The 55,224-nt window shown below is 65.2% G+C and carries 54 protein-coding genes and 1 pseudogene (2 of these 55 cut by a window edge); 38 read left to right on the top strand and 17 right to left on the bottom strand.

Annotated elements, in window-relative coordinates; genetic code table 11:
• The 7 genes from ACVW1C_RS09175 to hemC form a co-directional block, all read left to right on the top strand.
• Positions 1-1,233, top strand: partial view of an FAD-dependent oxidoreductase gene (locus tag ACVW1C_RS09175; RefSeq protein WP_456758143.1) — the 3' portion only. 360 nt of this gene lie to the left of the window's left edge; 1,233 of the gene's 1,593 nt are visible here — the last part of the coding sequence; its start codon lies off the left edge, out of view; it ends in the stop codon at positions 1,231-1,233.
• A gap of 77 nt (positions 1,234-1,310) precedes the next feature.
• Complete coding sequence (locus ACVW1C_RS09170; protein WP_224942922.1) at positions 1,311-1,640, top strand: c-type cytochrome; 330 nt, start codon at positions 1,311-1,313, stop codon at positions 1,638-1,640.
• A gap of 19 nt (positions 1,641-1,659) precedes the next feature.
• Positions 1,660-2,148 carry a Rid family hydrolase gene (locus tag ACVW1C_RS09165; protein WP_456758142.1) on the top strand — a complete coding sequence of 163 codons (489 nt, stop codon included), beginning with the start codon at positions 1,660-1,662 and terminating at the stop codon, positions 2,146-2,148.
• A gap of 143 nt (positions 2,149-2,291) precedes the next feature.
• Positions 2,292-3,710, top strand: a complete 1,419-nt coding sequence (locus tag ACVW1C_RS09160; protein WP_456758141.1) for a M20/M25/M40 family metallo-hydrolase — start codon at positions 2,292-2,294, stop codon at positions 3,708-3,710.
• Positions 3,710-4,528 (top strand): aspartate dehydrogenase, encoded by an 819-nt coding sequence (locus ACVW1C_RS09155; protein ID WP_456758140.1) that lies wholly within the window; start codon positions 3,710-3,712, stop codon positions 4,526-4,528. Before ACVW1C_RS09160 ends, ACVW1C_RS09155 begins: the two co-directional genes overlap by 1 nt.
• Positions 4,528-5,148: a bifunctional nicotinamidase/pyrazinamidase gene (gene pncA / locus ACVW1C_RS09150; RefSeq protein WP_456763029.1), complete on the top strand. Its 621-nt coding sequence runs from the start codon at positions 4,528-4,530 to the stop codon at positions 5,146-5,148. Before ACVW1C_RS09155 ends, pncA begins: the two co-directional genes overlap by 1 nt.
• A gap of 103 nt (positions 5,149-5,251) precedes the next feature.
• Positions 5,252-6,223, top strand: coding sequence for a hydroxymethylbilane synthase (gene hemC / locus ACVW1C_RS09145; protein WP_456763028.1), 972 nt, complete (start codon positions 5,252-5,254; stop codon positions 6,221-6,223).
• 8 nt (positions 6,224-6,231) lie between these two features.
• Here hemC and ACVW1C_RS09140 read toward each other — a convergent pair whose 3' ends face one another.
• The 3 genes from ACVW1C_RS09140 to ACVW1C_RS09130 are packed head-to-tail and all read right to left on the bottom strand — an operon-like array spanning position 6,232 to position 8,776.
• A complete protein-coding gene (locus ACVW1C_RS09140) occupies positions 6,232-6,921 on the bottom strand; it encodes a DUF1045 domain-containing protein (RefSeq protein ID WP_456758139.1) in 690 nt (229 codons plus the stop codon).
• Between the two features lie 20 nt (positions 6,922-6,941).
• Positions 6,942-8,114, bottom strand: coding sequence for an alpha-D-ribose 1-methylphosphonate 5-triphosphate diphosphatase (locus ACVW1C_RS09135; protein WP_456758138.1), 1,173 nt, complete (start codon positions 8,112-8,114; stop codon positions 6,942-6,944).
• Positions 8,115-8,128: 14 nt separating this feature from the next.
• Positions 8,129-8,776: a transferase hexapeptide repeat family protein gene (locus ACVW1C_RS09130; protein WP_456758137.1), complete on the bottom strand. Its 648-nt coding sequence runs from the start codon at positions 8,774-8,776 to the stop codon at positions 8,129-8,131.
• Positions 8,777-8,986: 210 nt separating this feature from the next.
• Here ACVW1C_RS09130 and phnC point away from each other — a divergent pair, with 210 nt between their 5' ends.
• The 4 genes from phnC to phnE (ACVW1C_RS09110) all read left to right on the top strand — a co-directional run bounded on the left by phnC (position 8,987) and on the right by phnE (ACVW1C_RS09110) (position 12,619).
• Positions 8,987-9,802 carry a phosphonate ABC transporter ATP-binding protein gene (phnC, locus tag ACVW1C_RS09125; RefSeq protein WP_456758136.1) on the top strand — a complete coding sequence of 272 codons (816 nt, stop codon included), beginning with the start codon at positions 8,987-8,989 and terminating at the stop codon, positions 9,800-9,802.
• Between the two features lie 75 nt (positions 9,803-9,877).
• Entirely contained in the window at positions 9,878-10,807 is a 930-nt protein-coding gene (phnD, locus tag ACVW1C_RS09120; protein ID WP_456758135.1) for a phosphonate ABC transporter substrate-binding protein, read from the top strand.
• Positions 10,808-10,889: 82 nt separating this feature from the next.
• Complete coding sequence (gene phnE, locus ACVW1C_RS09115; protein ID WP_456758134.1) at positions 10,890-11,774, top strand: phosphonate ABC transporter, permease protein PhnE; 885 nt, start codon at positions 10,890-10,892, stop codon at positions 11,772-11,774.
• Positions 11,771-12,619: a phosphonate ABC transporter, permease protein PhnE gene (phnE, locus tag ACVW1C_RS09110; protein WP_456721297.1), complete on the top strand. Its 849-nt coding sequence runs from the start codon at positions 11,771-11,773 to the stop codon at positions 12,617-12,619. The genes phnE (ACVW1C_RS09115) and phnE (ACVW1C_RS09110) overlap by 4 nt, the downstream gene beginning before the upstream one ends.
• Positions 12,620-12,787: 168 nt before the next feature.
• Here phnE (ACVW1C_RS09110) and phnF read toward each other — a convergent pair whose 3' ends face one another.
• Positions 12,788-13,513 carry a phosphonate metabolism transcriptional regulator PhnF gene (gene phnF, locus ACVW1C_RS09105; protein ID WP_092124688.1) on the bottom strand — a complete coding sequence of 242 codons (726 nt, stop codon included), beginning with the start codon at positions 13,511-13,513 and terminating at the stop codon, positions 12,788-12,790.
• Positions 13,514-13,629: 116 nt separating this feature from the next.
• Here phnF and phnG point away from each other — a divergent pair, with 116 nt between their 5' ends.
• From phnG to ACVW1C_RS09060, 9 genes are all read left to right on the top strand, one after another.
• Positions 13,630-14,091 carry a phosphonate C-P lyase system protein PhnG gene (gene phnG / locus ACVW1C_RS09100; protein WP_456763027.1) on the top strand — a complete coding sequence of 154 codons (462 nt, stop codon included), beginning with the start codon at positions 13,630-13,632 and terminating at the stop codon, positions 14,089-14,091.
• A gap of 4 nt (positions 14,092-14,095) precedes the next feature.
• Positions 14,096-14,704, top strand: a complete 609-nt coding sequence (gene phnH / locus ACVW1C_RS09095; protein WP_456758133.1) for a phosphonate C-P lyase system protein PhnH — start codon at positions 14,096-14,098, stop codon at positions 14,702-14,704.
• Positions 14,705-14,707: 3 nt separating this feature from the next.
• Positions 14,708-15,811 (top strand): carbon-phosphorus lyase complex subunit PhnI, encoded by a 1,104-nt coding sequence (locus tag ACVW1C_RS09090; protein WP_456758132.1) that lies wholly within the window; start codon positions 14,708-14,710, stop codon positions 15,809-15,811.
• Complete coding sequence (locus tag ACVW1C_RS09085) at positions 15,808-16,692, top strand: alpha-D-ribose 1-methylphosphonate 5-phosphate C-P-lyase PhnJ (protein WP_456758131.1); 885 nt, start codon at positions 15,808-15,810, stop codon at positions 16,690-16,692. Before ACVW1C_RS09090 ends, ACVW1C_RS09085 begins: the two co-directional genes overlap by 4 nt.
• The gene (gene phnK, locus ACVW1C_RS09080; RefSeq protein WP_050423104.1) at positions 16,685-17,482 is read left to right on the top strand and encodes a phosphonate C-P lyase system protein PhnK; all 798 of its coding nucleotides are present in this window, start codon (positions 16,685-16,687) and stop codon (positions 17,480-17,482) included. Before ACVW1C_RS09085 ends, phnK begins: the two co-directional genes overlap by 8 nt.
• An 8-nt stretch (positions 17,483-17,490) precedes the next feature.
• Positions 17,491-18,189, top strand: coding sequence for a phosphonate C-P lyase system protein PhnL (gene phnL, locus ACVW1C_RS09075; RefSeq protein ID WP_456758130.1), 699 nt, complete (start codon positions 17,491-17,493; stop codon positions 18,187-18,189).
• A gap of 13 nt (positions 18,190-18,202) precedes the next feature.
• The gene (locus ACVW1C_RS09070) at positions 18,203-19,357 is read left to right on the top strand and encodes an alpha-D-ribose 1-methylphosphonate 5-triphosphate diphosphatase (RefSeq protein WP_456758129.1); all 1,155 of its coding nucleotides are present in this window, start codon (positions 18,203-18,205) and stop codon (positions 19,355-19,357) included.
• Positions 19,354-19,953 carry a phosphonate metabolism protein/1,5-bisphosphokinase (PRPP-forming) PhnN gene (gene phnN, locus ACVW1C_RS09065; protein ID WP_456758128.1) on the top strand — a complete coding sequence of 200 codons (600 nt, stop codon included), beginning with the start codon at positions 19,354-19,356 and terminating at the stop codon, positions 19,951-19,953. Before ACVW1C_RS09070 ends, phnN begins: the two co-directional genes overlap by 4 nt.
• Positions 19,954-20,028: 75 nt before the next feature.
• Positions 20,029-20,640, top strand: coding sequence for a pyridoxamine 5'-phosphate oxidase family protein (locus ACVW1C_RS09060; protein WP_456758127.1), 612 nt, complete (start codon positions 20,029-20,031; stop codon positions 20,638-20,640).
• A gap of 16 nt (positions 20,641-20,656) precedes the next feature.
• On the opposite strand, the gene ACVW1C_RS09055 is transcribed toward ACVW1C_RS09060, so the two are convergent.
• A complete protein-coding gene (locus ACVW1C_RS09055; RefSeq protein ID WP_456758126.1) occupies positions 20,657-21,256 on the bottom strand; it encodes a TetR/AcrR family transcriptional regulator in 600 nt (199 codons plus the stop codon).
• Between the two features lie 203 nt (positions 21,257-21,459).
• Here ACVW1C_RS09055 and ACVW1C_RS09050 point away from each other — a divergent pair, with 203 nt between their 5' ends.
• Complete coding sequence (locus tag ACVW1C_RS09050) at positions 21,460-22,701, top strand: efflux RND transporter periplasmic adaptor subunit (protein WP_456758125.1); 1,242 nt, start codon at positions 21,460-21,462, stop codon at positions 22,699-22,701.
• 23 nt (positions 22,702-22,724) lie between these two features.
• A pseudogene (locus ACVW1C_RS09045) lies at positions 22,725-25,908 on the top strand (efflux RND transporter permease subunit).
• A 38-nt stretch (positions 25,909-25,946) separates the two neighbouring features.
• Here the strand turns inward: ACVW1C_RS09045 and ACVW1C_RS09040 are convergent.
• The 4 genes from ACVW1C_RS09040 to ACVW1C_RS09025 form a co-directional block, all read right to left on the bottom strand.
• Positions 25,947-26,165: a hypothetical protein gene (locus ACVW1C_RS09040; protein WP_456758124.1), complete on the bottom strand. Its 219-nt coding sequence runs from the start codon at positions 26,163-26,165 to the stop codon at positions 25,947-25,949.
• A 216-nt stretch (positions 26,166-26,381) separates the two neighbouring features.
• Positions 26,382-27,182, bottom strand: coding sequence for an SDR family NAD(P)-dependent oxidoreductase (locus tag ACVW1C_RS09035; protein ID WP_456758123.1), 801 nt, complete (start codon positions 27,180-27,182; stop codon positions 26,382-26,384).
• Position 27,183: 1 nt separating this feature from the next.
• Positions 27,184-27,738, bottom strand: coding sequence for a carboxymuconolactone decarboxylase family protein (locus ACVW1C_RS09030; protein ID WP_456758122.1), 555 nt, complete (start codon positions 27,736-27,738; stop codon positions 27,184-27,186).
• A gap of 47 nt (positions 27,739-27,785) precedes the next feature.
• On the bottom strand, positions 27,786-28,736 hold the full coding sequence (locus tag ACVW1C_RS09025; protein WP_456758121.1) for a hypothetical protein: 951 nt from the start codon (positions 28,734-28,736) through the stop codon (positions 27,786-27,788).
• A 239-nt stretch (positions 28,737-28,975) separates the two neighbouring features.
• On the opposite strand from ACVW1C_RS09025, the gene ACVW1C_RS09020 reads away from it, so the two are divergent.
• The 4 genes from ACVW1C_RS09020 (at position 28,976) to ACVW1C_RS09005 (ending at position 35,921) form a co-directional block, all read left to right on the top strand.
• The gene (locus ACVW1C_RS09020) at positions 28,976-32,449 is read left to right on the top strand and encodes an indolepyruvate ferredoxin oxidoreductase family protein (protein ID WP_456758120.1); all 3,474 of its coding nucleotides are present in this window, start codon (positions 28,976-28,978) and stop codon (positions 32,447-32,449) included.
• A gap of 138 nt (positions 32,450-32,587) precedes the next feature.
• Positions 32,588-33,019 carry a hypothetical protein gene (locus ACVW1C_RS09015; protein WP_456758119.1) on the top strand — a complete coding sequence of 144 codons (432 nt, stop codon included), beginning with the start codon at positions 32,588-32,590 and terminating at the stop codon, positions 33,017-33,019.
• Positions 33,020-33,355: 336 nt separating this feature from the next.
• Entirely contained in the window at positions 33,356-34,936 is a 1,581-nt protein-coding gene (locus ACVW1C_RS09010) for an alkaline phosphatase D family protein (RefSeq protein ID WP_456758118.1), read from the top strand.
• A gap of 166 nt (positions 34,937-35,102) precedes the next feature.
• Positions 35,103-35,921, top strand: coding sequence for an aldo/keto reductase (locus tag ACVW1C_RS09005; protein ID WP_456758117.1), 819 nt, complete (start codon positions 35,103-35,105; stop codon positions 35,919-35,921).
• Between the two features lie 90 nt (positions 35,922-36,011).
• On the opposite strand, the gene ACVW1C_RS09000 is transcribed toward ACVW1C_RS09005, so the two are convergent.
• A complete protein-coding gene (locus ACVW1C_RS09000; protein WP_456763026.1) occupies positions 36,012-36,227 on the bottom strand; it encodes a hypothetical protein in 216 nt (71 codons plus the stop codon).
• Positions 36,228-36,387: 160 nt separating this feature from the next.
• Between ACVW1C_RS09000 and ACVW1C_RS08995 the strand changes: the two genes are divergently transcribed.
• The 3 genes from ACVW1C_RS08995 (at position 36,388) to hpaD (ending at position 38,909) form a co-directional block, all read left to right on the top strand.
• Positions 36,388-37,668, top strand: a complete 1,281-nt coding sequence (locus tag ACVW1C_RS08995) for an amidohydrolase family protein (RefSeq protein WP_456758116.1) — start codon at positions 36,388-36,390, stop codon at positions 37,666-37,668.
• A gap of 90 nt (positions 37,669-37,758) precedes the next feature.
• On the top strand, positions 37,759-38,031 hold the full coding sequence (locus ACVW1C_RS08990; protein WP_456758115.1) for a helix-turn-helix domain-containing protein: 273 nt from the start codon (positions 37,759-37,761) through the stop codon (positions 38,029-38,031).
• A 23-nt stretch (positions 38,032-38,054) separates the two neighbouring features.
• The gene (gene hpaD, locus ACVW1C_RS08985; protein ID WP_456758114.1) at positions 38,055-38,909 is read left to right on the top strand and encodes a 3,4-dihydroxyphenylacetate 2,3-dioxygenase; all 855 of its coding nucleotides are present in this window, start codon (positions 38,055-38,057) and stop codon (positions 38,907-38,909) included.
• Positions 38,910-38,927: 18 nt separating this feature from the next.
• Here the strand turns inward: hpaD and ACVW1C_RS08980 are convergent, their stop codons facing one another.
• On the bottom strand, positions 38,928-40,166 hold the full coding sequence (locus ACVW1C_RS08980; protein WP_456758113.1) for an aminotransferase-like domain-containing protein: 1,239 nt from the start codon (positions 40,164-40,166) through the stop codon (positions 38,928-38,930).
• Positions 40,167-40,227: 61 nt separating this feature from the next.
• Positions 40,228-40,770: a DUF3124 domain-containing protein gene (locus ACVW1C_RS08975; protein WP_456758112.1), complete on the bottom strand. Its 543-nt coding sequence runs from the start codon at positions 40,768-40,770 to the stop codon at positions 40,228-40,230.
• 59 nt (positions 40,771-40,829) lie between these two features.
• Between ACVW1C_RS08975 and ACVW1C_RS08970 the strand changes: the two genes are divergently transcribed.
• The 4 genes from ACVW1C_RS08970 to ACVW1C_RS08955 all read left to right on the top strand — a co-directional run bounded on the left by ACVW1C_RS08970 (position 40,830) and on the right by ACVW1C_RS08955 (position 46,338).
• Positions 40,830-42,587 carry a cation:proton antiporter domain-containing protein gene (locus ACVW1C_RS08970; protein WP_456758111.1) on the top strand — a complete coding sequence of 586 codons (1,758 nt, stop codon included), beginning with the start codon at positions 40,830-40,832 and terminating at the stop codon, positions 42,585-42,587.
• A 251-nt stretch (positions 42,588-42,838) separates the two neighbouring features.
• Complete coding sequence (gene ribB, locus ACVW1C_RS08965; RefSeq protein ID WP_456758110.1) at positions 42,839-43,915, top strand: 3,4-dihydroxy-2-butanone-4-phosphate synthase; 1,077 nt, start codon at positions 42,839-42,841, stop codon at positions 43,913-43,915.
• A gap of 130 nt (positions 43,916-44,045) precedes the next feature.
• The gene (locus tag ACVW1C_RS08960; protein ID WP_028334515.1) at positions 44,046-45,260 is read left to right on the top strand and encodes an acyl-CoA dehydrogenase; all 1,215 of its coding nucleotides are present in this window, start codon (positions 44,046-44,048) and stop codon (positions 45,258-45,260) included.
• Positions 45,261-45,420: 160 nt separating this feature from the next.
• Entirely contained in the window at positions 45,421-46,338 is a 918-nt protein-coding gene (locus tag ACVW1C_RS08955; RefSeq protein ID WP_456758109.1) for an MBL fold metallo-hydrolase, read from the top strand.
• 149 nt (positions 46,339-46,487) lie between these two features.
• On the opposite strand, the gene ACVW1C_RS08950 is transcribed toward ACVW1C_RS08955, so the two are convergent.
• Together ACVW1C_RS08950 and ACVW1C_RS08945 are read right to left on the bottom strand one after the other, a co-directional pair.
• Positions 46,488-47,345 (bottom strand): DUF1499 domain-containing protein, encoded by an 858-nt coding sequence (locus ACVW1C_RS08950; RefSeq protein ID WP_456758108.1) that lies wholly within the window; start codon positions 47,343-47,345, stop codon positions 46,488-46,490.
• 272 nt (positions 47,346-47,617) lie between these two features.
• Positions 47,618-49,246, bottom strand: coding sequence for a fatty-acid--CoA ligase (locus tag ACVW1C_RS08945; protein WP_456758107.1), 1,629 nt, complete (start codon positions 49,244-49,246; stop codon positions 47,618-47,620).
• A 76-nt stretch (positions 49,247-49,322) separates the two neighbouring features.
• Between ACVW1C_RS08945 and ACVW1C_RS08940 the strand changes: the two genes are divergently transcribed.
• Positions 49,323-50,498, top strand: a complete 1,176-nt coding sequence (locus ACVW1C_RS08940) for an extensin family protein (protein ID WP_456758106.1) — start codon at positions 49,323-49,325, stop codon at positions 50,496-50,498.
• Positions 50,499-50,521: 23 nt separating this feature from the next.
• On the opposite strand, the gene ACVW1C_RS08935 is transcribed toward ACVW1C_RS08940, so the two are convergent.
• On the bottom strand, positions 50,522-51,199 hold the full coding sequence (locus ACVW1C_RS08935; RefSeq protein ID WP_173641394.1) for a L,D-transpeptidase: 678 nt from the start codon (positions 51,197-51,199) through the stop codon (positions 50,522-50,524).
• 349 nt (positions 51,200-51,548) lie between these two features.
• Between ACVW1C_RS08935 and ACVW1C_RS08930 the strand changes: the two genes are divergently transcribed.
• Entirely contained in the window at positions 51,549-52,526 is a 978-nt protein-coding gene (locus tag ACVW1C_RS08930) for a magnesium transporter CorA family protein (protein ID WP_456758105.1), read from the top strand.
• Between the two features lie 131 nt (positions 52,527-52,657).
• Positions 52,658-52,879, top strand: coding sequence for a hypothetical protein (locus ACVW1C_RS08925; protein WP_456758104.1), 222 nt, complete (start codon positions 52,658-52,660; stop codon positions 52,877-52,879).
• Positions 52,880-53,018: 139 nt separating this feature from the next.
• On the opposite strand, the gene ACVW1C_RS08920 is transcribed toward ACVW1C_RS08925, so the two are convergent.
• The gene (locus tag ACVW1C_RS08920; RefSeq protein ID WP_456758103.1) at positions 53,019-53,771 is read right to left on the bottom strand and encodes an SDR family NAD(P)-dependent oxidoreductase; all 753 of its coding nucleotides are present in this window, start codon (positions 53,769-53,771) and stop codon (positions 53,019-53,021) included.
• A gap of 37 nt (positions 53,772-53,808) precedes the next feature.
• Positions 53,809-54,450, bottom strand: coding sequence for a pyridoxamine 5'-phosphate oxidase (pdxH, locus tag ACVW1C_RS08915; protein WP_456758102.1), 642 nt, complete (start codon positions 54,448-54,450; stop codon positions 53,809-53,811).
• Between the two features lie 108 nt (positions 54,451-54,558).
• On the opposite strand from pdxH, the gene ACVW1C_RS08910 reads away from it, so the two are divergent.
• Positions 54,559-54,966, top strand: a complete 408-nt coding sequence (locus ACVW1C_RS08910; RefSeq protein ID WP_456758101.1) for an RT0821/Lpp0805 family surface protein — start codon at positions 54,559-54,561, stop codon at positions 54,964-54,966.
• A 132-nt stretch (positions 54,967-55,098) separates the two neighbouring features.
• On the top strand, positions 55,099-55,224 hold the beginning of the coding sequence (locus ACVW1C_RS08905; RefSeq protein WP_456758100.1) for a DnaJ C-terminal domain-containing protein. Its footprint extends 837 nt past the window's final position; 126 of the gene's 963 nt are visible here — the first part of the coding sequence; the start codon lies at positions 55,099-55,101; the stop codon falls past the right edge of the window.

The following is a 55,224-nucleotide window of genomic DNA, read 5'->3' as shown; positions in this document are numbered from 1 at the left end:
GGCCCGTGGCGGATTCCCTATCATCACCGCGCGCTGCTCGATTACTGCCGCCGGCTCAACGTGACGCTGGAACCCTTCATCCAGCTCAACCACAATGCCTATCTGCACGCGACGCGTGCGTTCGACGGCAAGCCGCAACGCTTTCGCAGCATCAAGGCGGACTTCCAGGGCGGAGTGTCGGAGCTGCTCGCGAAAGTCAGCCAGCAGGGCCGGCTCGACGAATTCGTCAGCAAGGAAGACCAGGAGATCCTGCTGCAGGCGCTGCGCGAGTGGGGCGCACTGGATCGCGACTACAAGTACAATGCCAATCTCCGCTCGGCCGACGTGCGCGGTTATGCACGCGATCCCGGCGGCGGCCTGATGGGCGATCCGCTGCCCAGCGATCCGATCTCGCTGCAGGAACTGCTGCGGTCGCGGATGTGGCGCTATGTGCAGAGCTTCGCGCACTATGATTTCCAGACCACCATGTTCCAGCCGGTCGGCGGCATGGACATGATCGGCAAGGCGTTCGCGCGCGAGGTCGGCGATCTCATCCGCTATAATGCCAAGGTGACGCAGATCCAGCAGAACGGCTCCGGCGTCACCGTGAGCTATGTCGACACCGCCAGTCCGTCCGCGGTGCAGCAGGCGACCGCCGACTGGTGCATCTGCACCATCCCGCTGCCGATCCTGAGCCAGCTGCCCATCGACGTCAGCGGGCCGACGAAGAATGCGATCGATTCCCTGCCCTACGCCGCCTCGGTGAAGGTCGGGCTGCAGTTCAAGCGGCGGTTCTGGGAGGAGGATGAGGCGATCTATGGCGGCATCAGCTACACCGACCTGCCGATCCGGAATATCGGTTATCCGAACTATGGTTTCAACCGCGGCGGCCGTGGCGTCCTGCTCGGCGCCTATCTGTATGAGGGCGCCAATTCCTTCGAGTTTACGGCGATGACGCCGGCCGAGCGGGTCGCCAGCGCGGTCGAGTTCGGCGCCAAGATCCACCCGCAGTACAAAAGCGAGTTCGAGAACGGCGTCGCGGTGGCGTGGCATCGGGTGCCGTTCACGCTCGGCTGCGCCGGTGAATGGACCGAAGCCGGGCGGGCGCAGCATTACCGCAATCTCTGCCAGATCGACGGCCGCATCGCGCTGGCGGGCGAGCACGCTTCGCAGCTGCCGGCCTGGCAGGAGGGCGCAATCCTGTCCGCGCTCGATGCGATTACCCGATTGCACGAACGCGTGGTGAAGACATGATGGTGCGGACAGGAACATCGGTTATCGCTGCGCTGGCACTAATGTCGGCGACCGCAGCCTTTGGGCAGGACAGCGGGGTGACCAAGCGCACCTTCTCTTCAGGCTACCGTTTCGTGGAGATGACCGGCGAGGAGCTGTTCGGCAATGTCTGCCAGGGCTGTCACATGCCGGATGCGACGGGCGCGAGCGGCGCCGGCACCTATCCCTCGCTCGCCGGCAACAAGAATCTCGAGACCGGCAGCTATCCGATCTACCTCGTCGTCAACGGCCGCCGCGGCATGCCGGCGTTCGGCGACATGATGACCGATGGTCAAGTCGCCGCTGTTGTGAACTATCTGCGAACGCACTTCGGCAACACCTATCAGGACGCGGTGACGACCAAGGACGTCCAGGACGCCCGCCGCTAACCACTTTGGAGAGAGTTCGATGAAATTCATCGGTATCGTGTTGGGCGCCGCGCTGTCGGCGATGGCGACCGCTGCCTCGGCTGATGTGGTCAGGCATCCGATTCCCAACTCGACCTTCCCGATCGCGCAGGCCGTGACCGTCACCGGCAACACCACGACGGTCTATGTCAGCGGCCAGGTGCCACCGGTCGCCAACAAGGATGCCGATCCGTCTAGCCCGCAGGCCTATGGCGACACCAAGACCCAGACCGTCGGCGTGCTCAACCGCATCAAGGCCATTCTGGAAGGCCAGGGGCTTGGCATGGGCGATGTCGTCAAGATGCAGGTGTTCCTGGTGCACAACGCGGCTGCGCCGATGGACTTCAAGGCCTTCATGGAGGGCTACACCCAGTTCTTCGGCGGCAGCCAGCCGAACCTGCCGGCGCGCTCGGTGGTCGGCGTCGCCGCGCTCGCCAATCCCGGCTTCCTGGTCGAGATCGAGGTGATTGCGGCCAAGGAGGCTAAATAAGGACACCAAATAAGGACTCCAAATGGCGTGCGCGAAAGCGCGGAGCATGCGCGCGGAAATTGAAGGGCTCGCCGTCTTGCCAAAGCGCGTGCCGCCTGTCTGAATTCATCTCCAATCAGGTGGTGGAATTCTGGGAGAGCACGATGTCGCACAAGCCCCGAAACATGGTTCGAGCGCTGCAGATCGCGGCAGCGTTCGCTCCGCTCCTGCTCGCGTCCGGCGCCAGCGCGCAGGGACTGACCGAGCAGCAGCAATTTGCCCGCGGCATCTACCAGGAGCTGGTCGAGATCAACACGACCACCGCGACCGGCGATACCGAGAAGGCGGCGGAGGCGATGGGCGCGCGGCTGCGCGCGGCGGGCTTTCCCGAGGGCGACGTCCACGTGTTCTCGCCCGCCCCGCACAAGGGCAATCTGGTGGCACGGCTGCACGGCTCCGGCGCGCGCAAGCCGATCTTGCTGGTCGCCCATATCGACGTCGTGCCGGCCAACCGCGAGGACTGGTCGGTCGATCCGTTCAAGCTCACCGAGCAGGACGGCTATTTCTACGGCCGCGGCTCGAGCGACGACAAATACATGGCATCCGCCTTCATCACCAATCTGATCCGCTACAAGAAGGAGGGCTACAAGCCCGACCGCGACATCATCGTCGCGCTCGAGACCGACGAGGAGATCCTCGATGCCAACGGTCTCGGCGTGCAGTGGCTGATCAAGAACCACCGCGACCTGATCGACGCCGAGTTCGCGCTCAATGAAGGCGGCGGCGTCGGCCTGAAGAACGGCAAGGCGATCCGCAACAGCGTGCAGACCAGTGAGAAGGTCTCGATCGGCTACCAGCTCACCGTGAAGGATCGCGGTGGCCACTCGTCGCTGCCGCGCAAGGACAATGCGATCTATCGGCTCGCCGAAGGCCTGGTGCGGCTCTCCAACTACGACTTCCCGATGAATCTCAACGAGACGACGCGGATCTATTTCACGAAGACCGCCGAGGTCGACAAGTCGCATGCCGACGATATCAAGGCGATCCTGGCACCGCAGCCTGACCCGGCGGCGCTGGCGCGTTTGTCGGAGAATCCCGGCTACAACGCGCAGCTCCGCACCACCTGCGTCGCGACCATGCTGGAAGGCGGCCACGCCATCAATGCGCTGCCGCAGCTGGCAACCGCAAAGGTGAATTGCCGGATTCTACCCGGCGAGCCGGTCGAAGGCGTTCAGGCGACGATCGAGCGCGTGCTCGCCGACAAGCAGATCGAGGTGACCCCGACCGGCAAAGCCGTGTTGAGCCCGCCGTCGCCCTTGAACGAAGAGATCATGGGATCGGTCGAGAAGCTGTCGAAGGAGTTCTGGCCGAATGCCGAAATCGTCCCTGTCATGAGCACCGGCGCCACCGACGGCAGCTATCTGCGCAATGCCGGAATTCCGACCTATGGTCACTCAGGGCTCGGCGCCGATGTCGACGACAACCGGAACCATGGCAAGGATGAGCGCGTGCTCGTAAAATCATTCTACGAGGGCGAGGAGTATCTCTATCGCCTGGTCAAGATGCTCGCCGGCGGCAAATGATGGCTGACAGCAAGGCAAAGGCACGGGTTGCGGTCGCAGGCCTCGGCGCGATCGGCACCGATGTCGTCAAGGCGCTCGATCGGGGCATCGAGGGCCTGACGCTGGTTGCGGTGTCGGCGAACAGTCCGGACAAGCACCGCGGCTGGATCGCCGAGCTCAAGTCTGCGCCGAAGCTGGTGCCGATCGATGAGCTTGCCGAGCTCGCCGACATCGTGGTCGAGTGTGCGCCGAGCAAGCTGGTGCGCGCGATCGTGGCGCCGGTGGTCGAGCGCGGCAAGACCGCGGTCGTGCTCAGCGTCGGCGCGCTGTTGCAGAACGAGGACCTGGTCGACCTCGCGAAAGCGCATGGCGGCCAGATCATCGTGCCGACCGGCGCGCTGATCGGGCTCGATGCCGTGACCGCGGCCGCGGTCGGGACCATCCATTCGGCAAGGCTCGTGACGCGGAAGCCGGTCGCGGGCCTCATCGGCGCGCCGCATTTGGTCGAGAACAACATCCGGATCGATGACATCACCGAGCCGCTGCGCATCTTCGAGGGCAGCGCGCGCGATGCGGCAAAGGGCTTTCCGGCCAATCTCAACGTCGCGGTGGCGCTGTCACTCGCCGGCATCGGCCCTGATCGCACAAGGGTCGAGATCTGGGCGGATCCGACGGTGACACGCAACACCCACCGGATCGAGGTCGATTCCGATTCCGCGCGGTTCTCGATGATGATCGAGAACATTCCCTCGGAGAACCCCAAGACCGGCCGCATCACGGCGCTGTCGGTGGTTGCCTGCCTGCGCAAGCTGCGCGCGTCCTTGCGGATCGGAACGTGATGAAGATCCAGCCCGACGATCTCTTGCTGATCATCGACGTGCAGAACGATTTCTGCCCGGGCGGCGCGCTGGCGGTGGCCGACGGCGATGCCGTCGTGCCCGTCGTCAACCAGCTCGCCGGGCGCTTCGATCATGTCGTGCTGGCCCAGGACTGGCACCCGGCAGGCCACAGCTCGTTTGCGAGCTCGCATCCGGGCGCGGCGCCGTTCTCCTCGGTCACCATGCCCTATGGGCCGCAGACGCTGTGGCCGGATCATTGCATCCAGGGCACAGTCGGCGCCGCGTTTCATCCCGACCTCGTAACCGACCGGGCCGAGCTCGTGATCCGCAAGGGGTTCCGGGCCGCGATCGATTCCTATTCGGCGTTCTTCGAGAACGACCGCAAGACACCGACCGGGCTCGCCGGCTATCTGCGCGAGCGCGCTCTCAAGCGCGTCGTGATGGCCGGGCTCGCGACGGATTTTTGCGTTCAATATTCAGCGCTCGATGCGCGGCGGCTCGGCTTCGAGACCACGGTCGTGCTGCCGGGCTGCCGCGCCATCGATCTCGGAGGCTCGCTTGCTGCCGCCACGGCGGCGATGCGCGAGGCCGGCGTGGCGCTCGTCGAGGAGATTCCCTGAGCACGGTCGGGCCGGGGCAAAAACCATTGTTTTGACTAGCCTTTTGTTCTAATCCCCAGCCGTTGATGATCACGCCAGCGGAGCTTTCGTGTCGGGACAGGTTTTGCGGATAGGGACGCGCAAGAGCGCGATGGCGCTCGCGCAGACGGACGAGGTCGCGCGGCTGCTGCGCGCCTCGGCGGGCGACCTTGCCGTCGAGATCGTCAAGTTCGAGACCCGCGGCGACCAGGACCAGACCAGCAAGCTGTTGCGCCACGGCGGCAAGGGCGGCGCCTTCGTCGCCGAGATCCGCGAAGCGATGCGATCAGGCGCGCTGCAGGCGGCGATGCATTCGCTGAAGGACGTGCCGGGCAATGAGGAGACGCCGGGTCTCGTCCTCGCCGCGATGCTGGCGCGCGATGCCGCCAATGACAGCCTCGTGTTGCGGCCGGGCCTGACGCTGGATGCGTTTCGCGCCTCGCGCGGCAAGGGCTTCATGATCGGCACCAATGCCGTGCGCCGCGCCGCTTATCTGCGGCGGCTGTTTCCGGAGGCGACGGTCATTCATTTCCGCGGTGCCGCCGACACGCGAATTGCAAAACTCGATCGCGGTGCCAAGCAGCGGCTACCCGATGGCGGCGAGGTGGGGCCGGCGGATGCGCTGGTGATGGCGCGTTCCGGCCTCGAGCGCATCGGCATGACCGCGCGGATCGCGCATGATTTCTCCGTCGACGAGATGCTGCCGGCGGTCGGCCAGGGCATCGTCGCGGTCGAATGCGTCGAGACCGACTGGGCGACGCGGGCGCGGCTCGCCGGGATCGACAATGCGCAGTCGCGGCTTGCCGCCGAGGCCGAGCGCGAGGTGCTGTGGGTGCTCAACGGCCATTGCAATTCGCCGATCGCCGGCCACGCCACGCTCGCCGGAAACGAGATGACGCTGCGCGCCTCGGTACTCGACGAGGCCGGTGCCGGCTTCATCGAGGTGGCGCGGCGCGGACCGGCGAACCGGCCGCGCGAACTCGGCCGCGCCGTCGGGATGGAGCTGCTCGCGAAGGGCGCCGCCGAGATCATCGCCCGCACCCGGGTGGACGAGTAGCGCCGTCGCTACGCCCGCAACGGCCAGTTGCCGATGATGCGGAAGCGGGATGCGCTGTCGGCTTGCTTGAACAGCGCGATGCGGTCGATCGCAAGCGTCGCAAGGTCGATCGCCGCGAACCGCTCGCGCAGCCGCGCCACGATCGGGCCGCGCCGCTCCTCGCTCAGGCGTCCCGTCAGGGTCATGTGGAAGCGGAATTCCTCCATGACATAAGGATAGCCCCAGCGATTGAGATAGTCGCGCTGCCGCTGCGTGAGCCGCTCGGGCTTGCGCCGCGCGCGATCTTCCGGCGTCAGCGGTGCACGGAAGGTGTCGAATTCGGTGACGCAATCGGCGGCGAGCTGTTGCAGATCATCGGAGCGGCTCGCCGGGATCACGGCGATGAAGCCGCTGATGGCATCGACCACAGGCGCGATCACGGGAATGCGCCGCCCGCGCCCGGCGAAGGCAGCGCAGGCGTCGACAAGCTCGGATTCGTTCGCACCATCGGCGAGCGCAGTGGGTGCCTTCAGCGTGGCGTGAAAGCCGTATTTGCGCGGATCCTCCGTTACCTCGCGCCAGTCCGGCGCGACGCCGTCGGGAAACGGCAGGTCGTCGCCCGACACGGCGTCGTAGCCGAGCAGCGTCGAGCCGAAGCGGTGCAGGGCGCTGTCGGGCGACGGCGCATAATAGATCGCGTAGCGCGGAGTGTTGGCCATGGCAGCAGAATAGGTCCTGACTATGCTGCCGCAACCGTTTTGCGCGAGACGAGCGAGTGAACGAGGCAGCTCGCATCAGCCAGATGCACCAGCCGTCCGGCTGATATCACGGCGACGACGCGCGGCCGCTGCGGCACCTTGTCGTCGACGACGATGATGTCGGCGCGGCGGCCCGCGGCGATCACGCCGCGATCGGCCAGCCCGGCCGCGCGTGCCGGCGCCGACGAGATCAGACCCCAGGCCTTGGTAAGCGGCAGGATGCCATCGGCGGCGAGGCGGAACGCGGCGAGCAGCTGCGCCGGATAATAGTAGTCCGACGCCAGCACCGAGCAGAGGCCCTGTGCGATCATGTCGGATGCCTTGGTCCAGCCGGTGTGGCTGCCGCCGCGCACCACATTGGGCGCGCCGAACACGATGAAGTCGCCCGCGGCGGCGGCATCGCGCGCGGTCTCTTCATTGACGGGAAATTCGGCGATCGTGGCGCCGAGCGCGCGAAACTCCTGGCGCATCGCCGGGCTGTTGTCGTCATGCGAGAGCATCCGAATGTTCGCCGCGCGTGCTGCGGCCGCTAGTCGCGCGACCGAGGCGGGCACCGCGGGACGGCGCGCCACGACCCGATCGAGCATGTCGTTGACGGCCTCGATGGAGAGCCCGGCGCGTTCGGCCAGCTGATTGCGCTTCTTCGGCTTGACGTTGCTGTGGTCGTTGAAGGCGAACAGGTCGATGCGGCCTTCGGTGACCCATTGAATGATCTCGGCTTCGGCTTCGAGATTGTGGGTCTCGTGACGCAGGTGGAAGCGCGTATCGGCGGCGAGCTGCGGTCGCAGCGCCTCGATCGCATCGAGCAGCTTGCGCGCATTCTCCGCGCTGCGCAGGCCGGGCTCCCACGACCAGGTCGTGCCATGGAAGACGGTGGTGATGCCGTTGGCGATCGCCTGTCGGTCGCTGTCGATCAGCGCCACGTCGGTCGGGAAATCGACGCCGGGGCGCGGCATCATCTGCCGCTCGAACGCATCGCCGTGCAGATCGATGATGCCGGGCAGCACCAGCAGGCCGCCGGCATTGATGTGGAGCGCGGCGCGGCCCTGTTCGGCGTCGAGCGCGCCGATGTCGCGGCCTGAGGTCCGCAGCGAGATCTCGACCAAGGCACCGTCAACCAGCGCGCGTCCGCCCTCGATGAAAATGTCCGTCACGATACGGTGCTCCGTCATTTATTCCGTGATTGGGATACGGCCTCGACCTCGTACTTGTCGAGAAATTCCTCGACCGCGAGCGTGCGGAAGTCGGGCAGGACACGACGAAGTGTTTCGTGATCCCAGTCCCACCACGCGAGTGCTGTCAGGCGATCCGCTGCTGTCTCCGAGAAGCGCCGCTTGACCGGACGCGCCGGATTACCGGCAACGATGGTGTAGGCGGGCACATCCTTGGTCACGATCGCGCCGGCGGCAACCACTGCGCCGGTTCCGACGTTCCGGCCCGGCAGCAGGATCGCACCGTGACCGATCCAGACATCATGGCCGATATGCACGTGATGCGCACGTCGCCAGTTGAAGAAGTCGGTGTCGTCGCTCTCTCCGGGAAAATAGGCGCTGGCGCGGTAGGTGAAATGCGCCTGGGTCGCGCGATGCATCGGGTGGTTGCCGGGATTGATGCGGGTCATCGCCGCGATCGAGCAGAACTTGCCGATCGAGGTGTAGGTGATCTGGCTGTCGTTCACGACGTAGGAATAGTCATCCATGCTGACTTCAAGCAGGATGGTGCGCTCGCCGACCTCGGTATATTTGCCGAGCTTGCTCTCGCGCACCGACGCAGTCGGGTCGATCGTCGGCACAACCGAGAGTGTCTTTCCGGCCATCAGGGCCTCCGCAAATCTTGCAAATCGTTGGCTTCCGGGGAGATGCGGGTTCGTCATCGGGACGCTTGATGACAACATCATGACGTTACGATGACGTCAAACGAACGGCAGGGGAGGGGTGTGGACGATGGCCGCACTGCAAGGTCACGTCACATAACTGTCAAGCACCGGGGATAGCGATGGCCCAACGCGACGCGGTTGGAGCATTGCATGCTGGTGGTGGAAGGTTTGACGTGCCGGTTCGGCACAAAGGCCGCAGTCGATAACGCATCCTTTTCGATCGCGCCGGGCGGCTTTGTCGGCGTGATCGGCCGCTCCGGTGCCGGCAAGTCGACGCTGCTGCGGATGATCAACCGTCTCGCCGACCCGACCTCCGGGCGCATCCTGTTCGAAGGCACCGATGTCACCGCGCTGCGCGGCAAGGCGCTGCGGCAGTGGCGGGCGCGCTCGGCGATGATCTTCCAGCAATTCAATCTCGTCGGCCGCCTCGACGTGCTGACCAACGTGCTGATGGGCCGGCTCGCCCAAATCCCGTCCTGGCGCTCGCTGGCGCAGGTCTGGCCGGAGCAGGACAGGGCGCTCGCGCTGTCGGCGCTGGAGCAGTTCGACATCGCCCAGCTCGCAGCGCAGCGCGCCGACCAGCTCTCCGGCGGCCAACAGCAGCGTGTCGCGATTGCCCGCGCGCTGGTGCAGGAACCCGACATCATTCTCGCCGACGAGCCGATCGCCTCGCTCGATCCGCGCAACACCAAGATCGTGATGGATGCGCTGCTGCGCATCAACAAGCATTTCGGCATCACGGTGCTCTGCAACCTGCATTCCCTCGACTTGGCGCGAACCTATTGCGATCGCCTGATCGGTATGGCGGCGGGTCGCGTGGTGTTCGACGGCGCCCCCGCGGCGCTGACCGACCATATTGCCCGCGAGCTCTATGACCTCGAGGCCAATGACGTCATGGGCGCGGCACCGCTGCCCGTGCCCGATGGCGCAACTGCTCCGGCGCTCGGCACCGCAGCCGCGGCCTGAGCGGCGCATTTTCGAAAAGCAGGGCAACCGGGCATTTCGCCCGGCCAACAGGCGTAACTACCAAAGAGGGGTAACATGATCACTCGTCGCATCATTCTGGCCAGCGCCGCAGCGCTGGCATTCGCAGGATCGGCTTCGGCCGAGGACTGGAAGACCAAGTATCCGGAGATCACCTTCGCGGTGATTCCCGCCGAGAACGGCTCCGGCGTTACGGAGCGCTACGGCCCGCTCACCGAGTATCTGTCGAAGGAACTCGGCATCAAGGTGACCCTGCGCGTCGCCAACGACTACGCAGCCGTCATCGAGGGCCAGCGCGCCGGTAACATCCACATCGGTTACTACGGCCCGGCGTCGTTCGCCCGCGCCCGCCTCACCGGCGTCAAGACCGACGCGTTCGTGATCGACGTCAATGCCGACGGTTCGAAGGGCTATTATTCGGTGTTCTACGTGCTCGCCAAGAGCCCGTACCAGAAGGTCGAAGACCTCAAGGGCAAGAATATCGGCCTGGTCGATCCCAACTCGACCTCCGGCAACAACATGCCGCGTTTCAAGCTGAACCAGATGGGGATCGATCCGGAGACCTACTTCTCCAAGGTCGTCTTCACCGGCAGCCACGAGAACGCCGTACTGGCGCTGGCGCAGGGCACCGTCGACGTCGCCGCCAACTGGTGGAATGCCGACGATGATTCCAACCTGACCCGCATGCTCGCCAAGAACATGGTGAAGTCGAGCGACGGCACGCCGCTGAAGAAGGAGGACTTCCGCATCATCGTGAAGTCCGACCTGATCATCAACTCGCCCTACGCCTATCTCGAGAGCCTTCCCGACGACATGAAGGCGAAGATCAAGCAGGCCTTCCTCGACATGCCGACGAAGGATCCGGAAGCCTTCAAGAAGCTGTCCGACGGCAAGAACCGTCCGTGGCAGCCGGTCACCAACGCCGACTACGACAAGACCATCGAGCTGATCAAGTTCGTCGACGCTCTGCGCAAGAAGGGCTCCTGATCGCACGTTCGCCGCTGAATTGGGCCGGGTTTCGACAACCCGGCCCTTTTCGTTCCCCCCTCGAGCAGACTGGCCCGCATCGATGGCGACCGCCATTTCCATCCTTCCCGCGCAGCAATTGGCGACGCTGAACGATGCCTATCGCAAGGCGGTCGCGCGCAAGCGGCTGAAGGCGACGGTGGCGGCCGCGGTGTTCTGCGCGGCGCTGTTTATCGCGGCGCTTGGCGCCGACGTGAACCTGCACACGTTCTTCACTTATTTCGGCAACTTCGTCAGCTATTTCGACCGCATCCTGACGCTGGATTCCGGTGCGCGGGTCTGGACCGATCCGGTGGAATGGTTCTGGGGCCTGAAGAAATGGCTGCGGCTGCTCGGTGAGACCCTCCTGATCAGCTATGTCGGCACCTTGACCGGTGCCGTGTTTGCGTTTGCGCTGAACTTCTTTGCCGCCCAGAACACCTCGCCGGGACCGTGGGTGCGCTTTACCGTCCGTCGCCTGCTCGAATTCGCCCGCACCGTGCCCGGCATCGTGTTCGCGCTGATCTTCGTGATCGCGTTCGGCCTCGGGCCGATGGCCGGCGTGCTGGCGATCGCGATCCATACGACCGGCGCGCTCGGCAAGCTGTTTGCCGAGATCGTCGAGAATGCCGACATGAAGCCGGTCGAGGGCATCCGCGCCACCGGCGCGAGCTGGCTGTCCTGCATGCGCTTTGCGATCCTGCCGCAGGTCTCGGCGGGCTACGCCAGCTATGCGCTGCTGCGCTTCGAGATCAATGTCCGCGAGGCGTCGGTGATGGGCTTCGTCGGCGCCGGCGGCATCGGGCAGGAGCTGGTGGTCGCGATCCGCAAATTCTACTATTCCGACGTCAGCGCGATCCTCGTCACCATCATCGTCACCGTCTTCATCATCGACATTTCGACCGGCTGGCTGCGCGGCCGGCTGTTCGGCAAGGAGACCCGGCGATGAGCCAGCTGCCGAAGCCGGACACCGCGGACTTGCGTGCGAAATACCCCGGCGTGTTCGAACGCCCCGCCTCGGCGCGGCTGGCGATGCCGGCCACGATCGTGGCAGCGCTCGCGATCTTTGCATACGGCCTGGTCGATCTCGACTTCTCGCCGTCCAGGCTGATCTCGGGAATGAGCCAACTCGGCTGGATCACCATGATGATGATCCCGCCGAATCCCGGCGCATCGTTCCCGCTCTATATGCAGGCGCTCGGCGAGACGCTGTCGATCGCGCTGCTCGGCACCACGCTTGCGGCGCTCTTCGCGCTGCCGGTCAGCCTCTTGGCGGCGCGCAACATCATCCCCTCGAACCTGATCCGCTTTCCAGTGCGCCGTTTCCTGGATTCGATCCGCGGCGTCGATACGCTGATCTGGGCGCTGGTCTGGATCAACGTCGTCGGCCTCGGCCCGTTTGCCGGCGTGCTGGCGATCATGGTCTCCGACTTCGGCGCGTTCGGAAAGCTGTTCTCGGAGGCGATCGAGGCGGCGGACCGCAAGCAGGTCGAGGGCATCCGTGCCTCCGGCGGCAACGCGCTGCATGAAATCCGCTTCGGCCTGCTGCCGCAGGTGCTGCCTGTGATCGCCGGGCAGGTGCTCTATTTCATCGAATCGAACACGCGGTCGGCCACCATCATCGGCATCGTCGGCGCCGGCGGCATCGGGCTGCAGCTCGCCGAGCAGATCCGCGTGCTGGAATGGCAGAAAGTGTCGTTCCTGATCCTGATGATCCTGATTGCGGTCGCCGCGATCGACTTCATCTCGAGCAAGCTGCGCTTTGCCATCATCGGCCAAAGGGCGGTGGTGTAGCCTCTCCTTCGCCTCTCCCCGCGAGCGGGGAGAGGCCGGAATTTTCGCGTAGCGCAAATTCCGGGTGAGGGGGACTCTCCCCGGACTCACAGCTTCCGGATTCGCCGAGACAGCCCCTCACCCCAACCCTCTCCCCGCAAGCGCGGGGCGAGAGAGAAGAGCACATCGTCAGCTATTCTCGACGAGAAACTCCACGCGCTCGGCGGCGAAGCGCGAGCGCTTGGTCACCAGCGGGCGGTCCAGCATATCGACATCGGTCGCGTCGACCACCAGCACCGGCCGGCCCAGCGGCAGATCGAGCCGTGCGGCGTCGGTCGCATCGGCAATCGCCGCGGTGATCCGGGTCGAGGCGCGGTGGTAGTCCTTCACGCCGTAATGCCCGAGCAGCTTCGTCATCGAGCGAACGTCGGCAAACACGCTGCCAGCATCGGGAAAGCGCTCGGCCGACAGCCAGGTGGTGGAAACGCAGATCGGCGTCCGGTCGGCGAGACGCACCGCTTCGATCCGGATCAGCGGCGCGCCAATCTTCAAGCCCAGCTCGCGCGCGATCTCGCGATTGGCAACATCGCTGCCTGCATCGATCAGTTGGCCGCGCGGCTCGTGGCCGCCGGCGCCGACGATCTCCGAGAATCGCGTGCGTGAGCGCAGCGGATAGGCGAGACGCTGGGCTTCGACATAAGTGCCGCTGCCGCGCTCGGCGCGCACCAGGCCGCGCTCCGCCAATGCGGCGAGCGCCCGCCGCACGGTGTGGCGGTTGACCCGGTAAGTCTCGGCGATCTCCATCTCGCCGGGCAGCTTTTCACCCGCGGCAAAGCGGCCGTCGGCGATGCCGCGCTCGATGCCGTCAGCGACCTGCCGCCACAAGGCGACGCCGGAACTTTCCTGCATGCTCATGGCGCGGTGATACCAGAAATCTTCGATTTGTCACGAAACAGTCATGGCGCTCGGCTATCAAGTTGTCTATTATCATAGACAACTTGATGCAAGCAAGGTTGCCCATGAATTCGAACATGAGTTCGACCGGACCAGACAGCAAACAGGCCCAGCGCAAGGCCGCGATGACGGTGCTGGCGCACTCCGCCGCGGCCGACATCGCAGGCAGGCTGGCGGCGATCGCGGTGCCCACGCATGAAAACCTGCGCGAGCCGGAGAACGGCCTCGTGATGCTGCGCGGGCGGATCGGCGGTGACGGTGCGCCGTTCAACCTCGGCGAGGCGACGGTGTCGCGCGCGGCGGTGCGGCTTGCGACCGGCGAGGTCGGCTTCGGCTACACGCTCGGCCGCGATGCGCACAAGGCGCAGATGATCGCGCTGTGCGACGCCATGGTGCAATCGGCGGAGCTGTCCGGCGAGGTCGAAGCGAAGGTGATCGCGCCGCTGCGTGTCGCCATGAATGCCGAACGCGCCCGCAAGGCCTCGGAGACCGCGGCGACGCGGGTTGATTTCTACACCATGGTGCGCGGTGAGGGGTGATGCTATGACGACGATTGCCGAAATGCCCGCGGGCTTTGCCGACAAGGTGCTGTCGGCGCAATCCACATTCCGCTCCGTGATGGATGCGATGGCGCGCCCGGGCAGCGTGCAGCGCGTCGCGGCAAGCGTCGGAACGCTCGCCGGCTTGATGCGCGGCGCGGCCGCGATCGCGCTGACGCTGTTCGATCACGATACGCCGATCTGGCTCGATGCCGCGATGTCGGCGACGCCGGACGTTGCCCGCTGGCTGAAGTTTCACGCCAGCGCGCCCGTGGTTACGGATGCGGCGATCGCAAGCTTCGCGCTGATCGGCGATGCCGCGAACCTGCCGGCGCTCGAGCGTTTCGCGTTCGGCAGCAGCGAGTATCCTGACCGGTCGACCACGCTGGTCCTGCAGGTCGACAGCCTGACGCAGGGGCCGGCCTTCGAGCTGAAGGGGCCCGGCATCGACGGCAGCGCGCTGCTGCAGGCGATGATCAAGCCGCGCGACCTGTTCCAGCGGCTGTCGATCAATGAAGCGCTGTTCCCGCGCGGCATCGACGTCGTGCTGGTCCATGACGACAAGATTGTCGCGATCCCGCGCACCACGCGGCTGATCGCAAGCGGAGTGTGAGCGATGTATGTAGCCGTCAAGGGAGGCGAGCGCGCCATCGAGAACGCTCATCGGCTGCTGGCGCATGAGCGGCGCGGCGATCGCGATGTGCCCGAGGTGACGCCGGCGCAGATCTCCGAGCAGCTCGCGCTCGGTGTCGACCGCGTGATGACCGAAGGCTCGCTCTACGATCGCGAGCTTGCGGCGCTCGCGATCAAGCAGGCGCGCGGCGACATGATCGAGGCGATCTTCCTGGTTCGCGCCTTCCGCGCCACGCTGCCGCGTTTTGGCGCCACTGAACCGGTCAACACCAGCGAGATGCAGGTGCGGCGGCGCATCTCCTCGACCTTCAAGGACGTTCCGGGCGGCCAGATCCTGGGGCCGACCTTCGATTACACCCATCGCCTGCTCGATCCGCAGCTCGCGGAAGGCTTTGTACCGGAGCAGCCGATGACCGCGGAAGCCTCGCAGGCGGCAACGCCGCGGGTCACCGACATTCTCGGCCGCGACGGTTTGATCGAATCGTCGCCGCAGGCAGCTAGCAACGCACCGGTCGGCGACCTCACGCGCGAGCCGCTGAACTTCCCGGCCGATCGCGATCTGCGGCTGCAGAATCTGGCGCGTGGCGACGAGGGCTTCCTGCTCGCGCTCGGCTATTCGACGCAGCGCGGCTACGGCCGCAATCACCCCTTCGCCGGCGAGATCCGCTTCGGCGAGGTCGAGGTCGAATTCTCAGCCGAAGACGTCGGCTTCGCGGTGCCGCTCGGCTCGATCGAACTGACCGAGTGCCAGATGGTCAACCAGTTCAAGGGCTCGACCACCGAGGCGCCGTGCTTCACCCGCGGCTATGGCCTCGCCTTCGGCCAGAGCGAGCGCAAGACCATGTCGATGGCGCTGGTCGACCGCGCGCTCCGCGCACGCGAACTCGGCGAGGAGGCGGCGGCGCCAGCGCAGGACGAGGAGTTCGTGATGTCGCACTCCGACAATGTCCAGTCGACCGGCTTCGTCGAGCATCTCAAGCTGCCGCATTACGTCGACTTCCAGTCCGAGCTCGGCCTGCTGCGCAAGCTGCGGCAGGAGTTCGCGGAAGCCAATGAGACCGTGGAAATGCAGGAGGCCGCGGAATGAACGCGCCGACGTACAATTTTGCCTATCTCGACGAGCAGACCAAACGGATGATCCGCCGCGCGATCCTGAAGGCGATCGCGATCCCCGGCTATCAGGTGCCGTTCGCGAGCCGCGAGATGCCGATGCCCTATGGCTGGGGCACCGGCGGCGTGCAGGTGACGGCGGCGGTCCTCGGGCCTAACGACGTGCTGAAGGTGATCGACCAGGGTTCGGACGACACCACCAACGCAATCTCGATCCGCAAATTCTTCGGCAAGACCGCGGGTGTCGCGACCACGACCTCGACGACGGAGGCGAGCGTGATCCAGACCCGGCACCGCATTCCCGAAGCGTCGCTGCGCGCCGGACAGGTGCTGGTCTATCAGGTGCCGATCCCCGAGCCGCTGCGCTTCCTCGAGCCGCGCGAGACCGAGACGCGGCGGATGCACGCGCTCGCCGAATACGGGCTGATGCATGTCAAGCTCTACGAGGATATCGCGCGCTTCGGCCATATCGCGACCGCCTACGCCTATCCGGTGAAGGTGAATGCACGCTACGTGATGGACCCGTCGCCGACGCCGAAATTCGACAATTCGAAGATGGACAATTGCGCGGCCTTGCAGCTGTTCGGTGCCGGCCGCGAGAAGCGCATCTACGCGATCCCGCCCTACACCAGCGTGGTCTCGCTGGATTTCGAGGATCATCCGTTCACGCGCTACCGCTTCAACGCGCCCTGCGCGTTGTGCGGCGCCGACAATTCCTATCTCGACGAGATCGTCACTGACGACAAGGGCGGGCGGATGTTCGTCTGCTCCGACACTGACTTCTGCGAGCAGCGCCAGGCCGCCGGCCATCGCGGCACCGAGAGCGCGGCGCCGCACAAGGAGAAGGCGCATGTCTGAGCTCTCGAGCCTCGACAACGATCAGCCGCTGCTGGTGGCGGAGGGGCTTGCCAAGAATTACGGCCGGCTCCCGGCCTGCCGCGATGTCTCGTTCGCGCTCTATCCCGGTGAGGTGCTGGCGATCGTCGGCGAGTCCGGTTCGGGCAAGTCGACGCTGCTGCAACTGCTCTCCGCCCAACTCGCGCCGAGTGCGGGGCGGGTGTCCTACCGGATGCGCGACGGCGTGCTGCGCGATCTCGCCGAGCTCGGCGAAGCGGAGCGGCGCTTCCTGTTCCGCACCGACTGGGGCTTTGTGCATCAAGACCCGGCGCAGGGCCTCCGCATGGGCGTGTCGGCCGGCGCCAATGTCGGCGAGCGGCTGATGGCGGTCGGCTGGAATCACTATGGCCGGATCCGCGACACCGCGTCGACCTGGCTCGATCGGGTCGAGATCGATGTCGGCCGCATCGACGATGCGCCGAAGACCTATTCCGGCGGCATGCGGCAGCGGCTGCAGATCGCGCGCAACCTCGTCACCGAGCCGCGGCTGGTGTTCATGGACGAGCCGACCGGCGGCCTCGACGTCTCGGTGCAGGCGCGCCTGCTCGACCTGATGCGCAATCTCGTCAGCGAGCTTGGCCTTGCCGCCATCGTCGTGACCCACGATCTCGCGGTCGCGCGCCTTTTGTCGCATCGCGTGATGGTGATGAAAGGCGGCCGCGTCATCGAGACCGGCCTCACCGACCAGGTGCTCGATGATCCCCGCGAGCCCTATACGCAGCTGCTCGTTTCCTCGATACTTCCGCCATGAGCTTGCCAATGACCGCGATGATCGAACTTGCCAACGCCGAGAAGACCTTCACCATGCATCTGCAAGGCGGCGTCGAGCTGCCTGTGGTGCGGGGCGTCTCGTTCCACGCCGATCCGGGTGAGTGCGTGGTGCTGTCCGGCCCGTCGGGCGCCGGCAAATCCTCGATCCTGAAGATGATCTTCGGCAACTATCGCTGCGACAGCGGCCGGATCGGCATTCGCCACCGCGGCACGGTGGTCGACCTCGCGACCGCCGAGCCGCGCCAGGTGCTGAGCATTCGCCGCTCGACCATCGGCTATGTCAGCCAGTTCCTGCGCGCGGTGCCGCGGGTGGCGACGATCGACGTCGTCGCCGAGCCGTTGATCGTCAACGGCGTGGCGCGCGAGGAGGCCCGCGAACGCGCCGGGCGCCTGTTGCGCCGCCTCAACATTCCGGAGCGGCTGTGGACCTTGCCGCCCTCGACCTTCTCCGGCGGCGAGCAGCAGCGCGTCAACATCGCGCGCGGCTTCATCTCGGACCTCCCGATCCTGCTGCTGGACGAGCCGACCGCTTCGCTCGATGCGGCGAATCGCGCAGTAGTAGTCGAGCTGATTGCGGAGAAAAAGACCAGGGGCGTCGCGATGGTCGCGATTGTCCATGACGACGAAATCCGCCATCTGATCGCCGATCGCATCGTCGATGTGACCTCGTTCGCCGCCGCTGCCTGAAGGACCGTTTGAAATGACCGCCAAGCAAGACACCATCATCGGCAACGCCCGGCTGGTCCTCGCCGATCGCGTGATCGAGCAGGGCTGGGTCGCGATCGCTGACGGCAAGATCGCCGAATTCGGCGAGGGCAGGGCGCCCGAGGCAGCCGAGGACGCCGGCGGCGATCTCCTGATGCCCGGGCTGATCGAGCTGCACACCGACCATCTCGAAATGCACTACGTGCCGCGGCCGAAGGTGTTCTGGAATCCGGTCGCGGCCGTGATCTCCTATGACGGCCAGCTCGCAACCTCGGGCATCACCACCGTGCTCGATTCGCTGCGGGTCTGGCGCGAGGACGGCGCCGAGGATGTCGACGGCCGCGCCGGCGTATTGGCGGCGGCGATCTCGGCCGCGCGCGAGGAGGACCTGCTGCGTGCCGATCACTTCCTGCATTTGCGCTGCGAGGTGCCTATGCCTGACGTCGTCGCCGAGGCCAAGGAGCTGATCGACCGGCCCGACGTGCGGCTGATGTCGCTGATGGACCATACGCCGGGCCAGCGCCAGTTCCGCGATGAGGTGAAGCTGCGCGATTACTATCGCGGCAAGGGCGGCGGCATGACCGATGCCCAGCTCGACGTGCTGTTCGCACGGCGCTTCGCCTATCAGAAGGAATATGCCGTGGCCAACACCCGCGCGATCGTCGCGCTTGCGCATCAATACAGGATTCCGCTGGCGAGCCACGACGACACCACGGATGAAAACGTGGTCGACGCCGTCAACGACAAGGTCGCGGTCGCGGAATTCCCGACCACGATGGAAGCCGCGCGCGGGCTGCATGCCGCCGGCATCGACATCTTGATGGGCGCGCCCAACGTGGTGCGCGGCGGCTCACACTCCGGCAACATCGCCGCCGTCGATCTCGCCAATGAGGGCATGCTCGATATCCTGTCGTCGGACTACATCCCCTCCAGCCTCTTGATGGCGGCGCTGCAACTGCCGCGGCATGTGCCGGCGATCGATCTCGCCTCCGCTGTCCGCACCGTGACCAAGACACCCGCCGAAGCGGTGGGTCTGTCCGATCGCGGCGAGATCGCGGTCGGCAGACGAGCCGATCTGATCCGCGTGCACGTTGCGCGCGATCTGCCGGTCGTGCGCAGCGTCTGGCGCGAAGGAGCGAGGGTCGCATGAGCGAAATCCCTGCCGTCGCCGCGCAGCAGCGCTCTACCACGATCGGTCCGGGCCGGTTGATCCTGGTGGTCGGCCCGAGCGGCGCCGGCAAGGATACGCTGCTGGGGCTGGCGAAGGCGGCCTGCGCCGACGATCGAGGCGTCGTGTTTCCCCGCCGCCTGATCACCCGCCAGGCCTCGACCTCGGAAGACAATGAAGAGGTCAGAGCGGAAGCCTTCCAGCGTGCGGTCGCCGCCGGCGATTACGCCATGCACTGGGAAGCGCACGGCCATCGCTATGCGCTGTCGCGCGCGATCAACGATGAGATCCGCGCCGGGCGCACCGTGATCGCGAACGTCTCCCGCACCGTGATCGCGGCGGCGCGCCGCCACTACGCCAATGCCGTCGTGGTGTCGGTTACTGCGCCGCCGGATGTGCTGGCCGCGCGGCTCGCGATGCGCGCACGCAGCAGCGACGGTCTTCTCGCGCAGCGGCTCGCCCGCAACGTCGACGAAAGCACGTCGACACCTGATTTCACCATTGTCAATTCCGGCACCGCCGAATATCACGCGCGACAGCTTGTCCGCATCATCAGGGGCGAGCGCTGGGACGAGTAGAGCGTTTTCGAGCGAAGCGGATACCGGTCCGCGTGAAGAAAATGCCTCAAAAAGCAAACGAGGAGAACAGCACTGATGTCGGTGATCTCTACGATCGAGCAGCTTGAGGCGATCTACGGCTTCCCGAACGACGCGTCGACCGTGAAGGTCGCCGACCACGTGACGCCGCTCTATCGTGTGCTCATCGAGAAATCGCCGTTCGTGTCGCTTGCGACCTCGGGACCCGAGGGGCTCGATTGCTCGCCGCGCGGCGACCTGCCGGGCTTCGTGGGCATCCATGATGCCAAGACGCTGATGATGCCGGATCGCCGCGGCAACAATCGCTGCGATTCGCTGCGCAACATCGTTCGGGATCCCCGCGTCGGGCTATTGTTCCTGATCCCGGGCTCGGGCAGTACGCTGCGCGTCAACGGCCGGGCCTATGTCACCGCCGAGCCGGAACTGCTCGCCTCCTTCAGGATGGAAGGCAAGGCGCCGCGGACGGTGATCGTGATGAATGTGGACGAGATCTACTTCCAGTGCGCCCGCGCGATCGTGCGTTCCGACCTCTGGAATCCGGATAAGCGGGTCGATCCGAAGGCCCTGCCGACGCCCGGCCAGATCCTCGCCGAGATGAGCGAGCACACGGTCGGCGGCGAAAAATACGATCGCGAATGGCCGGAGCGGGCGCGACAGACGATGTGGTGACGAAAGAGGCGGCAGCTCAGGCCTTCGCCTGCTCATCGAACGCCTTCAGCGAGACCGCCGCGATCTCGCGCAGCGCGTTGCGGTCGGCGCCCGAGGAGGCCATCACGCACATGCCCGATGTGACCGCGGAGAGATAACGGGCAAGCGTGACCGGATCGGCGTTTTCGCCCAGGTCGCGTTCGGCCTTGGCGCGGACAAAGCGCTCGCGCAACTGGTCTTCGGTGTGGGTGCGGCGCGCCGCCAGTTCGAATGGAACGTTTTCCGAGCCGGTGCCGCAGGCTAGGCCGCCCTGGACCAGCAGACAGCCGGGCGGGTTGGCGGGATCGGTCTGGGCGTCCGCGTGCTCCATCAGAAATCGTTCGGCGACCTCTCGGGCGGTGGAAGCGCCCAGAACCTTCTCCATCCAGGCGTCGCGCTTTTCGGAGTAGCGGTCGAGCGCGGCCTTCAGCAGGCCCTCCTTGCTGCCAAAGGCGGCGTAGAGGCTCGGCGGATTGATATTCATCGCCTCGGTGAGTTGCGCGATCGTGGTGCCTTCGTAACCGTGGCGCCAGAACACGTCCATGGCCCGGTCCAAAGCGGCGCCCGCGTCGAAGGCGCGGGGGCGTCCCATTCCCATTTTTGTTGCTCCGTAAGCCGGGTGCCGTTTCTGTGACGGATTGTCCCTGACTTATCCTCTTGTTGCACGTGATGTTTTTCCGCGGCTTCCCATTTCCCCACGAACGAGATAATAAATTCATAGTGCTCGATACATAAGTATCTTGCGCACCGGCGTCCAGCTCCACATCTGTAGCGAACACTACAGATATCTGGAGCGCGTGAATGCCTTCGTCAACCCAAAATGCCCGTTCCGGCCGTTTCCGACGCGTCGTCGGCGGTGTCGTGATCCTCGGCGCCTTCGCGGTGGCCGGTTCGATCGCGACCGGCCATTATTTCCACGCTGCGCAGGCGACCGGCGCCGCTGCCCCTGAACCGGCGGTGCCTGTGACCGTCGCCGTGATCCAGCCTCGGCCGACCACCCTGTTCGATGACTTCTCGGGCCGGCTCGAGGCCGTCGACCGCGTCCAGCTTCGGCCGCGGGTGGCCGGCGCGATCCTGTCGACCAACTTTACCGAGGGCGCCCTGGTGAAGGCCGGCGACATCCTGTTCAAGATCGATCCCGCGCCTTACGCGGCCGAGGTCGACCGGGCCCAGGCCCAGCTCGAGGCCGCGAAGGCCCGCGCGGTCTTTGCCGCAAACGAGGTCGAGCGCGGTGCGCAACTGGTCGGCAACAACATCGTGACCAAGCGCGATTTCGACCAGCGTGACAACACCAATCGCGAGGCGATCGCCAACGTCAAGGCCGCCGAGGCCGCGCTGCAGACCGCAAAGCTCAATCTCGACTACACCGAGGTCCGCGCGCCGGTCGACGGCCGGGTCGGCAGGATCGAGGTCACAGTCGGCAATCTCGTCGCGGCAGGGACATCCTCGCCGGTCCTGACCTCGCTGGTCTCGGTCAATCCAATCTATGCGAGCTTCGATGCGGATGAGGAGGTCGTGCTGCGTGCGCTGAACTCGATCGCGGACGCGTCCGGCAAGCGCGGCAATCTCGATCAGATCCCGGTCGACATGGTGACGTCGGGCGGCCTCAGCGCCAAGGGGCACATCCAGCTGATCGACAACCAGGTCAACGGGCAGAGCGGCACGATTCGCGTCCGCGCCGTGTTCAAGAACGAAGACGGCCGGCTGATCCCGGGGCAGTTTGCCCGCGTGCGCATGGGCCAGCCCAAGCAGCAGACGCTGGTGCTGATCGACGAACGTGCCGTCGGCACCGACCAGGACAAGAAGTTCGTCATGCTGGTCGGCGACGACAGCCGCGCCGTGTACCGCTCTGTCTCGCTCGGCGGCGCGGTCGATGGCCTGCGGATCGTCACCGCGGGCCTGAAGTCCGGCGACCGCATCGTTGTCAACGGCCTGCAGCGCGTGCGTCCCGGTGCACTTCTGAAGATGGAAGTCGCCGAGATGGGCGCCCGCGGCACGCAGCAGGCATCCACTGAAACCAACCAGCACGTCGTGCAGCGCTAGGCGCTGCACGCGGGGGCGGAGCCATGAATCTCTCAAAATTCTTCATCGACCGGCCGATCTTCGCCGGCGTGCTGTCGATCCTGATCTTCCTCGCCGGCCTGATCTCGCTGCTGGCGATGCCGATCTCGGAATACCCCGATGTGGTGCCGCCGTCGGTCGTGGTGCGGGCGACCTATCCCGGCGCCAATCCGAAGGTGATCGCCGAGACGGTCGCGACGCCGATCGAGGAGGCAGATCAACGGCGTCGAGGGCATGCTCTATATGTCGAGCCAGGCGACCACCGACGGCGCGATGACGCTGACGGTGACGTTCCGGCTTGGCACCGACCCCGACAAGGCGACCCAGCTGGTGCAGAACCGCGTGCAGCAGGCCGAGCCACGCCTGCCGGCCGTGGTGCGCCAGCTCGGCATCATCACCAAGAAGAGCTCGCCCGACCTCACCATGGTCGTGCATCTGCTGTCGCCGAACAACCGCTACGACATGACGTATCTGCGCAACTACGCGGTGCTCAACGTCAAGGACCGGCTGGCGCGGATCGACGGCGTCGGTGACGTCCAGCTCTATGGCGCCGGCGACTATTCGATGCGGGTCTGGGTGGATCCGCAGAAGGCCGCCGAACATGCGCTGACCGCAAGCGACGTCGTGCGCGCGATCCAGGCGCAGAACGTCGAGGCTGCGGCCGGCGTGGTCGGCTCCTCGCCCAGCGTCAAGGGTCTCGACCTCCAGCTCTCCGTCAACGCGGAGGGACGGCTGTCGACCGAGGAACAGTTCGGCGACATCGTGGTGAAGACCGGCTCCGCCGGCGAGGTGGTGCGGCTGCGCGACGTCGCCCGGATCGAGCTCGGCGCCTCCGAATACGGCCTGCGCTCGCTGCTCGACAACAAGCAGGCGGTCGCGATCCCGATCTTCCAGGCGCCCGGTTCGAACGCGCTGGAGATCTCCGACCACGTCCGCGCCACCATGGCCGAGATCAAGAAGAACATGCCGGAAGGCGTGTCGTACCAGATCGTCTACGATCCGACGCAGTTCGTGCGGTCCTCGATCGAAGCTGTCATCCACACGCTGCTCGAGGCGATCGCGCTCGTCGTGCTGGTCGTGATCCTGTTCCTGCAGACCTGGCGCGCCTCGATCATTCCGCTGATCGCGGTCCCGGTGTCGATCGTCGGCACTTTCGCGGTGATGCATGTGTTCGGCTTCTCGATCAACGCGCTCAGCCTGTTCGGCCTGGTGCTGGCGATCGGCATCGTGGTCGACGACGCCATCGTCGTGGTCGAGAATGTCGAGCGCAACATCGAATCCGGCCTGTCGCCGCGCGATGCCACCAACCAGGCGATGCGCGAAGTGTCCGGCCCGATCATCGCGATCGCGCTGGTCTTGATCGCGGTGTTCGTGCCGCTGGCCTTCATCTCGGGCCTCACCGGACAGTTCTACAAGCAGTTCGCGCTGACGATTGCGATCTCGACCGTGATCTCGGCGATCAATTCGCTGACGCTGTCGCCGGCGCTGTCGGCGCTGCTCTTGAAGGGGCATGACGAGCCGAAGGATTGGCTGACCCGGGGCATGGAGAAGTCGCTGGGCTGGTTCTTCCGCGGCTTCAACAAGGTCTTCACGAAGTCGTCGGAGAACTACGGCCGCACCGTCACCAAGGTGATCTATGGCAAGGCCGTGGTGATCGGCCTCTATGTGCTGCTGATCGGCCTGACCGGCGTGCTGTTCAAGCAGGTGCCGAGCGGCTTCGTGCCGGGTCAGGACAAGCAGTATCTGGTCGGTTTTGCCCGGCTGCCGGACGGCGCGACGCTCGACCGCACCGAGGAAGTGATCCGCAAGATGAGCGACATCGCGCTGACCCAGCCTGGTGTCGAAAGCTCGGTGGCGTTTCCGGGCCTGTCGATCTCCGGCTTCACCAACTCCTCCAACGCCGGCATCGTGTTCTCGACCCTGAAGCCGTTCGACGAGCGCAAGGATCCGTCGCTCAGCGGCCCGGCAATCGCGGCGGCGCTCAACAAGAAATATGCCGGCATCCAGGATGCCTTCATCGCGATGTTCCCGCCGCCGCCGGTCAACGGCCTCGGCACCATCGGCGGCTTCAAGCTGCAGATCGAGGACCGTGCGGGCCTCGGCTACGAGGCGCTGAACGACGCGACCAAGGCGTTCATGACGGCGATGCAGAAGGCGCCGGAGATCGCCGGCGTGTTCTCGAGCTTCCAGGTCAACGTGCCGCAGCTGTTCGCCGACATCGACCGTACCAAGGCGTTGCAGCTCGGCGTGCCGGTCACGGAGGTCTTCAACACGCTGCAGATCTATCTCGGCTCCTACTACGTCAACGACTTCAACAAATTCGGCCGCACCTATTCGGTTTATGTGCAGGCGGACGCGCCGTTCCGCGCGCGTGCCGACGACATCAGGCAGTTGAAGGTGCGCTCGTCCTCGGGCGACATGGTGCCGCTGTCGGCCCTGCTGAAGGTCCGCCAGAGTGCGGGTCCGGAACGCGCGATCCGCTACAACGGCTTTCTGTCGTCGGACATCAACGCCGCTGCGGCGCCGGGCTTTTCGTCCGGCCAGGCGCAGGAGGCGGCGACGCGGATCGCGGCGGAGGTGCTGCCGCCGGGCTTTGCCTTCGAATGGACCGACCTGACCTATCAGGAGTTCATCGCCGGTAATTCCGGAATCTGGGTGTTTCCGCTCGCGATCCTCCTGGTGTTCCTGGTGCTCGCCGCGCTCTATGAGAGCCTGGCGCTGCCGCTCTCGATCATCATGATCGTGCCGATGGGCCTGCTGGCCGCGATGTTCGGCGTCTGGCTGTCGAAGGGCGACAACAACGTCTTCACCCAGATCGGACTGATCGTGCTGGTCGGATTGTCGGCCAAAAACGCCATCCTGATCGTCGAATTCGCGCGCGAGCTCGAATTCGCCGGGCGCTCGCCGATCCGCGCCGCGATCGAGGCCAGCCGCCTGCGGTTGCGGCCGATCCTGATGACGTCGATGGCGTTCATCATGGGCGTGCTGCCGCTGGTGCTGTCGACCGGCGCGGGCTCGGAGATGCGGCGCGCGATGGGCGTCGCGGTGTTCTCCGGCATGATCGGCGTCACCGTGTTCGGCCTATTCCTGACGCCGGTGTTCTATGTGCTGCTGCGCACCGTCACCGGCATGAAGCCGCTGACGCAGCACGGCGAGGCGACCATCCCCGGAAAAGCACACGCGGCATGATGCCGCGTGTGTAAGCTTCCTGTCAGCTTCGAAGGTGATCAGGCTGCGATATCGAGCAGCAATTGTGACGAACCGCGGACCAGCACCTTGCGGCCCGCGGGCGTCAGTTCGAACGAATCTCCTCGCACCGCAACATAACCGAGCGTGATCAGGCTTTCGACGGCGAACCGGTTCAGCCTTGAAGGGTTTGCTGCGGGAACCCGCAATGCTTTCAACGCATCCCACTGATCGGGTCTGAGTTCGAATTCTTCGCTCATTGGTCCAGGCACTCCAGAAGTTCTTGGCGTGCGAGATACAGAGCGCAGATGAATTTCGTGCGACCACAACGAGTCAGGATTTCGATTTATGTGGACGCGTCGTCACATCGCCGTGTCATTGGAATGTTTCAAGTTTTTCGAATCATTGTGGCGCATTGCCGCGTGATGCCGTCACAGTGATTAACCGCAAATCGTCACATAAGTTAATCATCTGGGTTAACCGCGCCGCACGCTGGCGCCGCCATCGACCGGCAACGTCACACCGGTAACGAAATTGGCCTCATCCGAGGCGAGGAACAGCGCGGCATTGGCGACGTCCCAGCCGGTGCCCATCTTGTGACGCAACGGTACCTTGCTGTCTCGCTCGGCCTCGACTTCCGCGCGGCTCTTCTTGAATTCGCGGGCGCGCGTGTCCACCGCCATCGGCGTGTTCATCAATCCGGGCAGGATCACGTTGGCGCGAATGCCGTATTGCGCATTCTGGTAGGCGAGCTGTTCGGTGAAGGCGATCATCGCGGACTTGGTCGCCTTGTAGGCGACGTAAGGGTAGGTCGTGATCGCGGCCATCGACGAGATGTTGATGATCGAGCCGCGCTGCTGTTTGCGCATGATCGGGATCACATGCTTGGCGGCGAGGATGCAGCTCTTCAGGTTGATCGCCACGCAGCGGTCGAACGCCTCCTCGGTGATGTCGAGCAGCTCGGCATCGCCGCCGGAGAGGCTGACACCGACATTGTTGTGCAGGATATCGACGCTGCCCCAGCGGCCATGCGCATCCGCCACCATCGCCTTGATGTCGGCATTCTTGGTGACGTCGGCCTTGAAGGCGACCGCGGTGCCCCCCTTGGCCACGATCAGGTCGACGGTTTCCTGCGCCGATGCCAGGTTGTGATCGACGCACAGCACCTTGGCGCCTTCGCGCGCGAAGGTCAGCGCGGTGGCGCGGCCGTTGCCGATGCCCTCGCCGGGGCTCTGGCCGGCGCCGACGACGATGGCGATGCGATCTTGCAGGCGCATTTCACTTCCCTCCCGGCATCGGGTACTGCTGCAGTACCTCTTTGTAGCTTGGCTCGTTGTCGATCTGCATGGTGGCGAGCACGCGCACCACGGCGCAGTAGAACGCGATCGTCAGCACCAGATCGGTCATGTGCTCGTCGGAGAGATGCTGCTTGATCTCGGCGAAGGTCGCATCCGACATCGCAAGCTCGCGCACCATCTCGCGGGCGCCCTTGAGGATCGCCTTCGCCAGCGGCTCCAGCTTTGACGGCTTGCCCCCGGTCTCGGCGATCAGGCCCTCGATATCCTCGTCGGTGACGCCGAACTCCTTGCCGATCTTCACATGGTGGGCGAACTCGTATTCCGACTTCTCGAGCCAGCCGACCTGCAGGATCGCGAGCTCGCGCAATCGCGGATCGAGCTTGCTCTTGAAACGGATGTAGCCGCCGATGCCGTTGAAGGCGCGCGCCATGTCCGGCGAGTTCACCAAGAGCTTGTGCAGATTGGTGTTGCGCTTGAGCATGTCGCGATATTCGGGGGCGACCTGGTCGGCTTCGAGATAGGGCAGGCGGGCCATTGTTGTTGTCCTTGGTTCGGCGGCTTGCGGAACAGGCGGCTGTCGCTTCAGCCGTAAAGGGCTTTGTGCTCGCGCTCGTAGTTGGCGTAGGAGTCCTTCATGCTGGCGCCGTTGAGCAGCATGGTCGCGACCACGGCGTTGTCGGCATCGAACACGGTCGAGCGCACCCACATGCTCTCGGTGCGCTTGCTGCCCGAGAGCGCGACGACCTCGCGCTCGACCCAATAGGTCTCGCCCGGGAACAGCGGCCCGTGCACAAGCCGGATCTCTTGATCGGCGAACAGCCCGACGGCCGGGCCGCGGACCGGCAGCCGGTCCTCGCGCGCGCGGTACTGGAACAGCACGCTCAGCATCTCCATCGGGATGATGGCGCGGCCCCAGGGATTGTACTCCAGCGAATAATAGTCCGACGGCTCGGTGATCACCTTGAGCTTGTCGGCCAGCGAGAACGGATAGAGATCGCCCATGTTCTGGTCGAAATCCATCTTGATCGCCTGCCGGGGCGTCTTCATGCCGACCTTGATGTCGGCAAGGATCACGGGATCGGCCAGCGGCTTCAATTCGCCGAGCCGACGGCTCAGCGCCGTCTCGCTGCCGTCGCCGTCGATCGATGCGGTGCCGCGCAGGATCTCGGTGCCGTCGGGCTTGATCATCCCGATCGTGCAAACGGTCTGGCCCGGCTTCGGCTTCTCGATCTGGGCCTGGACCTCTTCGCCCTCGAACACCGGATTGCGGTAATGCGCCGACAGGCACCCGGTCATGAACCAGGCGCGGCCCCAGATCCGCTCGCACAGCGGCGCGAACTGGCTGAAATGGGTCGGTCCCTCGATCGTGCCGCCGCGGAAGCCGAGCTTCTGCGCGGTTGCATCGTCGTGAATCGAGGCGTGGGAGTCGTAGGTCTGGGCCTGAAGCATCTGCTTCGGGCTGCGCCAGGGACCCACCAGCAGATTGCCGTTCTCCACGATTTCCGTCGTGAATGCGGATTCGACTTTAATCATCCTTGGTCTCCCTTTGCGCGCCACCGTTTCAAAGATGCCGGGGTTCGGCAAGCCTCGCAGAGCAACAAGCCTCGCAGAGCAACAAGGCCTCGCATGCGCAACATGAGATATGTGCTGCGGCCATGGAACGGGGCTGTTCATGCATAACAAAATCAGTGCATGCTGATGCATGATCATGGGCAAGAGAATGAGACCCGGTTCGGACCGGCGTGACCTGATCGGCGGGGAGCCTGAAACTGATGGCGTTGATGGAAGTTGGACTGGACGACAAGTACCGGTTGGATACGAAACGAATCTTCCTCTCCGGTACCCAGGCTCTGGTCCGATTGCCGATGTTGCAGCGCGAACGCGACCGCGCGCACGGGCTGAACACCGCGGGTTTCATCTCGGGTTACCGTGGCTCGCCGCTCGGCATGTACGACCACGCGCTGTGGCGGGCGAAATCGTTCCTCAGGGAGCATGACATCGCCTTCGTTCCCGGCCTCAACGAGGATCTGGCGGCGACCGCGGTGTGGGGCAGCCAGCAGGTCGGCATGTTCCCTGGCGCCAAGGTCGATGGCGTGTTCGGCATCTGGTACGGCAAGGGCCCTGGCGTCGACCGCTCGCTCGACGCGCTCAAGCACGCCAATTCGGCCGGCACCTCGCCGAATGGCGGCGTGATCGCGCTCGCCGGCGACGACCATGGCTGCCAGTCCTCCACTCTGGCGCATCAGAGCGAGCAGGTGTTCGCCTCGGCGCTGATGCCGGTGATCAATCCGGCGACGCTGCAGGACTATCTCGACCTCGGCATCCTCGGCTTCGCGCTGTCGCGCTATTCCGGCTGCTGGGTCGGCTTCAAGGCGATCTCGGAGACGGTGGAAAGCTCGGCCTCGATCGTCAGCGATCCCGATCGCATCAAGATCATCATGCCCGACGATTTCGAGATGCCGCCGGGCGGGCTCTCGATCCGCTGGCCGGATCCGCCGCTGGAGGCCGAGCGCAGGCTGCACGGGCCCAAGATGGAGGCGGTCGCGGCCTTCGCCCGCGCCAACCGGTTCGACCGCATCGTGCTGGATTCCAAGCCGGCGCGGCTCGGCATCATGGCGACCGGCAAGGCCTATCTCGATCTGCGCCAGGCGCTCGCCGATCTCGGCATCACCGATGCCGAGGCCCAGGCGCTGGGTCTGCGGATCTACAAGGTGGCGTTGACCTGGCCGCTCGAAGCGCGCGGCGCGCGCGACTTCGCCGAAGGCCTGCAGGACGTGCTGGTCGTCGAGGAGAAGCGCGGCTTCATCGAGGACCAGCTGGTCCGCATCCTCTACAACATGGACGCCTCCAAGCGCCCCTCGGTGGTCGGCAAGCGCGATGAGGGCGGCGCGCCGCTGCTGCCGAGCGAAGGCGAGCTGACGCCGACCATGGTGGCGGCCGCCGTCGTGGCGCGTCTGCGCAAGCTCGGCCACCGCAGCCCGCTGCTGGAGCAGCGCCTGGCAAAACTCGAGGCGTTCGACCGCCCGGTCGAGGGCACGGGCACCGCGAAGCTGCAGCGTACGCCGTATTTCTGCTCGGGCTGCCCGCACAACTCGTCGACCAAGATTCCCGAGGGCAGCCGCGCCATGGCCGGTATCGGCTGCCACGGCATGGCGCTGTCGGTGCCGAACCGCAATACCCAGACCATCTCGCACATGGGCGCGGAGGGCGTGAGCTGGATCGGGCAGGCGCCGTTCACCAGCGAACAGCACGTGTTCCAGAATCTCGGCGACGGTACCTATACGCATTCCGGGTTGCTGGCGCTGCGCGCGGCGGCCGCGGCCGGCGTCAACATCACCTACAAGATCCTGTACAACGATGCGGTGGCGATGACCGGCGGCCAGCCGGCCGAAGGCGGCTTCACGGTGGCGCAGATCGCGCATCAGGTCGCGGCCGAGGGCACCAAGCGGCTCGCGATCGTCTCCGACGATCCGGACAAATATCCCGCTAACTACTTCCCGTCCGGCGCCACCATCCATCATCGCCGCGAGCTCGACGCCGTGCAGCGCACCTTGCGCGAGATCGAGGGCCTCACCGTCCTGATCTACGACCAGACCTGCGCTGCCGAGAAGCGCCGCCGCCGCAAGCGCGGGCTGTTTCCCGATCCGGCCAAGCGCGTCTTCATCAATGAGCGCGTCTGCGAGGGCTGCGGCGACTGCTCGGTGGCGTCGAACTGTGTCTCGGTGCAGCCGCTGGAGACCGAGCTCGGCCGCAAGCGCCGCATCGACCAGTCGAACTGCAACAAGGATTTTTCCTGCATCGAGGGCTTCTGCCCGAGCTTCGTGATGGTGCAGGATCCCAAGCTGCGCAAGGCCGACCGCACCGCCGCCGATCCCAAGGCGCTGTTCGCGGACCTGCCGGCACCGCCCGCGCCCGCGCTGACTGGCCCCTACAACATCCTGATTACCGGCATCGGCGGCACCGGCGTCATCACCATCGGCGCGCTGCTCGGCATGGCCGCCCATGTCGAGGGGCTCGCCTGCTCGACGCTCGACTTCACCGGCCTGTCGCAGAAGAACGGCGCGGTCATGAGCCATGTCCGGCTGGCGCCGGCGTCCGACATGCTGACCACGGTCCGCATCGCGCCCGGCAATGCCAATCTGATCCTCGGCTGCGACCTCGTCGTCGCCACCAGCGTGCCGGCGCTGAGCCGCGCCGAGCGCGGCGTCACCCGCGCCGTCGTCAACGCCGACCTGCTGCCGACCGCGAGCTTCGTGATCGATCCCGATATCGACTTTGAAGCCAGCTCGATGCGCGATGCGCTGAACGGCGCGGTGAGACCGGATGATCTCGACATCCTGGATGCCACCGGGCTTGCGACCGCGCTGATGGGCGACAGCATCGCGACCAACGCCTTCATGCTCGGCTTCGCGTTCCAGCGCGGCGCGATCCCGCTGTCGCTCGAGGCCATCCTGAAGGCGATCGAGCTCAACGGCGCCGCGATCGAGATGAACAAGACCGCGTTCTCCTGGGGCCGGCTCGCCGCGCATGATCTGCAGCGCGTGGTCAGCGCGGCGCGCTTCAAGAGCGCCGGTGCCGCGCCGGCCAAGAAGACGCTCGATGAGGCGATCGCGTTCCGCGCCAAATTCCTCACCGACTATCAGGACGCGGCCTACGCGAAGCGTTATATCGACGACGTCGCGCGCGTCCGCTCCGCCGAGGCTGCGGCAGCGCCGGGCTCGCAGGACCTGACCGAGGCCTTTGCAAAGGGCCTGTTCAAATTGATGGCCTACAAGGACGAATACGAAGTCGCGCGGCTCTATTCCGACGGCGAGTTCAGCAAGGCCTTGAGGGAGCAGTTCGAGGGCAATTCCGGCTTGAAGGTCTTGCTGGCGCCGCCGCTGCTGGCGCAGCGCGATCCCGTCACCGGGCGATTGCAGAAGCGCGAGTTCGGCCCGTGGATCTTCAAGGCGTTCGGCCTGCTGGCGGGGCTGAAGGGCCTGCGCGGCACCGCATTCGACATCTTCGGCTACACCGCCGAGCGCAAGATGGAGCGCGCGCTGCCGGTCGAGTATTCGGCGATGATCCTGCGTCACCTCGACGGCAAGACGCCGCTCGACCTGCCGCGCCTGGTGGCGCTGGCGAAGACCGCGGACCTCGTGCGCGGCTACGGCCACATCAAGGAAGGCAACGTCGCCCGCTACCGCACCGAATGCGCGCGGCTGGAGCGTGCGATCGGCCAGCCGCTGGCGCAGGCGGCCGAATAGGGCAGGCGGTGCGCCGCGGGAACTTTCCGCGGCCGCTTTGGTTGACCGGTAACCCTGCCCGCAAGGCGCGGCTGGATTCGCGCGGCCGGGCTCCTACATGATGGCTGTTCTGTTCGAGTGATTTCAGGAGGCCCTTTGATGGTCCTGAAAAGCGCTTTTGTTGCAACTGTTTGCACCGCGTGCCTGGCGTTGGGGGGCGTGGCGTTGGCTGACGACTACCGCCCAAGCGAGTTCTTCAGCCTCGATCTCTCGCGGGCCGTGCTCTCGCCGAAGCCGCTTGGCCCGCCGGCGAAGTTCGAGCCGGTTCCGGTCGAGGCGAAGACCGACCACGGACCTGATCAGCGCGCCAATGTCGAGCCTCAGGTCGAGCAGCCCAAGGTCGAGCCGCAGAAGGCCGTGCGCACGACCAAGGTGACGGCGCCGCATGAGCGGAAGCGCACGGTCGCGCACGTCCCCGCCCGCGCCAAGCTCGCGCGGCGGCATTCGAACCCGCTCGATGCGGAAGCCCGCGACACCAGGATCCAGACCTGGCCGTGCCGCAGCGGCGGCATCTGCAACTGGCAGCGGTGAGGGCGGTTCGGCGGTCTCACGCCAACTCGCGCGCGCGTTCGTACCAATACCAAACCCGTCATCCTGAGGAGGCCGCGAAGCGGCCGTCTCGAAGGATGAATCGACCGCGCTCTTGCAGCCGGGCCGATTCATCCTTCGAGGCTCGCTCCGCTCTCACCTCAGGATGACGGGTTCGGCGTTTGCGCGCTTGGCGCCTGGCGACACCATTCAGATCTCCATCTCGACCCCAGAGTCACACCGCCGTCGCAAAACCGTCGGCGCAGAGTCAAGAAACCGTAAGGGCGGAGTCAAACAGCGCAGGCAAAACTTTCGTTGCGATTCGACGAAGGTTATTCGATGCCGACAGCGATCTCCGCGAGGGGGCGAGGCCTCACAAGGCGTCAGCTTCTGGTGCGCTCGGCGTCGACGGCCGCGCTGGCGGGGCTGGGCGCGCTGGCAAGGCCATATCTGAGCCGCGCCGCGGATCGGCCTGCGATCGCGGGCATCCAGTCCGGCGACGTCGCCAGCGATTCCGCGGTGATCTGGGCCCGCGCCGATCGCGCCGCGCGCATGCAGATCGAATGCGCCGCGGTCGAGAGCTTTGCCACCATCCTGCGCCGCGCGTCCGCCGATGCTCTGCCCGAGCGCGACTTCACCGCAAAGCTGTTGCTCGATGGCCTGCCGCCGGGACAGGACCTGTTCTATCGCATCAGCTTCGAGGATCGCGACGGGACCGCAGGCGAGAGCCGCATTGGGCATTTGCGCACCGCGCCGGTCGACCGCCGCTCAGTCTCGTTCGTCTGGTCCGGCGACGTGGTCGGGCAGGGCTGGGGCATCGACCCCGCGCGCGGCGGCCTGCGCAGCTATCGCACCATGCTGAACGAGCGCCCGGATTTCTTCATCCATTCCGGCGACCACATCTATGCCGATTGCACGGTGCCGCGCGAGCAGACCCTGCCGAACGGCGAGATCTGGCGCAACCTCGTTACCGAGGAGAAATCCGTCGTCGCGCACAGCCTCGAGGAGTTTCGCGGCAACTACAAATACAACTGGCTCGACGACAACTTCCGCGCCTTCCACGCCGAGGTGCCGATGTTCGCGCAATGGGACGACCACGAGGTGGCCGACGACTGGTCGCCAATCGGCACCGCCGACGCAACCGGCTATGACGCGGACGGCACCTCGCGCCTGGTGGCGCGGGCGCGCCGCGCCTTCCATGAATTCATGCCGATGCGGCTGATGCCGGAGCGCGACGGCCGGGTCTATCGCAAGATCGCCTACGGGCCGCTGCTCGACGTCTTCCTCATCGACATGCGCTCCTACCGCGATTCCAACTGGAACAAGCGAGGCGATCCGGACCAGGCGTTCATCCTCGGCGAGAGCCAGCTCGCCTGGCTGAAACGGGAGCTGGTGGCGTCGGACGCCGTCTGGAAGGTGATCGCGGCGGATCTGCCGATCGGCCTCGTCAGCCTGGACGCCGCCGCGCTTGGCGACGGCCCGCCGGAGCGGCGCGAGCACGAGATCGCCGATCTCTTGTCCTTCATGAAGCGCGCCGGCATCCGCAACACGGTGTGGCTCACCGCCGACATGCACTACACCGCCGCGCATCATTATGATCCGAACCGCGCCGTGTTCCAGGAGTTCGAGCCGTTCTGGGAGTTCGTCTCCGGTCCGCTGCATGCCGGCACCTGGTCGCCGGGCGAGCTCGACAACACCTTTGGGCCGAAGGCGATGTACCAGAAAGGTTGCTCGGCCGAGCAGGGCGATAATCTCGCGCCGTGCTTCGGCCTGCAGTTCTTCGGCCGCGTCGACATCGACGGCAGGACCGGCGTGATGACGGTGACGCTGAAGGACGTCGACAACCACGATCTCTGGTCGGTCGACATCGAGCCGCGGCCGGATGCGCGGCCCGGCCAGATCATGGCGCAGCACATCTAGACCAGCCTCCATCCCGTCGCGACATCTTGATTGCGGGCGGCTTGCCCGAACGGCCGGTTTGCGGGCAGACTGTGGTTCGGCAGTCCTGCCAATTTCATTCCTTACAGACAACTTGCTGGCGTGACGTCGTCGATGACATCGGCGGCCCACGCGTCAGGAGCTATCCATGGACAATCTGCAGACACAGGGCATCAGCCTGCCGCAACTCGGGCTCGGCACCTTCCGCATGCAGGGCGATGCCTGCCGCGCGGCGGTCGAGAGCGCGCTCGGGCTCGGTTACCGGCATATCGACACCGCCGAGATGTATGGCAATGAGGAAGCGATCGGGGCCGCGATCGCGGACGCGAAGGTCGCGCGCAAGGACCTGCATGTGACCACCAAGGTCTGGCACGAGAACTTGGCGCCGGACGCGATCCGGAAAGCGTTCGACGCCAGCCTGAAGAAGCTGCGCCTTGATCACGTCGACCTCTATCTGGTGCACTGGCCGTCGCGGAGCATGAAGCTGCCGGCTGTCTTCGAGACGTTGATGAAGCTGAAGGAGGAAGGCCGCACCCGCGCGATCGGCGTCGCCAATTTCACCACCGCGCTGCTCAAGACCGTGGTCGAGGACATCAAGGCGCCGATCGCCTGCAACCAGATCGAGTATCACGCGATGCTGGACCAGACGCCGGTGCGGAAATATCTCGCCGCGAAATCGATTCAGCTGGTGGCTTACTGTCCGCTGGCGCAGGGCCGCTTCGCCACCGACGAGACGCTGGCGAAAATCGGCAGCAAGCATGATGCGACCGCAGCGCAGGTGGCGCTGAAATGGCTGCTCGACCAGGACGGCGTTGCGGCGATCCCGAAAGCCTCGCGTGCCGAGAGCCAAAAGGCCAATCTCGGCGCGCTGAAGGTCAAGCTCGACGACGACGACCGCAAGGCGATCGCCGCGCTGCGCAAGGACATGCGCTGCGTCAATCCGGGTTTTGCGCCGGCGTGGGATTGAGCCGTCGACCTTCCGATACGATTGCTGAAAAAGAAAATGGCTCCGCGAGGAGCCATTTCCGTTGTGTCGGTCTCTTGGATGTGTCGGCGGTTAGTAGCGGTCCCGCCTGATGACCGTCACGCGATCATGGTCGTGATGCCAGCCGCGATGCCAGCCATGGTCATGGCGCATCTCGGCGCGCGCGCCCCAGCCACGATCCCAGTGATGATGGCCGCGCTTGATCACGACGGTCTCGGCGCTCGCGATCGACGGAACGGCCACTGCAAGCGTACCAATCGCCGCAAGAACAAAACCAATCTTTTTCATTTCATCCTCCTCAATGATGCGGGGAGGAAACCGGGCAGGCATCGAAACGTTCCTCAGGAACCGGCGGAGTTTTCTGAACGGTTGTTCAGGTGGTCTTGCCTAACCACCGGGTCCGACGCATCATCGCTTCATAAAAATCAATGTTCGGGGGGACGTTGCCGTGGGTGAATTTTCACGCCGGGATTTTCTAAAGGGTACGGGATCGGCCGCTGCTGCTGTCATCACAGGGCCGGCCGCTGCGGCGATGGGGCCGGACGACAAATTCGACCTCGTCATCAAAAGCGGCGACGTGATCGATCCGAGCCAGTCATTGCGCGGCAAGCGCGACATCGGCATCCGCTGGGGCCTGATCGAGGCGATCGAGGACGAGATCCCTGCCGCGCGCGCCGTCAAGACCATCGACGCATCGGGCAAGCTCGTGATGCCGGGCCTCGTCGATCTGCACTGCCACGTCTATCCCTACGGCTCGGCGATCGGCATTCCCGCCGACGAGCTGGTGCAGTTCCAGGGCACCACGACGGTCGTCTCGGCCGGCGATGCCGGCGTCAACAATCTCGCGGCGCTGCGCCGCTTCATCGTGGCGCAGTCGCGGACGCGGATCTATGCCTTCGTCCATATCGCCAACAACGGCCTGTCGGCCTTCCCGGTGGCCGAGCTCTACAACATCGACAACGCTCAGGTCGAAGCCTGCGCGATGGCGCTCGCCGAGAACCCTGACTTCCTGATCGGGGTCAAGGTACGGATGTCGGAGAACGTCATCTTCAAGCACGGCGTCGAGCCGCTGAAGCGCGGCATCCAGGCCTGCGAGATGTGCGGCTGGCCGGCGCGGATGATGGTGCATATCGGCGGCGTCGAGACCAGGGAGTTGATGTCCGACATCCTCGACCTGCTGCGTCCGGGCGATATCCTCACCCACGCCTATTCCGGCGCGCCGAACATGTCCGGCGCCTTCACCAACATCGTGCAGGACGGCAAGCTGCTGCCGGCGGCGCTCGCGGCCAAGCAGCGCGGCGTGCTGTTCGACGTCGGCCATGGCGGCGGCAGCTTCGATTTCACGGTGGCCGAGATCGCGATCCCCGCCGGCTGCACGCCCGATACGATCTCCTCCGACATCCACGTCTTCTCCGGCAATTCGCCCGGCATCCCGTTCCTGCCCAACGTGATGAGCAAGTTCCTGGCGATGGGCTCCTCGCTGGATCAGGTGGTGGCGATGGCGACCTCTGTGCCGGCGCGGATCATCAACCGCACCCCGAAGATCGGCACGCTGCAGCGCGGGGCCCCCGGCGATGTCGCGATCATGGACCTCATCGAAGGCCCGGTGTCCTTCGTCGACACCCGCAATAACAAGCGCGACGGCAATCTGCAGCTGAAGCCGGTGCAGACCGTGGTCAACGGCGTGCCGTTCGGCCGACCCTATCAGGCGCCGTTTTCGGTGCGATAAGCGGCAGGCCCCGCCGGTTTCCTGTCATTGATCCGCGTCAAGGACAGGAAATCTTGCTCGTCGATGATGGGCAATCATAAGAGGCACGTCGTGACTGGGAATCGTTCCTCCATAGACCGATCGGCACGTTCTTCCGCGCCTGGTGGTACGTCGTTTTCCGAAAGCGACTTTCTGCGGCAACTGGGCGAGGCCATGCGCGGGGCGCGGGCCAATATCGGCATGACGCGTCGCGAACTGGCCCGCCGATCCGGCGTGTCGCAGCGCTACATTGCTCTCATCGAAGCGGGCAAGGGCAACGTCTCAATCTTGCTGTTGCTGCGCATTTTGAACGCGTTCCGCAGCGACGCCCCCAAGGCCGCCTGACCGGGAAGGGGAAGATCACGCCGATGGGTGAACTCGTTCTTGCTGCCAAGGTCAGCCACGTACCGTCCCTGATGCTGTCGGAACGCCCCGATCACCCGCTGCACGATGCGCGGGCCGGCGCGGTCGCCGCATTGCATGAACTCGGCCGGCGCGCCAGGGAACGCGGCGTGTCGACCTTCGTGGTGTTCGATACGCATTGGCTGTCCAATTTCGGCTACCACATCAACGCCAATGCGCGGCACGGCGGCTCATTCACGAGCCACGAGGCGCCGCAGATGATCAGGGATCTGCGCTACGATTGGCCGGGGAATACCGCGCTTGCGGAAGCGATTGCGAGCGAGGCGGAGAGCGATGGTCTCAATGTGATGGCGCACCGGGTCGAAAGCCTCGGTCTTGAATACGGCACCATCGTCCCGATGCACTACCTGAACCAGGATGGCTGGGCCAAGGTCGTTTCGGTTGCGTCGCCGCTGTTCACCTCGATGGAGGAGAGCCGGCTGCTCGGTGAAGCGACCCGCCGTGCGATCGCGCGGTCCGGCGAGCGGGTCGCGCTGCTCGCCAGCGGATCGCTGTCGCATCGGTTATTGCCGAACAAGAAGCTTGGCCCCGACGCCTGGACATCGATAGCCAGCGAATTCAATCGCCAGGTCGATCTGCGCGTGCTCGAACTGTGGCAGCAGCGCCGTTACCGGGAGTTCCTCGACATGCTCCCCGATTACGCCGTCCGGTGCAACGGCGAGGGTGGCATGGCCGACACCATCATGCTGTTTGCCGCGCTCGGCTGGTATGATTTTCATGGCGCGGCCGAGCAGCTTTGCGATTATTTCCCGTCGAGCGGCAGCGGCCAGGTGCATGTGGAATTTCACCTGACCGCGTGAGACGGCGAATGCGGATCGCTAGCCGCGCTTCTCCACATTGCTGCTGCGCGCCGGCACGCCGAATTCCTTGCGGCACACCTCGGCCAGCACGGCGACGCCCTCGCGGATCTGCTCGTGCGACGGGCTGGCGAAGCAGAGGCGGAGCCGGCTGGCGGAATGCGCCTTGCTGGTCGACCATTCCGGTCCCGGATTGATCGAGACGCCGGCGGCGAGCGCCGCCTGATAGAGCTTCATGGTGTCGACATTGTCGGGCAGCTTGACCCAGAGGAAGATGCCGCCCTTGGGCGCCTCGAATTCGGCCGCGGTGCCGAACTGCTCGTTCAGCGCCTCCATCAGCGTGTCGAGCTTGGCGCGCAGGCCCTTTGTCAGGCGCGGCACGTGGGTCGCAAAATGCGGCGCGCAATATTCCGAGAGCACCATCTGCTCCAGCGCGCCGGAGCCGGCGTCGGTCTTCAGCGGCAGCATCCGCGACGTGATCGCCCAGGGCGCGACGATGAAGCCGACCCGCAGCGCCGGAGCGATCGACTTCGAGAACGAGCCGATATGGATCACGCCGCCGTGCTGGCTCATGGCATAGATCGCGGGCGGCCGTTCGCCGTTCCAGATCAGATCGGCATAGCAATCGTCCTCGAAGATCGGCACGCCGTATTCCTTGGACAGCTTCAGCATCTCGGCGCGGCGGCTCTCGGGGAGGATCGAGCCGGTCGGGTTCTGCACGGTCGGAATGGTGTAGATGTATTTCGGCGTGATGCCGCGCCGCTTGTGATCGGCGAGTGCTGCGGCAAGCGCATCGATCCGGATGCCGTCGCCGTCGAGGGGAATGCCGACCGCGTTGACGCCGAGCCGGGTCAGCCGGTTCAGCGAGCCCTGATAGGTCTCCTGCTCGATCAGCACGGTGTCGCCCCTGGCGAGCAGCGTGTGATTGACGAGGTCAAGCGCCTGCAGCGAGCCGGAGACGATCATGATCTCGTCCGGCGTGCAGGCAATCCCGGCATCGCGCTTCAGTTTCTCGGTGAGGAACTGGCGGAGCGGCAGATAGCCCTGCGGCCCGTGCGCGAGGTTGTAGGTCGCAAGATTCCTGCCCTCGCGCTTCAGCACGGCATTGACCGCCTCGATCAGCCCATCGACCGGGACCTGGTCGGGATCGTTGTTGCCGCCGACGAAGCTGTATTTGGCGAGCCCGGTCCAGCGCGCGGCCGGCGCAGGTAGGCCGGCCGGAAGCAGCGGTGCAAAGTCGAACTGGGCTGAGGTGGACATGGACGTTTCGCTCCGTGTTGTTGTCGTTGAGAAGGACCGCCGGAAGCGGCCTTCCATGAAGTCAGTTCTTGCTTATCAGCCGGATCGGGCGACCCTGGCTGATGAAGGCATAGTGCCCGGCGCCGACGCTGCCGACCATCAATGCCTCGACCGCCGGTTCCGCGATCTCGCCGGCGGCCGCCCAATCGACCACGAAATTCGCGCCGGTGCCGCCGCGGGTATCGGTCGTGGCGATCGAGACCTCGACGGTCGCAAACGGTTTTAGCGCGACCGGCGATTTGAGGTAGCTCTCCACCATCTTGCCTGATGTGTCGAAATAAGCGATCCGCTTCAGCACCAGCGGCCTCGTCTCCGAGGCGTTGTGCACGCTCAGCGTCACCGAGAAATCGGCCCTGAGCTTGCCCTCGCTCATCGACACGCTGGAATAGACCGGCACGTAGAATGCACCGGAGGCCGTGAGGCCTTCCGATGGCATCGCCGTCAGTGAGTTCGCAAAATTTTGCTCAATACTTGCCGAGGATTGTGCTAGCGCCTCGGTCATGCGCACGGTGAGCAGGCAGAGCAAAACTGCCAGAAAAATGCCGCCTGCGCGGATGTGACACATTGCTCGGTTGATCCTCACGCCCGGCCCTCTAGGTTGCGGCAACAGGAAGTCTTTGACGCATGCATGAACTCATTCGCGATATCACGCTCTGTATCCTGTTTGCCTGGGGGATTGGGCTGCTTGCCCATTTCTCCCGGCAACCGCTGATACTGGCGTACCTTATCGCCGGCTTTTTCATTGGTCCATTCGGCATGGGCTGGGTCAAGTCCCAGGAATCGATCAGCGTCATCTCCGAGCTCGGCCTGATCTTCATGCTGTTCATGATCGGGCTGGAAATCGACCTCAAGAAGATCGTCCGTGCCGGCAAGGTCATCCTGTTCGCCGGCGCCGGCGAGCTGATCGGAGGCTGCCTGATCGGTGTGGCGTTCTTTGCCGGGATCGGGCTTGCGATCGGCGGCGGCAAGTTCGATGCGATCTATCTCTGCGTCGCCTGCGCGCTGTCCTCGACCGTCATCATCGTCAAGGTGCTCTATGAGAAGCGCGAGCTGGACACGCTGCCGGGCCGCATCACGCTCGGCGTGCTGGTGCTGCAGGACATCTTCGCGATCCTGTTCCTGGCCGTGCAGCCGAGCCTGGACAATCTGCAGATCAGCGTCGTGCTGCTGTCGATCGCCCGCGTCGCGGTGCTGGTCGCGACCGCGCTGGTGCTGAGCCGCTACGTGCTGCCGCGGCTGTTCCACCAGATCGCGCGCCGGCCCGAACTGGTGCTGCTCGGCGCGCTCGCCTGGTGCTTCCTGATCGGCGAGATCGCCGAGCGGCTGCACCTGTCGCGCGAGATGGGCTCGCTGGTCGCCGGCGTCTCGATCTCGACCTTTCCCTACGCGCTCGACGTCACCGCCAAGGTCACGACGCTCAGGGATTTCTTCATCACGCTGTTCTTCGTGGCGCTCGGCATGACGATCCCGATCCCGGGCTTACAGGTGATCTGGCTTGCGCTGGTGATCGCGGCATTCACGGTGGCGAGCCGCCTGGTCACGACGTTTACGCCGCTCTATCTGATGAAGCAGGGCCTGCGCGCCAGCCTGCTGCCGGCGATCAATCTGGCGCAGATTTCTGAGTTCTCGCTGGTGGTGATCCAGACCGGCGTTGCCGCCAACCATATCGGGACCGAAACCGCGAATGCGGCCTCGTTCGCCTTCGTGGTGCTGGCGGTGCTCTCGACCTTCGCGATGGCCCGCAGCGATCAGATCGTGCGCGGCCTGATCGCTCCGTTGAAGCGGATCGGGCTGCGTGATCTCGACCATCGACGCGAGGGCGGCGGCGAGGCCGGGCAGGAGGGCGGCCAAGAGGGTGGGCAAGAGGGTGGACATGGCGAAATCCGGCGCATCGTGATCCTCGGCTTCTTCCGTGCCGCGAGCGCGCTGATCAGCCAGATCGAGCGGCAGAACCAGTCGCTGCTCGAGCAGATCAGCGTCATCGACTTCAACCCGCTGGTGTTCCGCACGCTGACCGACCGCGGCATGCACGTAATCTATGGCGACATCAGCAATGTCGATACGCTGGTTCACGCCGGCATCGGCAAGGCCGAGATCATCATCCTGAGCGTGCCGGATTTCCTCTTGGTCGGTGCCGACAATGAGAAGCTGGTACGCCACGTCCGCGCCCTGAATCCGACCGCGAAGGTTGTTGCTACCGCCGATCTCCTGACCGGTGTCGACGATCTCTACAAGGCCGGCGCCGACTACGTGACGGTGACCCGGCTCAGCGACGCCGGCGAGCTCTATTCGGTGATCGAGGCGGCCGACGCCGGCCTGCTCGACGACAAGCGCGCCGAGTTGGACGCCCAGCTCAGCGACCGGCGCGAGGTGCTGCCGTAAGCGAGGTTTCCCTGACCTCTTCCCATCGGGGAGCGGTCGCGCTGAAAGCGCGGGTGAGGGGGGCTCAGCTCTCACGAGGGCGGCAGCCCCTCACCCGGATTGCATCCGGCGATGCAATCCGACCTCTCCCTTTGGGAGAGCCGGAGCGTCTTGGTATGCCTGCCGGACGCATGGCGGGTTGCATAATGATACTGGCGCTGACATCGGAACCCGGCTAATCCACTGCCTGCATAAAGCGAGATGTCAGGACAATGGCCGATACGATCCAGGAAGTGCTGCAAGCCTTTGCGAAGGGTGAACTCGTCGTCGTCACCGACGATGACGATCGGGAAGGCGAGGGCGATTTGATCGTCGCGGCGTCGTTCTGCACGGTGGAAAAGATGGCCTTCATCATCCGCCACACCTCCGGCATCGTGTGCGCGCCGATCACCACCGAGGACGCCCGCCGGCTGCGGCTCGACCCGATGGTGGCGCATAATGAGTCCAACCACACCACGGCTTTCACCGTCTCGATCGACTACAAGCCCGATGGCGGCACCGGCATCTCCGCCGATGAACGCGCCTCCTGCTGCCGCGCGCTCGCCAATCCCAATGCCGGCGCCAACGATTTCGCGCGCCCCGGCCACATCTTCCCGCTGATCGCGCGCGACGGCGGCGTGCTGCTGCGCTCCGGCCACACCGAGGCCGCGGTCGATCTGTGCCGGCTCTCCGGCTTGCCGCCGGTCGGCGTCATCAGCGAGCTGATGAACGACGATGGAACCGTGATGAAGGGCGAGCAGGTCGCGAAATTCGCCGCCGCCCACAAACTCAAGCATGTCACGATCGCGGACATGATCGCCTATCGCCAGGCGCGCGAGAAGCTGATCGAGCGGGTCGCGACCTTCACCACCGAAAGCCCGATCGGCCCGCTGCAGGGCTATGCCTATCGCTCGCCGTTCGACGAGATCATGCACGCGGCCTTCGTCTATAACGGCGTCGGCGATGGCCGGGACGTGCTGACCCGGCTGCACAAGCCCAATATCGTGACGGACCTCTTCACAGGGCCGGCGCGGATGGAAGCCGTGTTGCGGCACTTCAAGGCTGCCGGCCGCGGCGTGCTGGTCTATCTGCGGGATGGTGCCGCCGGAGTTCCGGTCCAGCCGGTGAGCGAGCAGAAATCGGCGGAGGCCGATCGCAACAAGCAGTGGCGCGAGGTCGGCGTTGGCGCACAGATCCTGCGCGATCTCGGCATCACCTCGATCCGCCACCTGACCTCTTCGGTGCACGACTACAAGGGTTTGTCCGGTTTCGGCATCGAGATCGTGTCGAACGAGCGGCTGGAGTGCTGACGCGGGTCATTCCGGGCGCGATGCGTGCGCATCGCCCCGGGCGCGACATACGCCCAATTCAATTGCGCTTGGCAGCATAGCGCTTTAATTTATCCGCCAATTTCCGAGAGACGATGCGAAAGGATGTTTCATGAGCGTGCGCCCCCAGGCCAAGGACAAGCCGGCTGCCGCCAGCTTCCAGTGGGATGATCCGTTCCTGCTCGACGACCAGCTCACCGAAGACGAGCGCCTGATCCGCGACACCGCGCGGGCCTATGCGCAGGACAAGCTGCTGCCGCGGGTCACCAAGGCCTATCTGGAAGAGAAGACCGATCGCGAGATATTCAACGAGATGGGCGAGCTCGGCCTGATCGGCGTGACGCTGCCGGAGGAATATGGCTGCGCCAATGCGAGCTACGTGGCCTATGGCCTGGTGGCGCGCGAGATCGAGCGCGTCGATAGCGGCTATCGCTCGATGAACTCGGTGCAGTCGTCGCTGGTGATGTATCCGATCTACGCCTATGGCGACGAGAACCAGCGCAAGAAATATCTCCCCAAGCTCGCGACCGGCGAATGGGTCGGCTGCTTCGGCCTGACCGAGCCGGACGCCGGTTCCGACCCCGGCGGCATGAAGACCCGCGCCGAGAAGGTGGCCGACGGCTACAAGCTGAACGGCGCCAAGATGTGGATCTCGAATGCGCCGATCGCCGACGTATTCGTGGTGTGGGCCAAGTCGGCCGCGCATGACAACCAGATCCGCGGCTTCATCCTGGAGAAGGGCATGAAGGGCCTGTCGGCGCCGAAAGTCGGCGGCAAGCTCTCGCTGCGCGCCTCGATCACCGGCGAGATCGTGCTCGACAACGTCGTGGTGCCGGAAAGCGCACTGCTGCCCAACGTCTCCGGCCTCAAGGGCCCGTTCGGCTGCCTCAACCGCGCCCGCTACGGCATCTCCTGGGGCGCGCTTGGCGCCGCCGAGGACTGCATGCACCGCGCGCGCCAATACACGCTCGACCGCAAGCAGTTCGGCCGGCCGCTCGCCGCCACCCAGCTGGTGCAGAAGAAGCTCGCCGACATGGAGACCGAGATCGCGCTCGGCCTGCAGGCGAGCCTGCGGGTCGGCCGCCTGATGGACGAGGGCAAGATGGCGCCCGAGATGATCTCGATCGTCAAGCGCAACAATTGCGGCAAGTCGCTCGACATCGCTCGCATGGCGCGCGACATGCACGGCGGCAACGGCATCCAGATCGAGTATCACGTGATGCGTCACGCCGCGAACCTCGAGACTGTCAACACCTATGAGGGCACGCACGACGTCCACGCGCTGATCCTCGGCCGCGCGATCACCGGCATCCAGGCGTTCTCGTAAGGTCCCGCAGGCGTCATCCTGAGGTGCGCGCCCCTTGGCGCGCCTCGAAGGATGACGAGAGGTGGTGCCCGACATCCTTCGAGGCTCGCAAGCGCTCGCACCTCCCGAGTGAGCGCGAAGCGCTCATCCGGGGATGACGGCTCACAAGGAATCGGATCCCATGGCCGACAACGACGACATCCCGTTCAACCGCGATTTTCCGCTGAAGCCCGGCGTGGTCGAGCAGGTCCGGCCCGGCGTACGCCGTGTCCTCTGCAACAATCCGAGCCCGTTCACCTTCACCGGCACGGTCAGCTACATCGTGGGACAGGGCAAGGTCGCGATCATCGATCCCGGTCCCGACGATGAGGCGCATGCGAAGGCGCTGCTCGATGCGGTCAAGGGCGAGACCGTGACGCATATCCTGGTCACCCATACCCATCGCGATCATTCGCCGAACACGCCGCGGATCAAGGCTGCGACCGGCGCGCCTGTCTATGCCGAAGGGCCGCACCGCGCCTCGCGCCCGCGCTTCGAGAGCGAGAGGCACAATCCGGAATCCGGCGCCGACCGCGATTTCCGGCCCGACATCGAGGTCAAGCACGGCGACGTGATCGAGGGCAGTGGCTTCGCGCTCGAGGCGGTTGCCACCCCCGGTCACACCGCCAATCACCTGGCGTTTGCCTGGGCCGAGCGCAGCATCAATTTCGTCGGCGACCATGTGATGGGCTGGTCGACCTCGATCGTGGCGCCGCCGGACGGTTCGATGATCGACTACATGGCCTCGCTCGAGCAACTGGGACAGCGCCCCGAGCAGCTCTATTTCTCCGGCCACGGCCCGGAGATTCCGGAAGGCCCGCGCTATGTCCGTTTCCTGGCGCGGCATCGCCGGGCGCGCGAGGCGTCGATCCTGCATCGCCTCGGCAAGGGCGAGGCCGACATCCCGACCATGGTGCGGGCGATCTATATCGGGCTCGACCCGCGCCTCGCCAATGCCGCCGGCTATTCGGTGCTGGCGCATCTGGAGGATCTGGTCGCGCGCGGCATCGTGGCGACGGATGGCGATCCGGTGATCGGCGGCACGTACCGGATGGCTTAGTTCGTCATTCCGGGGCTCGCCAACGGGTCCGCACGAAGCGCGGCCCGATGACAGGCTCCGCGAGAACCCGGAATCCATTTCAGCGCGGAGGCTGCGGTCCGATGGATTGCGGGCTCGCGCTGCGCGCGCCCCGGAATGATGGGGGGAGATTATTTCTTCACGGTCTTCGCCGGCGGCGCCTTCGGCGCGACCGGGGCTGCCTTCTTCGCCGGCTTGGCGTTTTCGTTGTCGGCGGCGGTGTTGAGGTCCTCGATCAGCTTCTTGACCCGCGCGGCGTTGCTGCCGAGATCGGCGTCGAAATAGCGCGAGGCGGAGCGGATATCGACGCGCGAGTCCTCTTCGTCGGGCGTGACCCGGATCGAGACGTCCTCGCGGAAACCCATGATCGGCGTGCGCGCCACCGCCTCGATGCGGCCGATCCGGCGCGGCGGCTGCGGCGCGCGTGCGTCGATGACGAGCCATTTGCGGCGGTTCACCAGTCGCAAGGTCATCTCATAGGCACGGTCGACCGGGGTTTCCAGTTCGACGGTTTCGATATCGGGATAGGCGGCGCGCTGCTTCTCGGCCGAATAGAGGCCGGCATAGGCAGCCGGGTTGGTGCCTTCGCCGGTGCGCAGCCGCGCCAGCGCCTCGAATTTCGGCGGGTCGATCGCGTCGGTGGTGACGTCGTAGATCCGTGGCAGCTTGCGGTACTGATAGGTCAGATAGGCCGGGTAGGCGAGGATCGCGGCGTCGATCAGGAGCGCGAGCAGGATCCGGCCCATGCCGCGGGTGCCGTTTTGCCAGATCGCGGCGAAGGCGGCCAGCCCGAGCAGGATCGACAGGCTGGCCAGGCCAAGCGCACCGAAGAAGGTCGCCAGCGCAGGCTTGACCTCCAGGAACCCGAACCGGACGATGATGATCGAGACCAGCACCGCGACGACGGAGAAGATGGCGAGGTTGCGCGACCAGGTGGCGAGACCGGACACGGGCTCCTGCTGGTAGGGAGCGGAAAACCTGCGCGCCATGGTCGAAAAATCTGCCGGTTGAGATGTCGTTGGGCGACCTCGGCCGCCGCGATCAGTCGTGTGAGACCACGGACCTGCGGCGAATTCAAGGGATTTGGGACATTCTTATCCTACCCTGGAGGGGGAGGATCGGTTCGCATGAAATGCGAACCGAGGTGGGGTGAAGGTCTCTCAAATCGGGCGCTGCCCGAGTGGAGAGATCACCCACCCCGCCTCACATCTCGCTTTGCTCGCTGTGAGCCGACCCTCCCCCTCCAGGGGAGCGTGAAGCGTCAAGCCGCGGCGGTCGGGAAGGCGTAATCCTTGAACTGGTCGCGCAGCGCGGTCTTCAGGATCTTGCCGGTCGCGGTGTGGGGAATGCCGTCGACGAAGACGACGTCGTCGGGCATCCACCATTTGGCGATCTTGCCGTCCATGAACTTCAGGATGTCCTCGCGCGTGGCGGTCTCGCCCTGCTTGAGCTGCACGATCAGCAGCGGCCGCTCATCCCATTTGGGGTGATGGACGCCGATCACGGCCGCCTCCGCGACCGCCGGGTGGCCGACCGCGAGGTTCTCGAGATCGATCGAGGAAATCCATTCGCCGCCGGACTTGATCACGTCCTTGGAGCGGTCGGTGATCCGCATGTAGCCGTGCTCATCCATCGTCGAGACGTCGCCGGTGTCGAAGAAGCCTGCGTCGTCGAGGATGTTGGCATCAATCCGGAAGTAGGCTTTCGCGATCGCGGGGCCGGAGACCTTGAGACGGCCGAAGGTCTTGCCGTCCCACGGCAGCTCCTTGCCGGCGTCGTCGGTGATCTTCATCTCGACGCCGAATGGCGGATATCCCTGGGTCTGCAGGATGTCGAGCCGCTCCTCGCCGGTGCGCGTGTTGAATGGCGGCTTCAGCGTTGCCAGCGTGCCGAGCGGGCTCATCTCGGTCATGCCCCAGGCGTGGCGCACCTGGCTGCCCATGTCGAGGAACGCCTTGATCATCGAGCGCGGCATCGCCGAGCCGCCGCAGATCACCATCTGCAGATCCGGCAGCTTGAGATTGTTGGCGGCCATGTATTGCAGCAGCATCAGCCACACCGTCGGGACACCCGCGGTATGGGTGACCTTCTCGGTCGACAGCAGTTCGTACACCGAGGCACCGTCGAGCTTCGGGCCTGGCATCACCAGCTTGGTGCCCATCGATGGCGCGGAGAAGGCGATGCCCCAGCTGTTGGCATGGAACAAGGGGACGACCGGAAGCATTGTGTCCGACGCGGAGGTGCCGAGCGCGTCCTTCGAGTTGGCCATCAGCGCGTGCAACACGTTGGACCGGTGCGAATAGAGGACACCCTTGGGATCGCCCGTCGTGCCGGAGGTGTAGCACATCGCCGCGGCGGTGTTCTCGTCGAAGCTCTTCCACGCGAACTTGCCGTCGGATGCCGCGATCCAGTCCTCGTAGGCGACCGCGTTCTTCAGCGTGGTCTGCGGCATGTGCGCCTTGTCGGTCAGCACCACGTAGCGCTCGACGCTCGGCAGCTGGCTGGCGATCTTCTCCAGCACCGGAACGAAGGTGAGGTCGGTGATGACGATGCGGTCCTGGGCGTGGTTGACGATCCAGGCGATCTGTTCCGGAAACAGGCGTGGATTGATCGTATGGCAGATCGCGCCGATCCCCATGATGCCGTACCAGACCTCGAGGTGGCGCCAGGTGTTCCAGGCGATGGTGGCGACGCGGTCGCCGAGCTTGATGCCGTCGCGTTCCAGGCTCTGCGAGACCTTCAGCGCGCGGGCGTGGATTTGGGCGTAGGTGGTGCGATGAATGGGGCCTTCGACCGACCGGGTCACGACTTCCTGCGTGCCGTGATATTTGGCGGCGTGCTCAATAATCTTGTGGCACAGCAAAGGCCAGTCTTGCATCAAGCCAAGCATACGCAAATCCCTCCTCGATCCTCACGCATGATCTGCCGGCATCTTGGACGGCCGGCAGTAAAATCATGGAACTGACATGAACTGTAGCGCGGAGAAAGCAAGCCGAAAATGGCCTGATGGCGCGTTTCGTCGCGGGGGCGCGGCAATGGTTACCGCTGCCGCCGCGCTGTTGTGCCTTGGCATGCAAGCGGGATCCGCGCAGGCCGCCCGCGGCGCGCCTGGCTTTCCCTTGGACGAGCTGTTCGGCACCCGGCCGCACAGGGCGCACAAGGCGGTCCGCCGCTCAGCGGTGCCGCTGCCGAAGCCACGCCCCGCGGAGGCGCCGGCAGCAGCTGACGCGCCTGCGGCTGCGGAGCCCGAGCCGCCGGCGGCTGCGGCACCGCCACAGGCCGCGCCTGCCGAGGCTGCCGGTCCCGGCGAGACGGCCAAGCCAACCGAAGCAGCCAAGCCGGCCGAGCAGCCCAAGCCGCAGCTTTCGGCCTGCCGGCAGGCCCTCACCGAGGAAATCGCGATCGCGCCGAGCATTCCGGATATCCACGGCGCCGGCGGCTGCGGCGGCGAGGATCTGGTGCGGCTCGAGGCCATCGTGCTGCCGGACAAGCGCGAGGTCGCGGTCAAGCCCGCGGCGATCCTCCGCTGCAAGATGGCAAGTGCGGTTGCGGACTGGGTCCGCACCGATATCGCGCCGCTGGCGCAGAGCCTCGGGGGCGGGATCAGCAATCTCGACAATTTCGACTCGTTCGAGTGCCGCGGCCGCAATCGCGTCGCCGGCGCGCAGCTCTCCGAACATGGCCGCGCCAATGCGCTCGACGTGCGCGCCTTCGGTCTCGCCAACGGCAAGTCGATCTCGCTGACCGACCGCAGCGTGCCGCGCGATCTGCGCGAGACCGTGCTGCATTCGGTCTGCGGCCGCTTCTCCACCGTGCTCGGTCCGGGCTCGGACTGGTACCACGAGGACCACATCCATCTCGACCTGACGGAGCGCCGCAACAATTACCGGATCTGCCAGTGGAACGTTTACGATCCGCTGCCGCGTGTCGCGCCGCTGTTGCCGGCCGAGCGCCCCGAAGAGGCGCCGCCGCGCGAGGTCGCCGCCAAATCGGACGCATCCAAGCCGGACCGATCCGAAGCCGACCGCGGCAAGGCCGATGCGCCGGATGCGGCGAAATCAGATGATGCGGCCGCGCCCGACGGCGCTGCCGAGACCAAGCCGCAGCCAACAAAAAAGCGCCGGCATAGCCGGCGCCTTTGATCGCGACTGCGACGTGATTGGGATCAGTAGGTCGTGCCGCCGGCGCCCTGCAGCGCCATCTGCGGCTTGTAGGGCGAGTCGCCGTGCTTCGGCTCCAGCACCACGACGATGGTGCCGAGCTTGACGCGGTTGTAGAGGTCGATGACGTCCTCGTTGGTCATGCGGATGCAGCCCGAGGAGATCGACGAGCCGATGTATTCCGGCTGGTTGGTGCCGTGGATGCGGAACAGGGTGTCCTTGCCGCCCGAGTAGAGATACATCGCGCGCGAGCCCATCGGATTGTCCGGGCCCGGTGCCACGAAGGTCGGGACGCCGAGGCGCGAGATTTCGCCGGGGGTGGGGTGCCAGGCCGGCCATTCGGTCATGCTGCCGACCTTGGCGATGCCGGACCAGGCCATGGCTTCTTCGCCGACGGTGATGCCGTAGCGGATCGCCTTGCCGTCGTTCAGCACGTAATAGAGGTAATGGTTGTCGGAATCGACCACGATCGAGCCGGGGGCTTCCTTGCGGTGGTACTCGACGATGGCGCGGCGGAACGGTTCAGCCACCGGCGTCTTGACGTAGGTGGTCTTGGCCAGGAGTTCCTTGTCACGTGGCTTGAAGGCGGCCGTGTTGGTTGCCTCATAGGTCGTGGCCTGCATGCAGCCCGACAACATCAGGCCCGCGGCCAGGATCCCGAAGGTAACTTTGAACGACGACATGATTACATTCCAATCGAAAATCCGCGCCCGAAAGCGCCAACATTACGCCTCAAACGCCACGATTCCATGAAGGGCATTATTGCCGAAACGTGCCATTATTCCCAGAGTTTAGATGCCTTTCCCGCATCGCGGGACGTCCCCTGTGGCTTTTTTGCCGCAAGTCTTCTGGTGTGGGGCCAGTTCTTGTGCAAACAGGCAACGGTTGTTCAATCGAAGCTGCTTCAACGTCACATTCCCGCCGCCTGGCGGCCACAAAGGTGGATGTCCGGTTAATCGCCCAGTCATGAAGCGCCAGCCAGAATCACGCTAGATCGACGGGTCTTGCCAGCCCTGTTTCGTGGAGTCCGTGATGCTGTCGGTGTTCGTTCCCTCCGATTTTTCCCTGAAGAGGGCCGCCGCCACCGACCTCGGCGCGCTGCCGGAGGGTGCGGTCTGGGTCGACCTGGTGAACCCGACCGTCGAGGAGGATCGTGCCGTCGAGAAGCTTGCGGGCATCGCGGTTCCGACCCGGGAAGACATGCAGGAGATCGAGATCTCCAGCCGGCTCTATATCGAGAACAGCGCCCGCTACATGACCGCGACGCTGATGTGCCAATCCGACACCGATATGCCGCGCACCACGGCGGTCACCTTCATCCTGACCGGCCATCGGCTGGTCACGGTGCGCTACGACCTGCCGAAGCCGTTCGCGCTGGTCGAGAACAAGCTGGCCCGGGCCTGTTCCCCCGGCATCACCGGCGAGCAGGTGCTGATGGAACTGCTGGATGCGGTGATCGACCGCTGCGCGGACATTCTGGAGCGCTGCGGGGCCGACATCGACCAGGTCTCCCACGAGATCTTCGAGCCGGAGGCCGAGCGCCACGGTCACGCCAAGCGATATTCGCAGATCCTGATCGCGATCGGCCGCAAGGGCGACCTGACCTCGAAGGTCCGCGAAAGCCTGGTCTCGATCGGCCGCCTCGTCACGTTCCTTTCGGCGATCGTGGAAGGGGTGAAATGGTCCAAGGACATGCGCGAGCAGCTCAAGACCATGCAGCGTGACGTGGCCTCACTGACCGACCACGCTTCCTATCTCTCCAACAAGATCACCTTCGTGCTCGACGCCATGCTCGGCGTGGTCAATCTGGAACAGAACAACATCATCAAGCTGTTCTCGGTGATGGCGGTGGTGCTGATGCCGCCGACGCTGATTGCCTCGGTCTACGGCATGAATTTCAAGATCATGCCGGAACTCGAATGGACGCACGGCTATCCGTTCGCGCTGGTGCTGATGCTGATCGCAGCGATCGTGCCGTACTGGATCTTCAAGTGGAAAAAGTGGCTATAGCGCCGGTTCCACACGTCGCGTTTTGGGACGCGCTTTCTGCCTTATTTCCTCTGCTAAAATTTGAGCGTTGCGCTGAACGTTTGGGCGAAACTTGTCTGCGATAACGCCCGCCTCGAAGCCGGAGGACAGCAATGGTTGAGAAGATCATAACGCCACGGCGTAACGTCATCGACTTTGCGCGCTATCAACACGACCGCGCAGCAGGCAAGGTGCAGGCGATCTCGCCGAGACTTTGCCGCTACTGTGGCGCTGCGTTGCTTGATGGCGAGGACGAAGACGATTGCTCCAGCGCGTTGAACGACATCGCGCTGCAGCCGATTGAGAAGAAGTCTCGCCGGTTTTATGCGGACTAGAGGCTGAGGCCTTTTGGAGGCAGAAGCCTCGTCTGCGTCGTTACGCCTGCAATCGAAGCAATCCCTGACGGCCGCGGCGGCGGCCGGGATCGCCTCGAACCTCTCGCTTCCTTCCCCGAACTAACATCCAAGCCACAGCTCAGACGTGCTGGCCACCGTTGATGTGGATCTCGGCGCCGTTCACGTAGGAGCTGGTTTCCGTGCACAGCACGTAGATGATCTTGGCGACCTCGTCCGGAGTGCCGAGGCGATGCATCGGGATTTGCTGGTCGACGATCCTCTCGGTGCCCGGCGACAGGATCGAAGTATCGATCTCGCCCGGTGCGATCGAATTGACGCGCACGCCGACGCGGCCGAAGTCGGATGCCATTTCCCGCGTCAGTGACGCCAGCGCGGCTTTCGAGGTCGCATAGGCAACGCCGGCGAACGGATGCACGCGCGAGCCGGCGATCGAGGTGACATTCACCACCGCGCCCTTGGCGTGCCTGAGCTCGTCGATCAGCCCGCGGGCCAGCATGATGGGCGCGAAGAAGTTGACGCGGAACACGTGCAGCCAGGTCTCGATATCGGTGTCCATGGTCCCGAGCCGCGCGCCGCCCGTCCCCTTCGGCGAGATCGCGGCATTGTTGACCAGCGCGTGCAACTCGTCGTTCACCAACCGTTTGCGGATCTCGCTGATCGCGCGAACCGTGTCGTCATGGTCGCCGAAATCGACCTCGATGTGATCTTCCGGTCCAGCGCCCCAGGGGCAGACTTCCGGAAATGCATGCCGCGAACAGGTGATGACGCGCCAGCCGGCGGAAGCAAATCGGATCGCGGTGGCGTGACCGATGCCGCGGCTGGCACCGGTCAGGAGCAGGGTACGGCGCGGCGCGTTGGAAGGAGGGGACATGGTGTCTTTCAGGTTGGCGTCTTTTAAGCTGTCGTCGTCACGGATAGAGCCGCACCTTCGACCACGCGCTGCCGGCGCCGTCGCGGCGGAATTCGATGCGGTCGTGCAGGCGATACGGGCGGTCGTGCCAGAACTCGAAGCGCTGCGGCGTGATCCGCCAGCCGCTCCAGCCCGGCGGACGCGGCACCTCGCCGATGACGTATTTCGCGCCGGCCTTGGCGATCGCCTGCTCGAAGGCGAAGCGGCTCTCCAGCGGCTGCGATTGCTTGCTGGCCCAGGCGCCGATCTGCGCCTGCTTCGGCCGCGTGGCGAAATAGGCGTCGGCTTCGGCGTCCGTCACCGGCGTCACCGCCCCGCGGATGCGCACCTGACGGCGCAGCGATTTCCAGTGAAACAGTAAAGCGGCCTTGGGGTTTGCGGCCAATTCGCGGCCCTTGGCGCTGGCAATGTGGCTGTAGAACACGAAGCCGTCGGCATCGAAGCCCTTCATCAGCACCATCCGCACGTCGGGCAGCCCGTCGGCATCGACGGTTGCGAGCGCCATCGCGTTCGGATCGTTCGGCTCGGACTTGACCGCTTCCGCAAACCATTCGCCGAACAGGGCGAACGGCTCCTCCGCCGCGGTGAAATCACCCGATGTTAACGGTGTCGGGTGTTTGATGGAGGTCGTGTCGGTCATGTCAGGAGTCCCGATTTGCATTCGCCCGCGTCCGAGAGCGCGTTTCTAGCCCTATATAGGGCATGGGGGCGCGTTGGCCTATCGGCGATCCACCCCGCGGGCGCGGTGGTGACCTTGATCCTGATCGGCGTCGGTGCGAGCGGCTGCAGCCTGTCGCGCACCGATGCTTTCGCCAGGATGGACGACAAGGATGTGACGGGCTCGATCAACCCGACCCAGGTCAGCGCAGTGATGCCGACCGATAGCGATCTCGCCTTTGCCCGCAACGCCGCCTCCGACGTGCTGACCAGGGGCGACAAGGATTCCAGCCAGCCCTGGGAAAATCCCCAGACCGGCGCGCGCGGCTCGGTGACGCCGCTGGCCCAGGCCTATTCGGGCGAGGACGGCAAGACGTGCCGGGATTTTCTCGCCAGCTATGTTAATGGAGCCACCGAGACTTGGCTGCAGGGCGCCGCCTGTAAGTCTGGACAAGGCCGGTGGCAAATTCATAGCCTGAGGCCTTGGAGCAAGTCCTGAGAGCAAGTCCTGAAAGTCCCGGCCGATGCCGGCGTCAAGCTAGTTGCAAAAATGCCACTGAGTCCCCACATAAAGGGAAAGTGGGCCCGATGGGTTCCCAGGACTGATTTTCCCGTGAAGGAGACGTGACGGATGCGCGACCCCTATGAGGTCTTGGGGGTGCAGCGGAGCGCCAGCGCTGCGACGATCAAGAGCGCCTATCGCAAGCTCGCCAAGAAGCATCACCCTGATAACAACAAGAACGATCCGAAGGCGGCC

It is taken from the genome of Bradyrhizobium sp. USDA 4011, from assembly GCF_054063415.1.
Note: the sequence above shows the minus strand (reverse complement) of the source record. Positions and strands in the feature narration are given on the sequence as shown.

Excerpts from the sequence above, each read along its gene's own strand:
- ACVW1C_RS09165 (WP_456758142.1), top strand. The coding sequence starts at position 1,660 with ATGAAATTCATCGGTATCGTGTTGGGCGCCGCGCTGTCGGCGATGGCG.
- ACVW1C_RS09160 (WP_456758141.1), top strand. The coding sequence starts at position 2,292 with ATGTCGCACAAGCCCCGAAACATGGTTCGAGCGCTGCAGATCGCGGCA.
- ACVW1C_RS09155 (WP_456758140.1), top strand. The coding sequence starts at position 3,710 with ATGGCTGACAGCAAGGCAAAGGCACGGGTTGCGGTCGCAGGCCTCGGC.
- pncA (WP_456763029.1), top strand. The coding sequence starts at position 4,528 with ATGAAGATCCAGCCCGACGATCTCTTGCTGATCATCGACGTGCAGAAC.
- ACVW1C_RS09140 (WP_456758139.1), bottom strand. The coding sequence starts at position 6,921 with ATGGCCAACACTCCGCGCTACGCGATCTATTATGCGCCGTCGCCCGAC.
- ACVW1C_RS09130 (WP_456758137.1), bottom strand. The coding sequence starts at position 8,776 with ATGGCCGGAAAGACACTCTCGGTTGTGCCGACGATCGACCCGACTGCG.
- phnC (WP_456758136.1), top strand. The coding sequence starts at position 8,987 with ATGCTGGTGGTGGAAGGTTTGACGTGCCGGTTCGGCACAAAGGCCGCA.
- phnD (WP_456758135.1), top strand. The coding sequence starts at position 9,878 with ATGATCACTCGTCGCATCATTCTGGCCAGCGCCGCAGCGCTGGCATTC.
- phnE (WP_456758134.1), top strand. The coding sequence starts at position 10,890 with ATGGCGACCGCCATTTCCATCCTTCCCGCGCAGCAATTGGCGACGCTG.
- phnE (WP_456721297.1), top strand. The coding sequence starts at position 11,771 with ATGAGCCAGCTGCCGAAGCCGGACACCGCGGACTTGCGTGCGAAATAC.
- phnF (WP_092124688.1), bottom strand. The coding sequence starts at position 13,513 with ATGAGCATGCAGGAAAGTTCCGGCGTCGCCTTGTGGCGGCAGGTCGCT.
- phnG (WP_456763027.1), top strand. The coding sequence starts at position 13,630 with ATGAGTTCGACCGGACCAGACAGCAAACAGGCCCAGCGCAAGGCCGCG.
- phnH (WP_456758133.1), top strand. The coding sequence starts at position 14,096 with ATGACGACGATTGCCGAAATGCCCGCGGGCTTTGCCGACAAGGTGCTG.
- ACVW1C_RS09090 (WP_456758132.1), top strand. The coding sequence starts at position 14,708 with ATGTATGTAGCCGTCAAGGGAGGCGAGCGCGCCATCGAGAACGCTCAT.
- ACVW1C_RS09085 (WP_456758131.1), top strand. The coding sequence starts at position 15,808 with ATGAACGCGCCGACGTACAATTTTGCCTATCTCGACGAGCAGACCAAA.
- phnK (WP_050423104.1), top strand. The coding sequence starts at position 16,685 with ATGTCTGAGCTCTCGAGCCTCGACAACGATCAGCCGCTGCTGGTGGCG.
- phnL (WP_456758130.1), top strand. The coding sequence starts at position 17,491 with ATGACCGCGATGATCGAACTTGCCAACGCCGAGAAGACCTTCACCATG.
- ACVW1C_RS09070 (WP_456758129.1), top strand. The coding sequence starts at position 18,203 with ATGACCGCCAAGCAAGACACCATCATCGGCAACGCCCGGCTGGTCCTC.
- phnN (WP_456758128.1), top strand. The coding sequence starts at position 19,354 with ATGAGCGAAATCCCTGCCGTCGCCGCGCAGCAGCGCTCTACCACGATC.
- ACVW1C_RS09060 (WP_456758127.1), top strand. The coding sequence starts at position 20,029 with ATGTCGGTGATCTCTACGATCGAGCAGCTTGAGGCGATCTACGGCTTC.
- ACVW1C_RS09055 (WP_456758126.1), bottom strand. The coding sequence starts at position 21,256 with ATGGGAATGGGACGCCCCCGCGCCTTCGACGCGGGCGCCGCTTTGGAC.
- ACVW1C_RS09050 (WP_456758125.1), top strand. The coding sequence starts at position 21,460 with ATGCCTTCGTCAACCCAAAATGCCCGTTCCGGCCGTTTCCGACGCGTC.
- ACVW1C_RS09040 (WP_456758124.1), bottom strand. The coding sequence starts at position 26,165 with ATGAGCGAAGAATTCGAACTCAGACCCGATCAGTGGGATGCGTTGAAA.
- ACVW1C_RS09035 (WP_456758123.1), bottom strand. The coding sequence starts at position 27,182 with ATGCGCCTGCAAGATCGCATCGCCATCGTCGTCGGCGCCGGCCAGAGC.
- ACVW1C_RS09030 (WP_456758122.1), bottom strand. The coding sequence starts at position 27,738 with ATGGCCCGCCTGCCCTATCTCGAAGCCGACCAGGTCGCCCCCGAATAT.
- ACVW1C_RS09025 (WP_456758121.1), bottom strand. The coding sequence starts at position 28,736 with ATGATTAAAGTCGAATCCGCATTCACGACGGAAATCGTGGAGAACGGC.
- ACVW1C_RS09020 (WP_456758120.1), top strand. The coding sequence starts at position 28,976 with ATGGCGTTGATGGAAGTTGGACTGGACGACAAGTACCGGTTGGATACG.
- ACVW1C_RS09015 (WP_456758119.1), top strand. The coding sequence starts at position 32,588 with ATGGTCCTGAAAAGCGCTTTTGTTGCAACTGTTTGCACCGCGTGCCTG.
- ACVW1C_RS09010 (WP_456758118.1), top strand. The coding sequence starts at position 33,356 with ATGCCGACAGCGATCTCCGCGAGGGGGCGAGGCCTCACAAGGCGTCAG.
- ACVW1C_RS09005 (WP_456758117.1), top strand. The coding sequence starts at position 35,103 with ATGGACAATCTGCAGACACAGGGCATCAGCCTGCCGCAACTCGGGCTC.
- ACVW1C_RS09000 (WP_456763026.1), bottom strand. The coding sequence starts at position 36,227 with ATGAAAAAGATTGGTTTTGTTCTTGCGGCGATTGGTACGCTTGCAGTG.
- hpaD (WP_456758114.1), top strand. The coding sequence starts at position 38,055 with ATGGGTGAACTCGTTCTTGCTGCCAAGGTCAGCCACGTACCGTCCCTG.
- ACVW1C_RS08980 (WP_456758113.1), bottom strand. The coding sequence starts at position 40,166 with ATGTCCACCTCAGCCCAGTTCGACTTTGCACCGCTGCTTCCGGCCGGC.
- ACVW1C_RS08975 (WP_456758112.1), bottom strand. The coding sequence starts at position 40,770 with ATGTGTCACATCCGCGCAGGCGGCATTTTTCTGGCAGTTTTGCTCTGC.
- ACVW1C_RS08970 (WP_456758111.1), top strand. The coding sequence starts at position 40,830 with ATGCATGAACTCATTCGCGATATCACGCTCTGTATCCTGTTTGCCTGG.
- ribB (WP_456758110.1), top strand. The coding sequence starts at position 42,839 with ATGGCCGATACGATCCAGGAAGTGCTGCAAGCCTTTGCGAAGGGTGAA.
- ACVW1C_RS08960 (WP_028334515.1), top strand. The coding sequence starts at position 44,046 with ATGAGCGTGCGCCCCCAGGCCAAGGACAAGCCGGCTGCCGCCAGCTTC.
- ACVW1C_RS08955 (WP_456758109.1), top strand. The coding sequence starts at position 45,421 with ATGGCCGACAACGACGACATCCCGTTCAACCGCGATTTTCCGCTGAAG.
- ACVW1C_RS08950 (WP_456758108.1), bottom strand. The coding sequence starts at position 47,345 with ATGGCGCGCAGGTTTTCCGCTCCCTACCAGCAGGAGCCCGTGTCCGGT.
- ACVW1C_RS08945 (WP_456758107.1), bottom strand. The coding sequence starts at position 49,246 with ATGCTTGGCTTGATGCAAGACTGGCCTTTGCTGTGCCACAAGATTATT.
- ACVW1C_RS08940 (WP_456758106.1), top strand. The coding sequence starts at position 49,323 with ATGAACTGTAGCGCGGAGAAAGCAAGCCGAAAATGGCCTGATGGCGCG.
- ACVW1C_RS08935 (WP_173641394.1), bottom strand. The coding sequence starts at position 51,199 with ATGTCGTCGTTCAAAGTTACCTTCGGGATCCTGGCCGCGGGCCTGATG.
- ACVW1C_RS08930 (WP_456758105.1), top strand. The coding sequence starts at position 51,549 with ATGCTGTCGGTGTTCGTTCCCTCCGATTTTTCCCTGAAGAGGGCCGCC.
- ACVW1C_RS08925 (WP_456758104.1), top strand. The coding sequence starts at position 52,658 with ATGGTTGAGAAGATCATAACGCCACGGCGTAACGTCATCGACTTTGCG.
- ACVW1C_RS08920 (WP_456758103.1), bottom strand. The coding sequence starts at position 53,771 with ATGTCCCCTCCTTCCAACGCGCCGCGCCGTACCCTGCTCCTGACCGGT.
- pdxH (WP_456758102.1), bottom strand. The coding sequence starts at position 54,450 with ATGACCGACACGACCTCCATCAAACACCCGACACCGTTAACATCGGGT.